Here is a 57149-nt window from a genome sequence, read left to right on the forward strand (position 1 = left end):
GTACCGGGACGACCTGCGACTGAAGCCCGCCCGCGCCATCGGCCGCACCGAGATCCCCGGTGACGGCGTCGACGGCCGCCTCGTCGTGCTCGTCGACGACGTCCTCTTCTCCGGCCGCACCATCCGCGCCGCCCTCGACGCCCTCGGCGACATCGGCCGCCCGCGCGCCGTCCAGCTCGCCGTCCTCGTCGACCGCGGCCACCGCGAGCTCCCGATCCGCGCCGACTACGTCGGCAAGAACCTCCCCACGTCGCTGCGGGAGACGGTCAAGGTCCTGCTCGCCGAGGAGGACGGTCGCGACACCGTGCTGCTCGGCAGCAAGCCCGCCTCCTCCTAGCCGGACCGGCACCCCCGACGGGTCCGGGGCACAGCCCTGCGCACCCGCATGCCCTCACCCTCCCCACCACGGAGCGAAACCCCGATGATGCGTCACCTCATCTCGGCCGCCGACCTCACCCGCGACGACGCCGTCCTGATCCTCGACACCGCCGAGGAGATGGCCCGGGTGGCCGACCGGCCGATCAAGAAGCTGCCGACCCTGCGCGGCCGGACCATCTGCAACCTGTTCTTCGAGGACTCCACCCGTACCCGGATCTCCTTCGAGGCGGCCGAGAAGCGCCTCTCCGCGGACGTCATCAACTTCGCGGCCAAGGGCTCCAGCGTCTCCAAGGGCGAGTCCCTGAAGGACACCGCCCAGACCCTGGAGGCGATGGGCGTCGACGCCGTCGTCATCCGGCACAGCGCCTCCGGCGCCCCGTACCGCCTGGCCACCTCCGGCTGGATCGACGCGCCGGTCATCAACGCCGGCGACGGCACCCACCAGCACCCCACCCAGGCGCTGCTCGACGCCTTCACCATGCGCCGCCGCCTGGTCGGCCGGGACGCCGGCCTCGGCAAGGACCTGGCCGGAAAGCGCGTCACCCTCGTGGGCGACGTGCTGCACAGCCGGGTCGCCCGTTCCAACGTCGACCTGCTGCACACCCTCGGCGCCGAGGTCACCCTGGTGGCCCCGCCCACCCTGGTCCCGGTCGGCGTCGAGACCTGGCCCTGCGAGGTGTCGTACGACCTCGACAACGTGCTGCCGAAGTCCGACGCGGTGATGATGCTGCGTGTGCAGCGCGAGCGGATGAACGCCGCCTTCTTCCCCACCGAGCGCGAGTACTCGCGCCGCTACGGGCTCGACGGCGAGCGGATGGCGAAGATGCCCGAGCACGCCATCGTCATGCACCCCGGCCCCATGGTCCGCGGCATGGAGATCACCGCGGAGGTCGCCGACTCCGACCGCTGCACGGTCGTCGAGCAGGTCGCCAACGGCGTGTCCATCCGGATGGCCGTGCTCTACCTGCTGCTCGGCGGCTCCGAGCCCGCCGCCCCCGCCACCACCACCCGTACCGAGGAGAAGTAAGAACATGAGCAAGATCCTGATCCGCGGTGCGAAGGTGCTGGGCGGCGAGGCGCAGGACGTCCTCATCGACGGCGAGGTCATCGAGGCCGTCGGTACGGGCCTGACGGCCGAGGGCGCCGAGGTCGTCGAGGCCGACGGCAAGATCCTCCTGCCGGGCCTCGTCGACCTGCACACTCACCTGCGCGAGCCCGGCCGCGAGGACTCCGAGACCGTCCTCACCGGCACCCGCGCCGCCGCCTCCGGCGGCTACACCGCCGTCTTCGCCATGGCCAACACCCACCCCGTCGCCGACACCGCCGGCGTCGTCGAGCAGGTCTACCGGCTCGGCAAGGAGGCCGGCTACTGCGACGTGCAGCCCATCGGCGCCGTCACCGTCGGCCTGGAGGGCAGGAAGCTCGCCGAGCTCGGCGCCATGCACGACTCCGCCGCCGGGGTCACCGTCTTCTCCGACGACGGCAAGTGCGTCGACGACGCCGTGATCATGCGCCGCGCCCTGGAGTACGTGAAGGCCTTCGGCGGCGTCGTCGCCCAGCACGCCCAGGAGCCCCGCCTCACCGAGGGCGCCCAGATGAACGAGGGCGTCGTCTCCGCCGAGCTGGGCCTCGGCGGCTGGCCCGCCGTCGCCGAGGAGTCGATCATCGCCCGTGACGTGCTCCTCGCCGAGCACGTCGGCTCCCGCGTGCACATCTGCCACCTCTCCACCGCCGGCTCCGTCGAGATCGTCCGCTGGGCCAAGTCCCGCGGCATCGACGTCACCGCCGAGGTCACCCCGCACCACCTCCTCCTCACGGACGAGCTGGTCCGCTCGTACAACCCGGTCTACAAGGTCAACCCGCCGCTGCGCACCGAGCGTGACGTGATGGCGCTGCGCGAGGCCCTCGCCGACGGCACCATCGACATCGTCGCCACCGACCACGCCCCGCACCCGCACGAGGACAAGGACTGCGAGTGGGCCGCCGCCGCCATGGGCATGGTCGGCCTGGAGACCGCGCTCTCCGTCGTCCAGCAGACGATGGTGGAGACCGGACTGCTCGACTGGGCCGGCGTCGCCGACCGGATGTCCGTCAAGCCCGCGCGGATCGGCCAGGCGGCCGGCCACGGACGCCCCGTCTCGGCTGGTGAGCCCGCGAACCTGACGCTGGTCGATCCGGCATACCGTGGTGTCGTGGACCCCGCCGACTTCGCCTCCCGCAGCCGCAACACCCCCTACGAGGGCCGTGAGCTGCCGGGACGCGTCACCCACACCTTCCTGCGGGGCCGGGCAACGCTCGTCGACGGGAAGCTGGCGTGACACCACTCATTCAACTGGCCGAAGCCGCCGCCGCGGCCGATCAGAAGTCCGCCGAGGTCACCGACTGGGCCGGCCGGCTCGGCTGGGTCGCCGGACTGCTGCTCTTCATCGCCCTCGTCTACTGGCTGATGCGCCAGGGATGGAAGTGGCGCGGCAGCCTCCAGTCCGGCCTCCCGCCCCTCCCCGAGGTGCCGGAGACCCCCTCCGAGACCACGCTGGAGCTGAGCGGCCGCTACCACGGCTCCACCACCGCCGGGCAGTGGCTCGACCGGATCGTCGCCCACGGCCTGGGCACCCGCAGCCGCGCCGAGCTCAGCCTGACGGACGCGGGGATCAGTGTCGTACGCCCCGGGGCGAACGACTTCCTGATCCCGACCGCCGCCCTGCGCGAGGCCCGCCTCGACAAGGGCATCGCCGGCAAGGTCCTCACCGAGGGCGGCCTCCTGGTCGTCACCTGGGAGCACGGCGGCACCCTGATCGACTCCGGCTTCCGCTCCGACCGCGCGGCCGAGCACGCCGCCTGGGTCGAGGCCATCAACCACCTGAACACCGCACGTACGACGGAAGGCACCGCACGATGACGACCTCCATCCAGGGAGACGCCTCCAAGAGGCACCGGGCGGCTCCCGCCGTACTCGTCCTGGAGGACGGCCGCATCTTCCGCGGCCGCGCCTACGGGGCCGTGGGGGAGACCTTCGGCGAGGCCGTGTTCTCCACCGGCATGACCGGCTACCAGGAGACCCTCACCGACCCGTCGTACCACCGCCAGGTCGTCGTCATGACCGCCCCGCACGTCGGCAACACCGGCGTCAACGACGAGGACCCCGAGTCCGCCCGCATCTGGGTCTCCGGCTACGTGGTCCGCGACCCCGCCCGCGTCTCCTCCAACTGGCGCGCCAGGCGCTCCCTCGACGAGGAGCTGCGCCACCAGGGCGTCGTCGGCATCCAGGGCATCGACACCCGCGCCCTCACCCGCCACCTGCGCGAGCGCGGCGCCATGCGCGTCGGCATCTTCTCCGGCAGCGCCCTGCCCGACGACGGCACCCTGCTCGCCGAGGTCCGCCAGCAGCCCGAGATGACCGGCGCCGACCTCTCCGCCGAGGTCGCCACCAAGGAGCCGTACGTCGTCCCCGCGATCGGCGAGAGGAAGTTCACCGTCGCCGCGGTCGACCTCGGCATCAAGGGCATGACCCCGCACCGGATGGCCGAGCGCGGCATCGAGGTCCACGTGCTGCCCGCCACCGCCACCGCCGAGGACGTCTACGCGATCGACCCGGACGGCGTGTTCTTCTCCAACGGCCCGGGCGACCCGGCCACCGCCGACGGCCCCGTCGCCGTCATGCAGGAGGTCCTGCGGCGCAGGACGCCGCTCTTCGGCATCTGCTTCGGCAACCAGATCCTCGGCCGCGCGCTCGGCTTCGGCACCTACAAGCTGAAGTACGGCCACCGGGGCATCAACCAGCCCGTCCAGGACCGCACCACCGGCAAGGTCGAGGTCACCGCGCACAACCACGGCTTCGCCGTCGACGCGCCCCTCGACAAGGTCTCCGACACCCCCTTCGGGCGCGCCGAGGTCTCCCACGTGTGCCTGAACGACAACGTCGTGGAAGGCCTGCAGCTGCTCGACCAGCCGGCCTTCTCCGTCCAGTACCACCCCGAGGCGGCCGCGGGCCCGCACGACGCCGCGTACCTCTTCGACCGCTTCGTGACCCTCATGGAGGCCGAGCGTGCCTAAGCGCACCGACATCCAGTCCGTCCTGGTCATCGGCTCCGGCCCGATCGTCATCGGACAGGCCGCCGAGTTCGACTACTCCGGCACCCAGGCCTGCCGGGTGCTCAAGTCGGAGGGCCTGCGGGTCATCCTGGTCAACTCCAACCCGGCCACGATCATGACCGACCCGGAGATCGCCGACGCCACCTACGTCGAGCCGATCACCCCCGAGTTCGTCGAGAAGATCATCGCCAAGGAGCGCCCCGACGCCCTCCTGCCCACCCTCGGCGGTCAGACGGCCCTCAACACGGCCATCTCGCTGCACGAGGCCGGCACTCTCGACAAGTACGGCGTCGAGCTCATCGGCGCCAACGTCGAGGCGATCAACAAGGGCGAGGACCGCGACCTCTTCAAGGAGGTCGTGGAGGAGGTCAACAGGAAGATCGGCCACGGCGAGTCCGCCCGCTCGGTCATCTGCCACTCCATGGACGACGTCCTCAAGGGCGTCGACACCCTCGGCGGCTACCCCGTCGTCGTCCGCCCCTCCTTCACCATGGGCGGCGCCGGCTCCGGCTTCGCCCACGACGAGGACGAGCTGCGCCGCATCGCCGGCCAGGGCCTCACGCTCTCCCCGACCACCGAGGTGCTCCTGGAGGAGTCCATCCTCGGCTGGAAGGAGTACGAGCTGGAGCTGATGCGCGACAAGCACGACAACGTCGTGGTCGTCTGCTCCATCGAGAACTTCGACCCCATGGGCGTCCACACCGGCGACTCGATCACCGTCGCCCCGGCGATGACCCTCACCGACCGCGAGTACCAGATCCTGCGCGACATCGGCATCGCCGTGATCCGCGAGGTCGGCGTCGACACCGGCGGCTGCAACATCCAGTTCGCCGTCAACCCCGACGACGGCCGGGTCATCGTCATCGAGATGAACCCGCGCGTCTCCCGCTCCTCCGCGCTCGCCTCCAAGGCCACCGGCTTCCCGATCGCCAAGATCGCCGCCCGCCTGGCCGTCGGCTACACGCTGGACGAGATCCCGAACGACATCACCGAGAAGACCCCGGCCTCCTTCGAGCCGACCCTCGACTACGTCGTCGTCAAGGCCCCGCGCTTCGCCTTCGAGAAGTTCCCGTCCGCCGACTCCACGCTGACCACGACCATGAAGTCGGTCGGCGAGGCCATGGCGATCGGCCGCAACTTCACCGAGGCCCTGCAGAAGGCCCTGCGCTCCCTGGAGAAGAAGGGCTCGCAGTTCGCCTTCACCGGCGAGCCCGGCGACAAGGCCGAGCTGCTGGCCCTGGCCGTCCGCCCGACCGACGGCCGGATCAACACGGTCATGCAGGCCATCCGCGCGGGCGCCACGCCCGAGGAGGTTTTCGAGGCCACCAAGATCGACCCCTGGTTCGTCGACCAGCTCTTCCTCATCAAGGAGATCGCCGACGACCTCGCCGCGGCCGAGAAGCTCGACCCCGAGCTGCTCGCCGAGGCCAAGCGCCACGGCTTCTCCGACGCCCAGATCGCCGAGATCCGGAACCTGCGCGAGGACGTCGTCCGCGAGGTCCGGCACGCCCTCGGCGTCCGCCCGGTCTACAAGACGGTCGACACCTGCGCCGCCGAGTTCGCCGCCAACACCCCGTACTTCTACTCGTCCTACGACGAGGAGACCGAGGTCGCGGCCCGCACCAAGCCCGCGGTGATCATCCTCGGCTCCGGCCCGAACCGCATCGGCCAGGGCATCGAGTTCGACTACTCCTGCGTCCACGCCTCCTTCGCGCTCAGCGACGCCGGCTACGAGACCGTGATGGTCAACTGCAACCCGGAGACCGTCTCCACGGACTACGACACCTCCGACCGGCTCTACTTCGAGCCGCTCACCCTGGAGGACGTCCTGGAGATCGTGCACGCCGAGTCGCTGGCCGGCCCGGTCGCCGGTGTCGTCGTCCAGCTCGGCGGCCAGACCCCGCTGGGCCTCGCCCAGGCGCTCAAGGACAACGGTGTGCCGGTCGTCGGCACCTCCCCGGAGGCCATCCACGCCGCCGAGGACCGCGGCGCCTTCGGCCGCGTGCTCGCCGAGGCCGGCCTGCCCGCCCCGAAGCACGGCACCGCGACCACCTTCGCCGGCGCCAAGGCCATCGCCGACGAGATCGGCTACCCCGTGCTCGTACGCCCCTCGTACGTGCTCGGCGGCCGCGGCATGGAGATCGTCTACGACGAGGCGCGCCTGGAGGCGTACATCGCCGAGTCCACCGAGATCTCCCCGACCCGCCCGGTGCTCGTCGACCGCTTCCTCGACGACGCCATCGAGATCGACGTCGACGCCCTCTACGACGGCACCGAGCTCTACCTCGGCGGTGTCATGGAGCACATCGAGGAGGCCGGCATCCACTCCGGCGACTCGGCGTGCGCTCTGCCCCCGATCACGCTCGGCGGCTTCGACATCAAGCGCCTGCGCGCCTCCACCGAGGCCATCGCCAAGGGCGTCGGCGTGCGCGGACTGATCAACATCCAGTTCGCGATGGCCGGCGACATCCTGTACGTCCTGGAGGCCAACCCGCGCGCCTCGCGCACCGTCCCCTTCACCTCGAAGGCGACCGCGGTGCCGCTCGCGAAGGCCGCCGCCCGCATCTCGCTCGGCGCCACCATCGCCGAGCTGCGCGCCGAGGGCCTGCTGCCGGCCACCGGCGACGGCGGCACCCTGCCGCTGGACGCGCCGATCTCCGTCAAGGAGGCCGTCATGCCGTGGAGCCGCTTCCGCGACATCCACGGCCGCGGCGTGGACACCGTCCTCGGCCCGGAGATGCGCTCCACCGGCGAGGTCATGGGCATCGACTCGGTCTTCGGCACGGCCTACGCCAAGTCGCAGGCCGGCGCCTACGGCCCGCTGCCCACCAAGGGCCGCGCCTTCATCTCCGTCGCCAACCGCGACAAGCGCTCGATGATCTTCCCCGCCCGTGAGCTGGTCGCCCACGGCTTCGAACTGCTCGCCACCTCCGGCACCGCCGAGGTGCTCAAGCGCAACGGCATCAATGCCACCGTCGTGCGCAAGCAGTCCGAGGGCGAGGGCCCGAACGGCGAGAAGACCATCGTCCAGCTCATCCACGACGGCCAGGTCGACCTGATCGTCAACACCCCGTACGGCACCGGCGGCCGCCTCGACGGCTACGAGATCCGTACGGCGGCGGTGGCCCGCTCCGTCCCCTGCCTGACCACCGTCCAGGCGCTCGCGGCGGCCGTCCAGGGCATCGACGCACTCAACCACGGCGACGTGGGCGTCCGCTCGCTCCAGGATCACGCGGCACACCTGACCGCGGCCCGCGACTAGCAGCCCACAAGGGGGACACCGGAAACGGTGTCCCCCTCTTGCTGAGGACACTCCCCATGTACAAGTTCTTCTTCAATCTGGTCTTCAAGCGGATGGACCCCGAGGAGGCCCACTACCTGGCCTTCCGCTGGATCCGGCTGGCCGTCCGCGTCCCGGTCCTGCGCACCCTCGTCGCGGCCGTCCTCGCGCCCCGCCACAAGGAGCTGCGCACCGAGGCCCTGGGCCTGCGCATGCACGGCCCCTTCGGCCTGGCCGCCGGCTTCGACAAGAACGCGATCGCCATCGACGGCATGGCCATGCTCGGCTTCGACCACGTCGAGATCGGCACCGTCACCGGCGAGGCGCAGCCCGGCAACCCCAAGAAGCGCCTCTTCCGGCTGGTCCCGGACCGCGCCCTGATCAACCGCATGGGCTTCAACAACGAGGGCTCGGCCGCCGTCGCCGCCCGCCTGGGCGCCCGTACCCCGGTCTTCAGGACCGTCGTGGGCGTCAACATCGGCAAGACCAAGGTCGTGCCCGAGGCCGAGGCCGCCGCCGACTACGTGAAGTCGACCGAGCGGCTCGCCGCCCACGCCGACTACCTGGTCGTCAACGTCTCCTCGCCCAACACGCCGGGGCTGCGCAACCTCCAGGCCACCGAGTCGCTGCGCCCGCTCCTGACGGCCGTCCGCGAGGCCGCCGACCGCACGGTCACCGACCGCCGGGTCCCGCTCCTGGTGAAGATCGCCCCCGACCTCGCCGACGAGGACGTGGACGCGGTCGCCGACCTGGCCCTGGAGCTCGGCCTCGACGGCATCATCGCCACCAACACCACCATCGCCCGCGAGGGCCTCGGCCTGAAGTCCGACCCGGCGCTGATCAAGGAGACCGGCGGACTGTCCGGCGCACCGGTCAAGCAGCGCTCCCTGGAGGTGCTGAGGCGGCTGTACGCGCGCGTGGGCGACCGGATCGTCCTGGTGGGCGTCGGCGGCGTCGAGAACGCCGAGGACGCCTGGCAGCGGATCCTCGCCGGCGCCACGCTGGTGCAGGGCTACAGCGCCTTCATCTACGAGGGCCCGTTCTACGCCCGTGCGATCCACAAGGGCCTGGCCGCGCGGCTCGCGGCCTCCCCGTACGCCACGCTCGCCGAGGCCGTCGGCGCCGCCACCCGCAACGACTCTGGAAAGGCCACCGCGTGACTCTCTCCTTCGGGACCCGCCTGCGCTCCGCCATGGACGAGCGCGGACCGCTGTGCGTGGGCATCGACCCGCACGCCTCGCTGCTCGACTCCTGGGGCCTCGCCGACGACATCGCGGGCCTGGAGCGCTTCACGTACACCGTGGTGGAGGCCCTGGCCGGCACGGTCGCGGTCTTCAAGCCGCAGGCCGCCTTCTTCGAGCGCTTCGGCTCGCGCGGTGTGGCCGTCCTGGAGCGGGCCACGGCCGATCTGCGCGCGGCCGGCGGCCTGGTCGTGATGGACGCCAAGCGCGGTGACATCGGCTCCACCATGGGCGCCTACGCGGAGGCCTTCCTGCGCAAGGACTCCCCGCTGTTCTCCGACGCGCTGACCGTCTCCCCGTACCTCGGCTACGGCTCCCTGAAGCCGGCCGTGGAGCTTGCCCGGGCGTCCGGCGCCGGGCTCTTCGTGCTCGCCCTCACCTCCAACCCGGAGGGCGCGGAGGTCCAGCGGGCGGTGCGCGAGGACGGACGGACCATCGGCGCGACGATGCTCGCCCACCTGGCCGAGGAGAACGCGGGGGAGACCCCGATGGGCTCCTTCGGCGCGGTGGTCGGCGCCACCCTCGGCGACCTGTCCTCCTTCGACCTGGACATCAACGGTCCGCTGCTCGCCCCCGGCATCGGCGCCCAGGGCGCGACCCCGGCCGACCTGCCGAGGGTCTTCGGCGCGGCCGTCCGCAATGTCGTCCCGAACGTCAGCCGCGGGGTCCTGAAGGCGGGTCCGGACGCCGTCGCGCTGCGCTCGGCGGCGGAACGTTACGCGAACGAGATCAGGGAGGCCGTGGGTGCCTGAGGCACCCCGGCGGCCTCTTTCGTCCGGTTCTCGCCAATCCGCAGGTGGGGCGGCGTGTCCGCGCCGTCTCACTCCTTGACAAAACTTGGCCCAAAACGGCGTCGTTATGTCGGGAATGTCCTGGTCGGTCGATGCTGACCAGGACTTTTCGTCTGTTCTCGCTGACTCAGGCGGCCTCGGCCGCTAGTCTCCGGGACAGAGTCGGCGTTCGGCGTACTCCACGTCGGTCGTTGCTCCACTGGTGTGGCGTGCCCCGCTCGCGCGGTGCGTGCCGTTTCCCACCGGTCCGTATCCGACAGTTCGACATCCGAGGTGACGTAGGCGTGGCTCTTCCGCCCCTTACCCCTGAACAGCGCGCAGCCGCGCTCGAAAAGGCCGCCGCGGCTCGCCGGGAGCGGGCCGAGGTCAAGAATCGACTCAAGCACTCCGGCGCCTCCCTCCACGAGGTCATCGAGCAGGGCCGGAAGAACGAGGTCATCGGCAAGATGAAGGTCTCGGCCCTGCTCGAGTCCCTGCCGGGCGTGGGCAAGGTCCGCGCCAAGCAGATCATGGAGCGGCTGGGCATCTCCGAGAGCCGCCGGGTCCGCGGCCTCGGTTCCAACCAGATCGCCTCCCTGGAGCGCGAGTTCGGCAGCACCGGCGCCTGAGCGCGTCCCGGCCGCGCCGTGTGCCCGGGACCAGGCGTCCCGGGCACACCGGTATTGCTGGAATAATCGCTGCATGGCAGCAGAGGTACGTCCGCGGCTGACCGTGCTCTCCGGCCCCTCCGGGGTGGGCAAGAGCACGGTCGTCGCTCATATGCGCAAGGTCCACCCCGAGGTCTGGCTCTCGGTGTCGGCCACGACACGGAAGCCGCGACCCGGCGAGCAGCACGGTGTCCAGTACTTCTTCGTCACGGACGACGAGTTCGACAAGCTGGTCGCCAACGGCGAGCTCCTGGAGTGGGCCGAGTTCGCGGGCAACCGCTACGGCACCCCGCGGCGCGCGGTCCTCGACCGTCTGGAGGCCGGCGAGCCGGTGCTCCTGGAGATCGACCTCCAGGGCGCCCGCCAGGTCAAGGAGTCGATGAGCGAGGCGCAGCTGGTCTTCCTGGCCCCGCCGAGCTGGGAGGAGCTGGTCCGTCGGCTCACCGGCCGCGGCACCGAGTCGCCGGAGGTCATCGAGCGACGCCTGGAGGCCGCGAAGGTCGAGCTGGCCGCCGAGTCGGAGTTCGACACCACGCTCGTCAACACCTCGGTCGAGGACGTCGCCCGTGAGCTGCTAACGTTGATGCACGTTGTCTGATCTTTTATCCGTCATGATCCGTGACCGGATATCCATCTTCGGAAGGTAGAGCGTGTCCTCTTCCATCACCGCGCCCGAGGGCATCATCAACCCGCCGATCGACGAGCTGCTCGAGGCGACGGACTCCAAGTACAGCCTCGTGATCTACGCCGCCAAGCGCGCGCGCCAGATCAACGCGTACTACTCGCAGCTGGGCGAAGGCCTGCTCGAGTACGTCGGTCCGCTCGTCGACACCCACGTCCACGAGAAGCCGCTCTCGATCGCGCTGCGCGAGATCAACGCGGGCCTGCTGACCTCCGAGGCCATCGAGGGCCCGGTTCAGTAACCACGTTTACGGTTGTCACCCAGGCCCGGCGGAACATCCGCCGGGCCTGTGGTGTCTCATGGAGTCGTACGGAGGGTCGTACGCATCCGAGTGCGGGGAGTGACAGTGGTGACGACGAAGCCGAAGGTCGTGCTGGGCGTGAGCGGCGGCATCGCCGCGTACAAGGCGTGCGAGCTGCTGCGCCGGCTCACCGAGTCGGGCCACGAGGTCCGCGTCGTCCCGACCGACTCCGCGCTGCACTTCGTCGGCGCCGCCACCTGGTCCGCCCTCTCCGGCAACCCGGTCTCCACCGAGGTCTGGGAGTCCGTCCACGAGGTCCCGCACGTGCGCATCGGCCAGGGCGCCGACCTCGTCGTGGTCGCCCCCGCCACCGCCGACATGCTGGCCAAGGCGGCCCACGGACTCGCCGACGACCTGCTCACCAACACCCTGCTCACCGCCCGCTGTCCGGTGGTCTTCGCCCCGGCCATGCACACCGAGATGTGGGAGCACCCGGCCACCCAGGAGAACGTGGCCACGCTGCGCCGCCGCGGCGCCGTGGTCATCGAGCCCGCCGTCGGGCGCCTCACCGGCGTCGACACCGGCAAGGGCCGGCTGCCCGACCCCGGCGAGATCTTCGAGGTCTGCCGCCGGGTCCTGGCCCGCGGGGTGGCCACCCCCGACCTGGCCGGCCGGCATGTCGTGGTCAGCGCGGGCGGCACCCGCGAGCCCCTCGACCCGGTCCGCTACCTGGGCAACCGCTCCTCCGGCAAGCAGGGCTACGCCCTGGCCAAGGCGGCCGCCGCCCGCGGCGCCCGGGTCACCCTGATCGAGGCCAACACCGGGCTGCCCGACCCGGCCGGCGTCGACGTGGTCCGCGTCGGCACCGCCGTCCAGCTGCGCGAGGCCGTCCTCAAGGCCGTCGGCGACGCCGACGCCGTGGTGATGGCCGCCGCGGTCGCCGACTTCCGCCCCGCCGAGTACGCCACCGGCAAGATCAAGAAGAGCGACGACGGCGGCGCGCCCACCATCGGGCTGGTGCGGAATCCGGACATCCTCGCGGGGCTCTCCGCGGACCGCGCGCTGCCGGGCCAGGTCGTCGTCGGTTTCGCCGCCGAGACCGACGACGTGCTCGCCAACGGACGGAAGAAGCTCCAGCGCAAGGGCTGTGACCTGCTCGTCGTCAACGAGGTGGGGGAGCGCAAGACCTTCGGCTCGGAGGAGAACGAGGCCGTGGTCCTCGCCGCCGACGGAACCGAGACCCCGGTCCCGTACGGACCGAAGGAGGCGCTGGCGGAGACGGTGTGGGACCTGGTCCTGCCCCGGCTGCGCCCCCTCTCCGGGTGAATTCCGTCCCCACGGCGAGTGCCGGGTGCGCGCCGCCCCGGGAATTCCCGTAAACCGGGCGTAACGGTCGGCCGAAATCCCCGAATGGCGCATAGATCACGTGATCGCCGGTCGGAAGTCCTGGCCAGATGGTCGGCCGTGCCCATTAGACTGTCCATGGAACGTCGCGGGGCGCAGCCCCCTGCCGGTCCGTCATTGATAGCCAGCAGCCGCTGCAACCCAGGGAGCGTTGTGTCCCGTCGTCTGTTCACCTCGGAGTCCGTGACCGAAGGTCACCCCGACAAGATCGCTGACCAGATCAGCGACACCATCCTCGACGCACTGCTCAGGGAGGACCCCACCTCCCGCGTCGCCGTCGAGACGCTGATCACGACCGGCCTCGTGCACGTCGCCGGTGAGGTCACCACGAAGGCCTGGGCGGACATCCCGACCCTCGTCCGCAACAAGATCCTCGAGATCGGGTACGACTCCTCGAAGAAGGGCTTCGACGGCGCCTCCTGCGGCGTCTCGGTCTCCATCGGGTCGCAGTCCCCCGACATCGCGCAGGGCGTGGACACCGCCTACGAGAAGCGCGTCGAGGGCGACGAGGACGAGCTGGACAAGCAGGGCGCCGGCGACCAGGGCCTGATGTTCGGCTACGCCTCGGACGAGACCCCGGAGCTCATGCCGCTCCCGATCCACCTCGCGCACCGGCTCTCCCGCCGCCTGACCGAGGTCCGCAAGAACGGGACCATCCCGTACCTGCGCCCCGACGGCAAGACCCAGGTCACCATCGAGTACGACGGCGACAAGGCCGTCCGCCTCGACACCGTGGTCGTCTCCTCGCAGCACGCCTCCGACATCGACCTGGAGTCGCTGCTCGCGCCCGACATCCGCGAGTTCGTCGTCGAGCACGTCCTGAAGCAGCTCGTCGAGGACGGCATCAAGCTCGACACCGACGGCTACCGCCTCCTGGTGAACCCGACCGGACGCTTCGAGATCGGCGGCCCGATGGGCGACGCCGGCCTCACCGGCCGCAAGATCATCATCGACACGTACGGCGGCATGGCCCGCCACGGCGGCGGCGCCTTCTCCGGCAAGGACCCGTCGAAGGTCGACCGCTCGGCCGCCTACGCCATGCGCTGGGTCGCCAAGAACGTCGTCGCCGCGGGCCTCGCCTCCCGCTGCGAGGTCCAGGTCGCGTACGCCATCGGCAAGGCGGAGCCCGTCGGCCTCTTCGTCGAGACCTTCGGCACCAACACGATCGAGACCGAGAAGATCGAGACCGCCATCGCCGAGGTCTTCGACCTCCGCCCGGCCGCGATCATCCGCGACCTCGACCTGCTCCGCCCGATCTACTCCCAGACCGCCGCCTACGGCCACTTCGGCCGTGAGCTGCCGGACTTCACCTGGGAGCGCACCGACCGCGTGGACGCCCTCAGGGCCGCCGCGGGCATCTGATCCCGCCGCACCACAGCCCCACGAAGGCCCGGCACCCCTGGACGGGGTGGCCGGGCCTTCGGCGTACCGCCGCCCCTGTCGGTGGCGTCTGGTAGGTATGGGGCTGTGAGCAGCGAGAACGAGAAGCCCGGAGGCGACGGGCGCGGGGGGCACGAGGAGCCCGAGCAGCTCGCGCTCATCCGGGAGACGGTGCGCAGGGCGAAGGTGCCGCGGGCGAAGCCGCGGACCTGGCGGGGGGCCGCGCTCGCCAAGGAGCTGCCGGTCGCGCGGGTCGTGGTGAACAAGGGCGTGCTGCACCTCGACCAGTTCTTCGACTACGCCGTGCCCGAGGAGCTCGACGAGGCCGCGCGGCCCGGGGTGCGGGTGCGGGTGCGGTTCGGGGCCGGGGCGCATCAGGTGCGGGGCGGGCGGCGCGAGGGCGGGCGGCTCATCGACGGCTTCCTGATCGAGCGGAGGGCCGAGTCCGACTACTCCGGGCCGCTGGCCGCGCTCGCCGACGTCGTCTCGCCCGAGCCCGTCCTCGGACCCGAGCTGCTCGGACTCGCCCGCGCCGTCGCCGACCGGTACGCGGGCAGCCTGGCCGACGTGCTGCAGCTCGCCGTCCCGCCGCGCAACGCCCGCGCCGAGGCGAAGGCCTCGCCCGAGCCGCTGCCCCGGCCGTCCGCGCCCGAGCCGGGCAGCTGGGCGCGGTACGAGCAGGGCGCGGCGTTCCTGGCGGCGCTGGCCCACGGCGGCGCCCCCCGGGCCGTGTGGAACGCGCTGCCCGGGCCGCACTGGGCCGAGGAGATCGCCCGCGCCGTCGCCGCCACCCTCGCCTCCGGCCGCGGCGCCCTCGTCGTCGTCCCCGACGGCCGGGCCGCCGACCGCGTCGACGCCGCCCTCACCGCGCTGCTCGGGGAGGGCCGGCACGCCCTGCTCACCGCCGAGGCCGGACCCGAGAAGCGGTACGCGCAGTGGCTCGCCGTCCGGCGCGGCGCCGTCCGCGCCGTCGTCGGCACCCGCGCCGCCATGTTCGCGCCGGTGCGCGACCTCGGCCTCGCCGTCATCTGGGACGACGGCGACACCAGCCACAGCGAACCGCACGCCCCCCAGCCGCACGCCCGCGACGTCCTGCTGCTCCGCGCCGCCCACGACCGCTGCGCCTTCCTGCTCGGCTCCGTCAGCTGCACCGTCGAGGCCGCCCAACTCGTCGAGTCCGGCTGGGCCCGGCCGCTGCTGCCCGGCCGCGAGCAGGTACGGGTCGCCGCCCCCCGGATCCGTACCGTCGGCGACACCGACCTCGCCCGCGACGAGGCCGCCCGCGCCGCCCGGCTGCCCACCGTCGCCTGGCAGACCGTACGGGAGGGACTGAAGACCGGCCCCGTGCTCGTCCAGGTCCCGCGCCGGGGCTACGTACCCCGCCTGGCCTGCGAGCGCTGCCGGACGCCCGCCCGCTGCCGGCACTGCTCCGGCCCCCTGGAGGCCCCCGAGCAGCAGGAGCTGCACTGCGCCTGGTGCGGGCGCGGCGCACCCGACTGGCACTGCGTGGCCTGCGGCTCGGACCGGCTGCGCGCGCAGATCGTCGGCGCCCGGCGCACCGCCGAGGAACTGGGCCGCGCCTTCCCCGCCGTACCCGTGCGCACCTCCGGCCGCGACCATGTCCTCGACCGGGTCCCCGACCGGCCCGCGCTCGTCGTCAGCACGCCCGGCGCCGAACCCGTCGCCGACGGCGGCTACGCGGCCGCGCTGCTCCTCGACGGCTGGGCCATGCTCGGCCGCCCCGACCTGCGGGCCGGCGAGGAGGCGCTGCGCCGCTGGATCGACGCCGCCTCGCTGGTACGCGGCCAGGGCGACGGCGGCACCGTCGTGGTCGTCGCCGAGCCCACCCTGCGGCCGGTCCAGGCCCTGGTCCGCTGGGACCCGGTCGGGCACGCCCAGCGCGAGCTGGCCGAGCGGGCCGAGCTGGGCTTCCCGCCGGTCTCCCGGATGGCCGCCGTCTCCGGTCCCACGGACGCCCTCGCCGCCTTCCTGCACGGCGCCGAACTGCCCCCCGACGCCGAGATCCTGGGCCCCGTCCCGCTGCCCGTGACCCGGCCCGGCGGCCCGCGCCGCCCGGGCGACACCCCGCCCGGTGAGCAGTGGGACCGCGCCCTGATCCGCGTCCCGCCCGGCAGCGGCGCCGCGCTCGCCACCGCCCTCAAACGCGCCCAGGCCTCCCGGCTGGCCCGCGGCGGCGGCGAGCCGGTCCGGGTCAGGGTCGACCCGCCCGACATCGGCTGAGCGCCCCCGGCGCGGATGCGCGAAGGGCCGCCCGCGGTACGGCGGGCGGCCCTTTCGTACGCGCTTCCGGCTGCTCAGCCGTTGCGCGGGGCCGGGAAGACCGGCGGGCGCTGCTCCTCGCGGAGCGCCTGGCTGCCCGAGGTGGGCTGCGGCGGCATGCTGCGGGCCGGCGGCACCACGGGCATGGTGCGGGTGGTACCGGGCTCCGCCGCCCGCTCCTGCTCCAGGGCGCCACCCGGCTGCGGGGCGCGGCGGGAACCGTAACGGCGGTGGACAGCCTGCTTGGTGACTCCGAGCGCGGAGCCCACCGCGTCCCACGAGAACCCGAGCGAGCGGTCGAAGTCCACCGCGGCGGTCACCAGGGTCTCGACGCTGTCCCGGAGCTCCTGGGCGAGGCGGACGGTGGGGGCGGGGGCGCGTCCGTAGACGACGAAGCCCGTCGAAGGGGCGGTGCGGCGCGGGCGGTAGACATTGCCCAGCTGGGCCGTGAGCGTGCGCAGTGCGTCCACCTGCCGCCGTACCCGCTCGATGTCCCGCACGAGCAGGTGCAGACTTGCCCGGGCCTGGGCGTCGTGGGTTGCGTGGTCGGCCATGGATGAGCCTCTCGAACCGGCGTGAAAGGGAGCGGGTCGCAGGGGGAGGGGCGACCCGATTCGGTCAATCTCTCTTGACCAACGCGCCACTTGGGGTTGGGTCACGCTGCGGGGGCGTATCCGCATATGCGCAGGGCGCTCGCCCGCCCGTACGCCCCCGACCCCCGCGCCCGCCCCGCCCGCGGGAAGCCCCCGCACCTGACGACGCATAGACTGGTGCGCTGCCCGTCACCGCCCCCTAGTTGCGAGGTTCTCCCGCGTGAAGCTGGTCTTCGCCGGCACCCCCGAGGTCGCCGTACCCGCCCTGGACGCCCTGCTCGCCTCCGGGCGGCACGAGGTGGCCGCCGTCGTCACCCGGCCCGACGCGCCCGCCGGGCGCGGCCGGCGGCTCGTCGCGAGCCCCGTCGCCGAGCGCGCGGAGGAGGCCGGGATCGAGGTGCTCAAGCCGGAGCGGCCGCGCGACGAGGCGTTCCTCGCGCGGCTCCGGGAGATCGCGCCCGACTGCTGCCCCGTCGTGGCCTACGGCGCGCTGCTGCCGCGCGTGGCGCTCGACATCCCCGCCCACGGCTGGGTCAACCTGCACTTCTCGCTGCTGCCCGCGTGGCGCGGCGCCGCCCCGGTGCAGCACTCGCTGATGGCCGGCGACCAGGTGACCGGCGCGTCGACCTTCCAGATCGAGGAGGGCCTCGACTCCGGCCCGGTGTACGGCGTCGTCACCGAGGACGTGCGGCCCACCGACACCAGCGGCGACCTGCTGACCCGGCTCGCGTTCGCGGGTGCCGGGCTGCTCGCCGCGACCATGGACGGCATCGAGGACGGCACCCTGAAGGCCGTGCAGCAGCCCGCCGAGGGCATCACCCTCGCCCCGAAGATCCAGGTCGAGGACGCCCACGTCGACTTCGCCGCCCCGGCGCTGCGCGTCGACCGGGTGATCCGCGGCTGCACCCCGGCCCCCGGCGCCTGGACCCTGTTCCGCGGCGAGCGCCTGAAGATCGTCCAGGCCGCCCTCGTGCACGACCGCACGGACCTCGCCCCGGGCGAGCTCGCGGCCGGCAAGAACAACGTGTACGTCGGCACCGGCTCCCACGCGGTGGAGCTCCTCTGGGTGCAGCCCCAGGGCAAGAAGCCGATGAAGGCGGCCGACTGGGCGCGCGGCGTGCGCATCGCGCCGGGCGAGCGGGTCGGGGCGTAGCGGCAGGGCATGCCGCCGCTGCCGGAGGGCTCCTGGCGGACGGCGGCGGTACGCGGCCCGTCCGGTGCCTGATCGCCGCCGACGCCTGGGCGATCAGGCACGGCCGTTTTCCCCGGCAGGGGCGCGCGGACGTAGGCTGAGGAGGTTCGACCTCTTCTCTTCCTTTCGCCACGCGGAGCACCTTTGAGCGAGCAGGCACGTCGCCGCACCCCCACGTCCCCCAAGGCCCCCCGGCCGCACCGGCGGCCCAAGAAGGACCCGGTCCGGATCCTGGCCTTCGAGGTGCTGCGGGCGGTGGACGAGCGGGACGCCTACGCCAACCTGGTGCTGCCGCCGCTGCTGAAGAAGGCACGGGAGAAGAACGAGGGCTTCGACGGGCGGGACGCGGCGCTCGCGACCGAGCTGGTGTACGGGACCCTGCGCCGGCAGGGCACGTACGACTCGATCATCGCGGCCTGTGTCGACCGGCCGCTGCGCGAGGTCGACCCGCCGGTGCTCGACGTCCTGGCGCTCGGCGCGCACCAGCTGCTCGGCACCCGCATCCCCAGCCACGCCGCCGTGTCGGCCACCGTCGAGCTGGCCCGCGTGGTGCTCGGCGACGGGCGGGCCAAGTTCGTGAACGCCGTGCTGCGCAAGATCGCCCAGGACGACTTCGACACCTGGGTGGCGCGGGTCGCGCCGCCCTACGAGGACGACGCCGAGGACCACCTCGCGGTGGTCCACTCGCACCCCCGCTGGGTGGTCTCCGCGCTCTGGGACGCGCTCGGCGGAGGCCGGGCCGGCATCGAGGAGCTCCTCACGGCCGACAACGAGCGGCCCGAGGTCACCCTGGTCGCCCGGCCCGGCCGGGCCACCACCGCCGAGCTGACCGGCGAGGACACCCGGCCCGGGCGCTGGTCGCCGTACGCCGTGCGGCTCGCCGAGGGCGGCGAGCCCGGCGCCATCGAGGCCGTACGGGAGGGCCGGGCCGGCGTCCAGGACGAGGGCAGCCAGCTCGTCGCGATCGCCCTCGCCAACGCGCCGCTGGACGGCCCCGACACCCGCTGGCTCGACGGCTGCGCCGGCCCCGGCGGCAAGGCGGCCCTGCTCGGCGCCCTCGCGGCCGAGCGCGGCGCCGCGCTGCTCGCCTCCGAGAAGCAGCCGCACCGCGCCCGGCTCGTCGAGCGCGCGCTGGCCGGCAACCCCGGCCCGTACCAGGTCATCGCCGCCGACGGCACCCGCCCGCCGTGGCGCGAGGGCAGCTTCGACCGGGTCCTGATGGACGTGCCCTGCTCCGGTCTCGGTGCGCTGCGCCGCCGCCCGGAAGCCCGCTGGCGCCGCCGCCCCGGCGACCTCGACGGCTTCGCCCCGCTCCAGCGCGGCCTGCTCACCGAGGCGTTGCGCGCGGTCCGGGTCGGCGGCGTGGTCGGCTACGCGACCTGCTCGCCGCACCTGGCCGAGACCCGGGTGGTCGTGGACGACGTCCTGAAGAAGACCGGCGGCGCGGAGCTGATCGACGCCCGCCCGCTGCTGCCCGGCGTCCCGTCGCTCGGCGACGGCCCCGACGTCCAGCTGTGGCCGCATCTGCACGGTACGGACGCCATGTACCTGGCCCTGATCCGCCGCACGGCCTGAGCCCTACCGGCGGAATCAACTGGTCTGTACCATTACGTCCCCGGCGTGAAGCGGCCCCCACAGGATCCGAACCGCTTCGCGGCAAAGAAGTCCTCAAGAACATGGCAGGCTTGGCACATGGCGCAGATCAATCCCAGCATCCTGTCCGCGGACTTCGCCCGGCTCGCCGATGAGGCGAAGGCGGTCGACGGGGCCGACTGGCTGCACGTCGACGTGATGGACAACCACTTCGTGCCCAATCTGACGCTGGGCGTGCCGATCGTCGAGTCGCTGAGCCGGGCCACGGACACCCCGCTCGACTGCCACCTGATGATCGAGGACCCGGACCGCTGGGCCCCGCAGTACGTCGAGGCCGGCGCCGGCTCCGTCACCTTCCACGTGGAGGCGGCGGCCGCGCCGGTGCGCCTCGCCCGGGAGATCCGCGCCAAGGGCGCCCGGGCGTCCATGGCGCTCAAGCCGGCCACCCCGATCGAGCCGTTCGAGGACCTGCTTCCGGAGCTCGACATGCTCCTGATCATGACCGTCGAGCCCGGCTTCGGCGGCCAGGCCTTCCTCGACATCATGCTGCCGAAGATCCGCCGCACCCGTGAGCTGATCTCCAAGCACGGTCTGGAGCTGTGGCTCCAGGTCGACGGCGGCGTCTCCGCGTCCACCATCGAGCGGTGTGCCGAGGCCGGCGCCGACGTCTTCGTGGCCGGCTCCGCCGTCTACGGGGCGGCCGACCCGGCCGACGCCGTCCGTTCCCTCCGGGCCAGTGCCGAATCCGCGACCGCCTCGGCGGCGTGGGCGTGTGGCCACTGAGCCTCCACTGACCCACCGGTACGTGAACGCGGCCCGTCGGGCCACCGACACGGCCGTTCAGGACCCGCCGGATCTGACAGGATGAACGGTGAGTCCAGAGTGTGAACAGCACCACCTTGACCAAGCCGCGGCGGCGCCCCGAACCGGCGCCCCGGCGGCACAGAGCAGCCGTACGTGAACAGCAGTGAGGAGATCGCGGTGGCGGGAATGTCGGCGGGACGGTCAGCCCTGCGGATGGGCCCCGCGGAGCTCGTGCAGGCGGCGGCCATGGCGCGCCGCTTCTACCTCGAGGGCAAGTCCAAGATCCAGATCGCCGAGGAGTTCGGCGTGAGCCGCTTCAAGGTGGCGCGGGTCCTGGAGACCGCCCTGGAGCGCGACCTCGTGCGCATCGAGATCCGTGTGCCGGCCGAGCTGGACGCCGAGCGCTCCGACGCGCTGCGCGCCCGCTACGGGCTGCGGCACGCCGTGGTCGTCGAGTCCCCGGCGGAGGGCGAGGACGAGTCGCCCGACCCGGAGAACCTCGGCGAGGTCGCGGCCGACCTGCTCGGCGAGCTGGTCACCGAGGGCGACGTCCTGGGCCTGGCCTGGGGCCGGTCCACCATCCACATGGCGGCCGCGCTCGACCGGCTGCCGCCCTGCACGGTCGTCCAGCTCACCGGTGTGTACGACGCGGGCACGGCCGAGCGCGGCTCGGTCGAGGCGGTCCGCCGGGCCGCCCAGGTCTCCGGCGGCGAGGCGCACCCCATCTACGCGCCGATGCTGCTGCCCGACGCGGCGACCGCCAACGCGCTGCGCAGCCAGACCGGCATCGCGCGGGCCTTCGAGTACTTCGACAAGGTCACCGTGGCCTGTGTGTCCATCGGCTCCTGGGAGCCGGGCATCTCCACCGTCCACGACATGCTGTCCGACGCCGAGCGCGCCCACTACGCCTCGCTCGGTGTCGCCGCCGAGATGTCCGCGCACCTCTTCGACACCGAGGGCCGTCGGGTCGGCCGCGACCTCGGCGAGCGCTGCATCACCGTCGAGGCGGACCGGCTGCGCCGGATCCCCGAGGTGGTCGCCATCGCCGGCGGCCAGCGCAAGGCGGCGGCGATCGGCGCGGTGCTCCGCTCCGGCCTGGTCACCAGCCTGGTGACCGACCGCTCGGCCGCCGACTACCTGCTGACCGAGTTCAGCCCCGGCCCGCGCCCGGCCCTGGACCGCGCGGACCCGGACGGCCGCTGACCGACACGCCGCCGCTCTCCGCCCCGTACCGGCACGCCGCCGGGGCGGGGCGGTGGCAGCATCGGGGCATGATCACGCGTTGCGCCCGGCTCGGGCTCGCCCTGTTCGCCGGGCTCACGCTCCTTCTCACCGGCTGCTCCGGCGGCACCGGAACCGCCACGGACGGCACCGCGACCACCGCGGCGGCCCCCTCTCGTACCGCGGCCCCTTCTCGTACCGCGGCGGCCCCGTCCCGTACCGCCGTCTCCGGCCTGCCCACGGTCCGCGAGGCCGAGCTGCCGGCCGAGGCCCGCCGGACCCTCGCCCTGATCCGCGGCGACGGGCCCTTCCCGTACGCCAAGGACGGCTCCGTGTTCTCGAACTTCGAGAAGGTGCTGCCGCAGCACAAGCGCGGCTACTACCACGAGTACACCGTGCGGACCCCCGGCGAACGCGACCGCGGCGCCCGCCGCATCGTCACCGGCCGGGACGGGGAGATCTACTACACCGACGACCACTACGAGAGCTTCCGGGAGGTGGTCGCCGAATGAGACTCGACGACCTCGGCGACACGATCGTCCTCGACCTGTACGGGGTCACCGACAAGGCCGCCTTCATGGACCGCAGCGCCGCCGCGCTCGCCCTGCCGGACTGGTTCGGGCGCAACTGGGACGCGCTCGCCGACTGTCTGACCGACCTGCCCGAGCCGGTCGCCCTGGTCGTCACCGGCTGGCAGGGCTACGCCCGTACCCACCCGCGCGAGTGGCAGCTCGCCCAGGACGTCTTCGCCTCGGCCGTCGAGGAACGCCCCACCCGCCTCACCGTCCTCCTCTCCCTGGGCGAGGTCTTCGGAGGATCCGACGAAAGGTCCCCCGGAAGGCTCGGATGATCGGCCCGGGGCTGGTATTGGTACCGGCGTGGGACAATGAACTACGTGCTTTTTCCCCTGGCTGAAATGCCTAGGGGCCGATCCGAACGACTGGGATGTCAGCACGTGCGTTTCCTCAATGACGTCAAGCCGCCGTACGACCTCACGTACGACGATGTGTTCATGGTGCCGAGCCGCTCGGCCGTGGGTTCCCGCCAGGCCGTGGACCTCTCCGCCCCCGACGGAACGGGTACGACGATCCCGCTGGTCGTCGCCAACATGACCGCCATCGCCGGCCGCCGCATGGCCGAGACCGTCGCCCGCCGCGGTGGCCTGGTCGTCATCCCGCAGGACATCCCGATCGAGGTCGTCACCGACGTCATCGGCTGGGTCAAGTCCCGCCACCTGGTCCTCGACACCCCGATCGTCCTGGAGCCGCACCAGACCGTCGCCGACGCGCTGGCCCTGCTGCCCAAGCGGGCGCACGACGCCGGGGTCGTCGTCGACGACGAGCGCCGCCCCATCGGTGTCGTCACCGACGCCGACCTGTCGGGTGTGGACCGCTTCACCCAGCTGTCCGAGGTCATGTCCAAGGACCTGCTGCTGCTCGACGCCGGCATCGAGCCGCGCGAGGCCTTCACCGTCCTCGACAACGCGAACCGGCGCTACGCCCCGGCGGTCGACGAGGACGGCAAGCTCGTCGGCATCCTCACCCGCAAGGGCGCGCTGCGCGCGACCCTCTACAGCCCGGCCGTCGACAAGAACGGCGGCCTGCGCATCGCCGCCGCCGTCGGCATCAACGGCGACGTGGCGGGCAAGGCCAAGCAGCTGCTCGACGCGGGCGTGGACACGCTCGTCATCGACACCGCGCACGGCCACCAGGAGTCGATGATCTCCGCGATCCGCACCGTCCGGGCGCTCGACCCGCAGGTCCCGATCGTGGCCGGCAACATCGTCGCCGCCGAGGGCGTCAAGGACCTCATCGAGGCCGGCGCGGACATCATCAAGGTCGGTGTGGGCCCCGGCGCCATGTGCACCACCCGCATGATGACCGGCGTGGGCCGCCCGCAGTTCTCGGCCGTCATGGAGTGCGCCGCCGAGGCGAAGAAGTACGGCAAGCACGTGTGGGCCGACGGCGGTGTCCGGCACCCGCGCGACGTCGCCATGGCGCTCGCCGCCGGCGCGTCGAACGTGATGATCGGCTCCTGGTTCGCCGGCACCTACGAGTCCCCGGGCGACCTCCAGCACGACGCCCAGGGCCGTGCCTACAAGGAGTCCTTCGGCATGGCCTCGGCCCGCGCCGTCAAGAACCGGACCTCCGAGGAGTCCTCGTACGACCGCGCCCGCAAGGCGCTCTTCGAGGAGGGCATCTCCACCTCGCGGATGTTCCTGGACCCGCAGCGTCCGGGCGTCGAGGACCTGATCGACTCGATCATCGCCGGTGTCCGCTCCTCCTGCACCTACGCGGGCGCGAGCAACCTCGCCGAGTTCGAGGAGCGCGCCGTCGTCGGCATCCAGTCCGCCGCCGGTTACGCGGAGGGCAAGCCGCTGCACGCCAGCTGGAGCTGAGCCCCGCACCGAGCACATGACGCCGCGGGCCCCCGGGACAATCGTTCCCGGGGGCCCGCGGCGTTGCGGCGGCGCCGTTACGGGGCCGGGCGCGGCGCCGTCACGGGCCGCAGGCGGCCGGGCCGACCGGACGGCCCACGAAGCCCGCCTCCCGCAGCGCCTCCGCCACCGCCGCCGCGATGCGGGCGTGGCCGCGGTCGTTGGGGTGCAGGCCGTCCGCGAGGTCGTCCGGGGCGAGCAGCGGGCCGCCGGGGAGCAGGGCGAGGCGGTCGTCGCCCGCCGCCGCCAGGTCCCGTACGGCCGCCTCCATGGCCGTCCGCAGCTCGGTGAGCGTGGCGCCCAGGGCGTTGCCGGTGTGTTCGGCCGCCGGGCGCAGCACGGGGGAGAGGAGCAGCAGCGGGGTGTCCGGGTGGCCGCGGCGCACCAGGGCGAGGAACGCCCGGGTGGTCTCGTAGAGCAGCGGCGCCGAACAGGGCACGGCCGCCCAGCAGTTGGTGCCGAAGGCGAGGGTGATCAGTTCGCCGGGGAGCCGGGCGAGGTGCTCGGCGAGCGGGAGTTCGCCGCGTGCCCCGCCCGCGTAACCGAGGTTCACCGGGTCGAGGCCGAGCAGCCGGCCGGCCGCGGCGGGCCACGAGTGGGCGGGCCGGGTCGCCCACCAGCCCTCGGTGATCGAGTCGCCGTGGACCAGCCAGCGCGGGCGGCGCGGGGCCGGCGTCAGGGCGCCGCCGACGGCCCGCAGACCGTGCGCGACGGGGGCCTGGCCCTCCGGCAGATGGACGGTGAACTCGCCGCCTCCGGGCGGGAGCCGGATCCGTACGGTGCCCTCCTCGGCGGGCTCCGCGAACACCTCCGCCAGGCATCGGGCGCCCTGCCAGAGGGCGAAGCCGTGCCGCAGCGCGCGCAGCGCGTCGCCCGGCGCCGGGAGCGCCGCCCGGTAGCGCAGCAGTACCGCCCGGGTGCCCGGGGCGGCCGTGAACTCCAGGCGTACCCCGATCGGCAGCTCGGCCCGCCGGGCGATGTCCCAGGGCAGGCGGGCCAGATCGGCCGGGTCGGCCCGGACCGGGCGGTCGCCGTCCCGCCAGGCCGTGCCGCGCAGAAAGGGTTCGGGCTCCAGCCAGCTCACCGGGGACCTCCGTTCGGGCGGGTGCAGCGTGGGTCAAACGCCCTGCGGAGTCAAGGGTCACGGGAGGTCGCGCAATGCCCCCGATGTGTCGATTCATGCGGGGGAGCGCAATGTTTCCCCGTTCGTGCGCCGAGCGCGCAATGATCATCCGGCACTGCGCAACAACCCTGCATTACGAGTGCGAAGCTTCACCCCTTAGGCTCGTGCCCCGTACCAGGAGTGGCGGCGACCGCCTGCTCGGCGGTTCCCCTTCCCCCGTGGGCCTGCTTTCGCACGCCCGCGCACCGCCGCGGTCCCCGCTCGTCGACAGGCAGCGATAAGGAGCCCCCGCAGTGCTGGACCACGGCGCAGCCCCACCGGTCGAGGACACGACCGTCCCGACCGCCCGCAAGACCTCCGGGCTCTCCGCCCTGACCCGCCGCAAGCCGGTAGAGAACCTGGTCGCGGAGGGTGGCCAGGGTGAGGGCGGCACGCTCCGCCGCTCGCTCACCATGTGGCAGCTGACCATGATCAGCATCGGTGCGACGCTCGGCACCGGCATCTTCGTCGTGCTCGGCACCGCGGTCCCCGAGGCCGGCCCCGCCGTCACGCTCTCGTTCGTGATCGCCGGTCTCACCGCGCTCTTCTCGGCCCTCTCGTACGCCGAGCTGGCCGGCTCCATACCGGTCGCCGGTTCCTCGTACTCGTACGCGTACGCAACGATGGGCGAGCTCGTCGCCTGGGTCTGCGGCTGGTGTCTGGTCCTGGAGTACGGCGTCTCCGTGGCCGCGGTGGCGGTCGGCTGGGGCGAGTACCTCAACGAGCTGCTCGACGGCACCATCGGCGTCACCATCCCCGAGGTGCTGTCCTCCGCCCCCGGCGAGGGCGGCATCATCAACCTGCCCGGCCTGATCGTCGTGCTGCTCGCCATGGTCTTCCTGCTCGGCGGCGCCCGTGAGTCCGCCGTGGTCAACACGATCATGGTCGTGGTGAAGATCGCCGCGCTCGCGCTCTTCTGCGCCATCGGCTTCATGGGCTTCAAGTCCGGCAACTACAAGGACTTCATGCCGCTCGGCATGGCCGGCGTCGGCGCCGCCAGCGCCAGCCTGTTCTTCTCGTACATCGGCTTCGACGCCGCCTCCACGGCCGGCGAGGAGGCCAAGAACCCCAAGCGCGACCTGCCGCGGGCGATCATGCTCTCGCTGCTCATCGTCACCGTCCTCTACGTGCTCGTCGCCGCCGTCGCGGTCGGCGCCTGGCACTGGAAGGACTTCGAGGGCTCCGAGGCCACCCTGGCCGCGATCATGAACGACGTCACCGGCCAGACCTTCTGGGGCACGATGCTGGCCGCCGGCGCCGTCATCTCCATCGCCAGCGTCGTCCTGACCGTCCTCTACGGCCAGACCCGCGTGCTCTTCGCGATGTCCCGCGACGGTCTCGTCCCGAAGGCCTTCGGCAAGGTCAGCGCCAAGACGGGCACCCCGCGCGTCAACACGGTGATCGTCTCCCTGTTCTGCGCCGCCCTCGCCTCGGTCATCCCGCTGGGCAAGCTCGTCGACGCCACCAGCATCGGCACCCTCTTCGCCTTCGGCCTGGTCAACATCGCGGTGATCGTGCTCCGCTACACCCGCCCCGACATGCCGCGCACCTTCAAGGTGGCGCTCGGCCCGGTCTTCCCGGTGCTCGGCTTCCTCTTCTGCGCGTACAACATGTTCAGCCTCGACACCGTGACCTGGGCGGTCTTCGGTTGCTGGATGGTCGCGGGACTCGTGTTCTACTTCCTGTACGGCATGCGCCGCTCCCGACTGGCCACGGCCCCGGCCACCGCCGCCCCGGCGGCAGAGACCCCCGCAGAGAAGTGATCCACCCGTAGTGCGACTCAACGACCTCGACGAACGCATCGTCCACGCCCTCGCGGAGGACGCCCGCCGTAGCTACGCCGACATCGGCTCGCTCGTCGGACTCTCCGCGCCCGCCGTGAAGCGGCGCGTGGACCGGCTCCGGGCCGAAGGCGCCATCACCGGCTTCACCGTGCGGGTGGACCCGGCGGCGCTCGGCTGGGAGACGGAGGGGTTCGTCGAGATCTACTGCCGCCACAACACCTCGCCGGAGGACATCCGGCGGGGGTTGGAGCGGTATCCGGAGGTGGTGTCCGCGTCGACCGTGACCGGTGACGCGGACGCCGTCGTGCAGGTCTTCGCCTCCGACATGCGCCACTTCGAGCGCGTCCTGGAGCGCATCGCGGGCGAGCCCTTCGTGGAGCGCACCAAGTCCGTGCTTGTGCTGTCGCCGCTGCTGCGGCGCTTCTCCTCGGGCTCGCCCGCGTAAGGACCGCTCGCGAAGAGGGCGGGCCGCCCACCCCCGTGGGGCGGCCCGCCCTCTTCGCGTCCCCGGCCCTACTCGGTCGGGTAGTCGAGCTGCCAGGGCAGCACCTGGAAGTCGCCGGTGCCTGCCTTCACCTTCTCGAAGGGGGCGGAGCCCATGCACTTCGGCAGCTTCGCCTCCGTGTCCTTGCCGATCCAGCTGTAGCCCAGCCGGTCGTGCTTCCCGAGGTCGTGCACGGAGACGCCGACGCGCTTGCCCCGGAAGGCGTCCACGTCCGTCTCCGTGACCACGCCCGTCACCACGGCGACCTTGCCGCCGGTGACCAGGCAGTCGACCTTCGCCACCGCGTAGCCGCCCCAGTCGCCCTTGTAGTGGCTGAACCGGAAGGTGCCGGTCGCCGCCTCCGGGTCCATGTTGTCCTTCGCCGCCAGATGCGCGTCGAAGCCGAACGTGATGTCGTCGCCCGCCGGGCGGTACAGCTTGGCCGTGCCGGTCAGCGCCGCCGCCTCGCGCGGCCCCCTGCCCGCCCAGTCGGTGTCGGCGGTGGCGGCACCGCCCGCGGCCAGGGTGAGCAGCAGTGCGGCGGACACGGCGGCGATCTTGGTAACGCGGTTCATGTCGGTCCTTTCGGCAGGTCAACCGGACGCCCACCACTCTTCCGGCCCGCGCCCGCCGGGACATCGAGCCCGGGAACGGTCCCCGCTTCCGCCGCGCGGCGGGGGAGGCGTACGACCTGTGGACGATCACCCCGCGAGGGGTGCGCAACGAATCACCACGGAGGCGGGTGATCGCGCAACGGTTCGACGGTCGGTCCGCAACGGTCGCGCCTTGTCCCGGCCGAGTCCGAAACCGTACCGTTTTTGACAGCTTCCCCTTGAACTCCTCCCTCACCTTCGACCTCCGAGGACGGCTCATGCCCGCGCTGCGCACCGCACTGCTCCAGAGCTCAGGCGAGCTCGGTGACGTGGCCGCCAACCTCAAGGTCCTCGACGAGGCCGCGGGCCGGGCGGCGGCCGCCAGCGCCGCCGTACTGCTCGCCCCCGAGCTGTTCCTCACCGGCTACGCCATCGGCGACGGCATGGCCCGCCTGGCCGAGCCGGCCGACGGCCCCTCCGCCGAGGCGGTCGCCGCGATCGCCGCCCGCCACGGCCTGGCCGTCGGCTACGGATACCCGGAGCGCGACACCGAGCGGCACGGCGTGATCTACAACTCCGCCCAGCTCTTCGGCCCCGACGGAACCCGGCTCGCCCACTACCGGAAGACCCACCTCTTCGGCGACTTCGAGCTGAAGTGGTTCACGCCCGGTGACGACGCCGTCGTCCAGGCGGAGCTCGGCGGCCTCACGGTCGGCCTGATGATCTGCTACGACGTCGAGTTCCCCGAGAACGTACGGGCGCACGCGCTGGCCGGCACCGACCTCCTCCTGGTGCCCACCGCGCTGATGCACCCGGCCGAGATCGTCCCGCTGTCCGTCGTCCCCGTGCGCGCCTTCGAGAACCAGCTCTACATCGCGTACGCCAACCGGACCGGCCCCGAGGGCGACTTCGAGTTCGTCGGCCTGTCCGTCCTGGCCGGCCCCGACGGCACCGCCCGGGCCCGCGCCGGGCGTGGCGAGGACCTCGTCCTCGGCGACGCCGACCCCGACTTCCTCGCGGCCTCCCGCGCGGAGAACCCCTATCTCCGCGACCGCCGCCCCGGCCTGTACGGCTCCCTCGTCTAGAGCCGTCCCCGCCCGGTCCCACCCCTGCCTCACCCGCTTCGCGCAAGGAGTCCGTACCCCATGACGTCCACCGTGCCCAACGCCGTCGAGCACGCCGACGAGCAGCAGTCGCCGATCACCATGTTCGGTCCGGACTTCCCGTACGCCTACGACGACTTCCTGGCCCACCCGGCCGGTCTCGGCCAGGTCCCGGCGACCGAGCACGGCACCGAGGTCGCGATCATCGGCGGCGGTCTGTCCGGTCTGGTCTCCGCCTACGAGCTGATGAAGATGGGCCTCAAGCCCGTCGTGTACGAGGCCGACCAGATAGGCGGCCGGCTGCGCACCGTCGGCTTCGAGGGCACCGGCACCGAGGGGCTGAGCTGCGAGTACGGCGCGATGCGCTTCCCGCCCTCCTCCACCGCGCTCCAGCACTACATCGACCTGGTGGGCCTGACCACCAAGCCGTTCCCCAACCCGCTGGCCGAGGCCACCCCGTCGACCGTCGTCGACCTCAAGGGCGAGTCGCACTACGCGGAGACCATCGACGACCTGCCGCAGGTCTACCGTGATGTCGCCGACGCCTGGAACAGGTGCCTCGACGAGGGCGCCGACTTCTCCGACATGAACCGCGCGATGCGCGAGCGCGACGTGCCGAAGATCCGCGAGATCTGGGCCAAGCTGGTCGAGAAGCTCGACAACCAGACGTTCTACGGCTTCCTCTGCGAGTCCGAGGCCTTCAAGTCCTTCCGGCACCGCGAGATCTTCGGCCAGGTCGGCTTCGGCACCGGCGGCTGGGACACCGACTTCCCCAACTCCATCCTGGAGATCCTGCGGGTCGTCTACACCGAGGCCGACGACCACCACCGCGGCATCGTCGAGGGTTCGCAGGCCCTCCCGCTGCGCCTGTGGGAGCGTGAGCCGGAGAAGATCGTGCACTGGGCGCAGGGCACGTCCCTGAGGTCCCTGCACGCGGACGGCGAGCCGCGCCCGGCCGTGACCCGGCTGCAGCGCACCGCGGGCAACCGGATCACCGTCACCGACGCGAACGGCGACATCAACACGTACAAGACGGCGATCTTCACCGCCCAGTCCTGGATGCTGCTCTCCAAGATCGAGTGCGACGACTCGCTCTTCCCGATCGACCACTGGACGGCGATCGAGCGCACCCACTACATGGAGTCCTCGAAGCTCTTCGTCCCGGTCGACCGGCCGTTCTGGCTGGACAAGGACGAGGAGACGGGCCGGGACGTCATGTCGATGACGCTGACGGACCGCATGACCCGGGGCACCTACCTGCTGGACAACGGTCCGGACAAGCCCGCCGTGATCTGCCTCTCGTACACCTGGTGCGACGACAGCCTGAAGTGGCTGCCGCTGTCCGCGAACGAGCGGATGGAGGTCATGCTGAAGTCGCTGTCGGAGATCTATCCGAAGGTCGACATCCGCAGCCACATCATCGGCAACCCGTCGACGGTCTCCTGGGAGAACGAGCCCTACTTCATGGGCGCGTTCAAGGCCAACCTGCCGGGCCACTACCGCTACCAGCGGCGCCTGTACACGCACTTCATGCAGGACCGGCTGCCCGAGGACAAGCGGGGCGTCTTCCTCGCCGGCGACGACATCTCCTGGACGGCCGGCTGGGCCGAGGGCGCCGTCACGACCGCGCTCAACGCGGTGTGGGGTGTCATGAACCACCTCGGCGGCGCGACCGACGGCACCAACCCGGGCCCGGGCGACGTGTACGACGAGATCGCCCCGGTCGAGCTGCCGGAGGACTGATCCTCGCTACGGCCTGGCAAGGGGTGTGAGCAGCATCCGCCCCACCAGGCCCACCGACCGGTCGAGGCGTTCGGTGAACTCCTCGGCCAGGTCGGGCAGCCGCCGCAGCTGCCACAGCGAGCGGGCGGCGAGCCAGGCCCCGTCGCGGGCCCGGTCCAGGCTCCAGCAGCCGAGCAGATGCGTCAGCGGGTCCGCGACCTCCAGGAGGTCCGGGCCCGGCATCAGTTCGTCCCGGATCCGCTCCTCCAGAAGCACGAGGACGTCGCCGACCCGGTCGAACTCGTCCTCCAGGTCCCCGGGCGCGCAGTCCAGGGTGCGGCAGGTGTCGACGACGGCGAGGGCCAGGTCGTGCCCGATGTGCGCGTTGATCCCGGCGAGCGCGAACTGCAGCGGGCGTACGCCGGGATGCCGCCGGAAGTGGAAGAGCGGGCGCCAGCAGGCGGGCGCCGGGCCGCCGGCGGCGACCGCGTCGACCACCGACAGATAGCGCTGGGCGAACCGCACGTCGAGGGTGGCGGCGGCCCGCCGGTCGGCGAAGGAGCCGGACTCGATGGCCCGGCCGATCTCCTCGGTGACGGTCAGATAGACCCGGTTGAACACCGCGACCCCGTCGGCCGGGTGCCAGGCGGCGCGGATCGCCCGCATGCGGGCCACCACGGGGTCGACGGCCGTGAACGGCCCGAGCTGGATGTCCTGGGTCTGCGCCATGGGTGCAGGGTGGCAGCCGGAGGACCGGACGGTGGGGTTCCGCCGCCCGGCTTCCCCAGAACGGGCGAATGCGCCCTTACTTCGCCACGGACTCCTCGCCCGTCTCGTACGAGCTGGTGCCGGAGTCGAGCAGGGGCTCCTGCTGCTTCAGATGGGCCGGGGCGAAGGCGCGCAGCACGTGGTAGCCGGTGATGACCACGATCGTGCCGAGCGCGATGCCGCCGAGCTCGAAGGTGTCGGTGAAGGTGAGCTTCACGCCGCCGACGCCGATGATGATGCCGGCCGCGGCGGGCACCAGGTTGAGCGGGTTGCGCAGGTCGACCTTGGCGTTGATCCAGATCTGGGCGCCGAGCAGGCCGATCATGCCGTAGAGGATGACGGTGATGCCGCCGAGCACACCGCCCGGGATGGCGGCGACGACCGCGCCGAACTTGGGGCAGAGACCGAAGAGCAGCGCGAAGCCGGCGGCGGCCCAGTAGGCGGCGGTGGAGTAGACCCGGGTGGCCGCCATGACGCCGATGTTCTCGGAGTAGGTGGTGTTCGGCGGGCCGCCCACGGCGGTGGACAGCATGGACGCGGCGCCGTCGGCGGCGATGGCCGTGCCGAGCTTGTCGTCCAGCGGGTCGCCGGTCATCTCGCCGACCGCCTTGACGTGGCCGGCGTTCTCGGCGACCAGGGCGATGACCACGGGCAGCGCCACGAGGATCGCGGACCACTGGAAGCTCGGGCCGTGCAGGCCGGGCAGACCGATCCAGTCGGCCTTCGCCACGCCGGAGAGGTCGAGCCGCCAGTGGTCGGTGATCTGCCCGCTCGCCGACTGCGAGTGGATCTGGCCGAAGACCAGGTCGAAGCCCCAGGAGATGCCGTAGCCGAAGACCAGGCCGAGGAAGATCGCGATCCGCGACCAGAAGCCGCGCAGGCAGACCACGGCCAGACCGGTGAACAGCATGACGAGCAGGGCCGTCCACTGGTCCTGCGGCCAGTACGTGGCGGCGGTGACCGGTGCCAGGTTGAAGCCGATCAGCATGACGACCGCACCGGTGACGATCGGCGGCATCGCCGCGTGGATGATCCGCGCGCCGAACCTCCGCACCGCGAGACCGACGAGGAACAGCACCGCGCCGACCACCAGGACCGCGCCGGTCACGGTGGCACTGGTGCCGCCGGAGGCCCGGATCGCGGCGGAGACGCCCACGAAGGAGAGTGAACAGCCCAGGTACGAGGGGACCGTGCCGCGGGTCGCGAGCAGGAAGATCACGGTGGCGACACCGGACATCATGATCGCGAGGTTCGGGTCCAGGCCCATCAGGACCGGCGCCACGAACGACGCGCCGAACATGGCCACCACGTGCTGGGCGCCGAGCCCGACCGTACGGGGCCAGGACAGGCGCTCGTCCGGCCGGACGACCGCACCCGGAGCGGGTGTCCTCCCGTCGCCGTGCAGGGTCCATCGCACGCCGAGGCTCATGTGCTCGCTCCAGTTCTCCGGGGAAAAGAATCAGCCATATGGTAGGCGCCGCAGGTCAGCGGACCTTTTCGGGTGCGCCGGCCGTGGCCGCCGCGGACCTCGTGCGCCCGCCCGACCGCAGCACGCCCGCGCCGAGCACCAGGCCGAAGGTCAGCAGGGTCACCAGACCGAAGGAGAACACCAGCGAGGTCGCGTCGGCGATGCCGCCGATCGCCGAGGGGGCGACGAGCCCCGAGGTGTACGTGATGGTGGCGACGCCCGCGATGGCCTGGCTGGGGTTCGGGCCGCTGCGCCCGGCGGCGGCGAAGGCGAGCGGCACGACCACCGCGACGCCCAGGCCGATGAGGCCGAACCCGGCCATCGCGAGGGCCGCGTGCGGGGCGGCCACCACGAGCAGCCCGCCGAGGGTGGCGGCGGCGCCCCCGACCCGTACCGTGCGCACCGCGCCGAAGCGGTCCACCACGCGGTCGCCGACCAGGCGCGCCACGGCCATGGTGAGCGCGAAGGCGGTGGTGGAGGCGGCGGCGAGCCCGGCCGAACTGCCCAGCTCCTCCTTGAGGTAGACCGCCGACCAGTCCAGGCTGGCTCCCTCGGCGAACACCCCGCAGAACCCGATGGCGCCGATGACCAGGGCGGACTTCGGCGGCAGCGCGAAGCGCGGCGGGGCCTCCTCCTCGGGCGCGCTGTGCAGGTCGAGCACGCCCTGGCAGGCGGCGAGCCCGAGCGCGGTGAGCACCAGGGCGGCGACCAGATGGTGGATCCGGGCGTCGCCGCCGAGGTGTGCGGCGACCGTGCCGGCCGCCGAGCCGAGCAGGGCGCCCAGGCTCCACATGCCGTGCAGGCTGGACATGATCGAGCGGCCGAGCCGGTTCTCGGTCTCCACGCCGAGCGCGTTCATGGCGACGTCGGACATGCCGGCGGTGGCGCCGTAGACGAGGAGCGCCGCGCACAGGCCGTAGACGTCGGGCGCGAGCGAGGGCAGCGTCAGCGCGAGGGTCCACAGCGCGAGCAGTCCGCGCAGCGCGGTGCGGGCGCCGAAGCGGTGGCTGATCGCCCCGGCCAGCGGCATCGCCAGCGAGGCGCCGATGGCGGGGAAGGCCAGGGCGAGGCCGAGCTGCCCCGCGCCGACGTCCGCGTGCTCCTGGATCCAGGGGATGCGGGTGGCGAAGCTGCCGGTGACCGCGCCGTGCACGCAGAAGACGGCGGCGACGGCGTATCGGGCCCGCCGCAGCCGCTCGGTGGTGAAGACGGTCTCTGCCGTCATGGGTCCCTCCCTCGGCCTGGTGTGTTCGCGTAAACTATCAGGAACCCTGCCTGATAAATAGTGGTCCGAGGCCGGGGGCGCACCTGATCGTCTGAGAGGATCCCCGCATGGCCGCATCCCCGAGCACCGCACGGGCCATCAACGACCGGCTCGCCCTGCGACTGCTCCAGGACGAGGGCCCGTTGACGGCGACCCAGCTGAAGACGCTCACCGGACTGTCCCGCCCCACCGTCGCCGACCTCGTCGAACGGCTCAGCGGCTCCGGACTCGTGCACGTGGTCGGCGAGACCGGCGCCGAGCGCCGCGGCCCCAACGCCAAGCTCTACGGGATCGTCGCCGACCGGGCCCATCTCGCCGCCCTCGACGTGCGCACCCGCTCCGTCTCCGTCGTCGTCGCCGACCTCCTCGGCACCACCCTCGCCGAGGCCGCGGCGCCCGTCGGCGAGGCCGGCGGCACCGGCGCCGCCGTGGAACAGGCCGTCACGCTCCTCCAGCAGGCCGCGAAGGAGGCCGGCGCCGACCGGCTGCACACGGTCGCCGTCGGCGCGCCCGGCCTCATCGACCCGGCCACCGGCGAACTGCGCGACTCCACCGGACTGCCCGCCTGGCACCGCCGGCTCATCGGCGTCCTCCAGGAACGCCTGCCCGCCCGCGTCCTGGTCGAGAACGAGACCAACCTCGCCGCCGTCGCCGAACTGCGCGCGGGCGCGGCCCGCGACCGCGACGACTTCGTCCTGCTCTGGCTCGGCCAGGGCGTCGGCGCGGCCGTCGTCCTCGACGGGCGGCTGCGCCGCGGGGCCTCCGGCGGTGCCGGCGAGATCGGCTTCCTGCCCGTGCCCATGACCTCGGGACTGCCCTCGGCCACCGGCTGCGACGGCGGCTTCCACGAGCTGGCCTGCGTGGCCGCCGTCGACGCCCTGGCCGCCGCCCACGGCCTGGACCCGGCCACGGCACTCGGCTCCGGCCACGGCCCCTTCCTCGACGCCCTCGCCCAGCGCCTGGCGGTCGGCGCGGCGGCCGTCGCCGCCGTCCTCGACCCGGGCTGCGTGGTCCTGGCCGGCGAGACCGGCCACCAGGGCGGCCCCGAGCTCGCAGCCCGCGTCGAGGCCGCCCTCGCCGGGCTCTCGCCGTTGCGCACCGAGGTGCGCGCGACCGCGCTCGGCGACGCGGCGGTGCTGCGGGGCGCGCTGCTGCGGGCCCGCGACGCGGCGCAGGACGAGCTCTTCCCGTAACGCGCGACAGTCCAGGGAAACGTGTCCGCGCCGCGTCCCGGACAGGGGGACGCGGCGCGGGTGGGAGGCCCGGCGGCGGCAAGGGCCGTGAGAACCGCCGCCGGGGGCATTTCATGCGGTGTTACGAGGGCGGTGCAGGGCTCAGCAGGCGCCGAGGTCCTGCCAGACGCCCCACTCGCCGGTCGTGCCGGGCTCCTCGTTCTGCGTCCACCACTTGGCCTTCCAGCTGTGGCCCTTGTGGGAGACGACCGTGCCGCCGGTGTAGACCTGGCCGGCCACGTACGCCGGGTCGGTGCAGGTGCCGCCGGTCGGCGTCGGGGTCGGCGTCGGGGTCGGCGAGGTGGTGGTCGGGGTCGGCGTCGGCGTCGGGGTGGCGGTCGAGCCCCCCGGCTCCACCGTCGTCGTACCGCGCGCCAGGTCACCGGCGAGCGCGTACGTCGTGCCGTTGATGTTCACCGTCCAGTTCGACGGGGTCGACACCGGCAGGTAGTAGTTGAACGCCAGGTCGACGGTGGCGCCCGGGGCGAGCGACTGCCAGGCCGGGAGCTTCAGCGAGACCCGGTGGAAGTCCCCCTTCAGGCCGCCCACGTTGCTGCCCGTGTGGTCGCTGCTGATCACCTTGGTGCCGAAGCCGGACTGGTCGGAGGCGTTGTTCGGCGCCGAGGTGGCGTAGTCGAACTGGAACTCCGTGCCGCCGGGCAGCGTGGTGGCGGTGTTGTTGGTGATCTTCAGCTTCGGGGTGATCGGGTAGTTGGAGTCGCCGAGCTTGAACTCGGTGAACTCCACGCCCACGTTCACGGCCTGGGCCGGCAGCGCCTTGTTCGACTTCTTCGCGCCGTAGGGGGTGGCGGCCTTGAACTTGTCGTACATCAGCGAGGTGAGCGTGGAGCCCATCTCGTACTGGCCCTTGGCGGCGTTCCACGCGTAGTCGCCGGCCAGCTCCCAGATCATGGTCCCGCCGATGCCGCGGTCGACCACGTAGTCGGCCTTGGCGCCCACGGACTGCTCGTCCTCGGTGGAGAGGAAGACCTTCTTCTCGGCGTTCCACAGCCACGGCGCGACCAGGGTCGAGTCGTACTTGCGGGCGTAGCTGCCGGTCAGCGCGGTGTTCGCGGGGAAGCCGTACTGGGTGACGTAGTCGCCGACGATCCCCTTCTCGAGGTTCTTGGCGTGCCACATCGGGTTGGAACCGGCGGGCGACTCCTGCCCGTTGGTGTCCTTGTCGTGCCACAGGTTGTCGATGCCGACGGCGCCGTCACCGCACTTGGTCAGGCCGGAGCCGGCCGGGCAGGTGGTCGTGGCGGCCTTGCCCCACAGGCCGTCGGTGCCGCCCTGCACGTTCTTGAAGCCGCGGGTGTAGTACGGCAGGCCGATGTTGATCCGGCCGGACGGCATCGAGCCGCGGAAGTAGTGATAGGCCCAGTCGGTGTTGAGGTAGCCGATGCCCCCGTACTGCGAGGTGGAGTACACGCTCGCGGCGGCGAGCTCGGCGTCCTTGCCGTCGTCGAACAGCGAGGCGTTCGGGCCGACGTACTCGTTCCAGGCGCCGTGCAGGTCGTAGGACATGATGTTGACGTAGTCCAGATACCGCTGCATCTGGAAGGTCTCCATGCCGCGCAGCAGATAGCCGGAGGAGGGCGCGGCGACGGTGAGCATGTAGTGCCTGCCGTCGGTGGCGCCGGCCCGGTCGAGCTTCTCGCGCAGCGACTTCATCAGGGCCGCGTAGCCCTGGACGAGACCGGCCCGGCGGGCGTTGGAGAGCTGCCAGTCGAGCGGGTTGCCCGAGTCCTTCATCGTGGTCGGGTACTCGTAGTCGATGTCGACGCCGTTGAACCCGTACTTCCGGATGAAGTCGACGGCCGAGTCGGCGAAGGTGTCGATCCCGGCCTGGTTGACCGAACCGTCGGCGTTGGTGGCCATCGAGTAGAAGCCGCCGGAGCTCACCCGGTCGCCGCTGTCGTCGAAGTAGCCGCCGGTCTCCGCCCAGCCGCCGACGGAGATCAGCGTCTTCACGTCCGGGTGCTGCTTCTTGAACTTGGTGAGCAGGTTGAAATGGCCCTTGTAGGGGAGTGCCGGGTCCATCTCGGCGCCCGCGACACCGGGCCAGGTCATCCCGGTGGCGGCGTTGCCCGGCCCGTCCGTGCCCACGGAGAGCTTGTTGTCGCCGCCGACGTGGCCGAAGGCGTAGTTGATGTGGGTGACCTTGTCCCACGGGATGTCGGAGGCGAGATAGGCGGGCTCGCCGTTCTTCCCGGTGCGCCAGCCGGTGAAGTAGCCGATGACGCGGCGCTGGTGGTCCGCGCCCATCTTCTCGCGGCCCTCGGTGTCGTACACCGAGCAGTACGGGACGTCGACGCCGGGCGTCTTGTAGAGGCCGTCGGGGCGACAGCTCTCGTTGTCGGCCGCGTACGAGACGCCGCCGGAGGCGAGGGAGCTGATCAGCAGCCCGGCGACGGCGGCACCGGACGCGAGCAGCGAGGCCCTCTTGTGGGTGGGGGACAACACGATCGGTTCCTCCCGGGGAGTCACTGAAAGCACAACGAACAAGGGGGTGGGTCGTGTTGGGCCCGTGGAGTGCGCTCACCGGCGGGCCGCGCCTCGGAGGTGACACGGACATTAAGAGGACTAGACCAGTGCGTCAATAGGTCTGGACCAACGAGGGGTTTCGTGGCAGGGTCATGTCGGGTTGTGAGTCAGCCCACAGGGCCTCACCCGTATGGCCGGTCGCGGTCCGTGGCATATTGGTCCTGTATCAGCAGCAGCGCACTCCGGGGTCGGTGTAATTCCGAACCGGCGGTATAGTCCGCGACCCGTCCGCAGCCAGCGGCCGGTTGACCAGGTGAGATTCCTGGACCGACGGTGAAAGTCCGGATGGGAGGCAGTGCGCGGCGGGCGACCCCTCTGTGGGGGTGAGCCGGCCGTACGTCCGCTGGTCGCCGTACCGGATCCCGGTCCCGGCGCCCCGGCAGGCATCCGGCCTCGGCGCACCCTGTGCGAGGCCGTCGTATCCGCTCTCTGTCGTCATCGACAGGCCCCGGAGTCCGTGCCCGAAGAGGCAGGAGGACCCGGTGGCCACCCAGGCCGACATCACCGCCATGCGACGCGCGATCGCGCTCGCCGCCCGCGGTCTCGGCTCCACCAGCCCCAATCCGGTGGTCGGCTGTGTCATCACCGACGCCTCCGGCCACCAGGTCGGCGAGGGCTGGCACCAGCGCGCCGGCGGCCCGCACGCCGAGGTCCACGCCCTGCGCGAGGCCGGTGTCCTGGCCCGCGGCGGCACCGCGTACGTCACCCTCGAACCCTGCAACCACACCGGTCGCACCGGCCCCTGCGCCCAGGCCCTGATCGAGGCCGGGATCGCCCGTGTCGTGTACGCGGTCGGCGACCCGAACCCGCAGGCCACGGGCGGTGCGGACACCCTGCGCGCGGCCGGCGTCGAGGTCGCGCAGGGCCTCCTGGAGGATGAGGCCGAGGCCGGCAACCTGGCCTGGCTCACCTCCGTACGCACCGGCCGCCCCTTCGTCCGCTGGAAGTACGCCGCCACCCTCGACGGCCGGATCGCCGCCGCCGACGGCACCTCCCGCTGGATCAGCTCCGCCGAGTCCCGCGCCGACGTGCACCGGCTGCGCGCCGAGGCCGACGCCGTCGTGGTCGGCTCCGGCACCGCCCGCGCCGACGACCCCCACCTGGCCGTACGGGGCGTGGAGGGCGCCGTCCAGCCGCTCCGCGTGGTCGTCGACACCGAGGGCACCGCCGTCAAGCCCGGCGCCCGGGTCCTGGACGACGCCGCGCCCACCCTGATCGCGATCGCCGAGGACGCCGAGACCGCCCTCGACCCGGTCGTACGGCTGCCCCGCGCCGCCGCCGGCGGTCTGTCCGTCCCCGCCCTCCTGGACGCCCTGCACAGCCGCGGCGTCCGCTCCGTCCTCCTCGAAGGCGGGCCCACCCTCGCGGGCGCCTTCCTCGCCGCGGGCGCCGTCGACCAGGTCGTCGGCTATCTCGCCCCGGTCCTCCTCGGCGCGGGCCCCGCCGCCCTCGCCGACGCCGGAATCACCACCATCGCGGAGGCGTTGCGCCTCGACGTCACCGAGACCGTGCGCATCGGGCCCGACCTCCGCGTCACCGCCGTCCCCACCGTCCCCGCCACCCCCAAGGGAGCCTGACCGTGTTCACCGGAATCGTCGAAGAGCTGGGCGAGGTCGTCGCCGTCGAGCAGCTTGAGGATGCGTCCCGCTTCCGCCTGCGCGGCCCGCTGGTCACGGAAGGCGCGCAGCACGGCGACTCGATCGCCGTCAACGGCGTCTGTCTCACGGTGGTCGAGTTCGGCGACGGGGAGTTCACCGCCGACGTGATGGCCGAGACCCTCAAGCGCTCCTCGCTGGGCGCCCTGGAGGTCGGCTCCCGGGTCAACCTGGAGCGGCCCATGGCCGTCGGCGGGCGCCTCGGCGGCCACATCGTCCAGGGCCACGTGGACGGCACCGGCACGATCCTCGACCGCGAGCCCTACGAGCACTGGGAGATCGTCAAGGTCGGCCTGCCCGCGCAGCTCGCCCGCTACGTCGTCGAGAAGGGCTCGATCACGGTCGACGGCGTCAGCCTCACCGTCGTCGAGGTCGGCGACGACTGGTTCACCATCAGCCTCATCCCCACCACCCTCGCGCTGACCACGCTCGGCATCAAGCAGAGCGGCGACCCGGTCAACCTCGAAGTGGACGTCATCGCCAAGTACGTCGAGCGGCTGCTCGGCCCGAACGGACAGGAGAACGTCAAGTGAACTGGCTCACCTCCGAGGCGTTCACAGTCTTCGGCCAGGACATCAAGTGGTTCGACATGATCGGGAACATCCTCGGTCTGATCGCCCTGGCCCTCGGCTGGCGCCGCTCGGTGTGGACCTGGCCCGTCCAGTTCCTGGCCGGCCTGACCCTCTTCGGCGCCTTCTACGGCCACCTCACCGGTATGGCCGGCAAGCAGGCCGTCGTGATGCTGGTCGCGCTGTTCGGCTGGTGGCAGTGGAGCCGAGGGAAGGGGCAGGCCGCCGACGGCCACATCTCCGTGCGCTTCGCCGGCTGGCGCGAGCGCGGCGCGATGATCGCCGCGGCCGCCGCCGGCACCGTCGCGGTGGCGCTGCTCTTCAAGGCCTACCCGAGCCTGTCCTGGGACCCCTGGCCCGACGCGTACATCTTCGTCGGCACCCTCGTCGCCATGTACGCCCAGGCCCGCGGCATGGTCGAGTTCTGGTTCGCCTGGCTGCTCGTCGACCTCGTCGGCGTCCCGCTGAGCTTCGCCAACGACTACGCCTTCTCCGGCTTCGTCTACGTCATCTACGGCGCGCTCGTCCTCTGGGGCATGCGCGACTGGTGGCTCCGCTCCCGCACCACCGCCCCCACCCTGGAAGGAGCCCACGCATGAACACGCTGTCGCTCTGGGACGCCTCCGACCTCACCCTCGACCCCGTCGAGCAGGCCATCGCGGACATCGCGGCCGGCCGCCCCGTGGTGGTCGTCGACGACGAGGACCGAGAGAACGAGGGCGACCTCGTCATCGCCGCGGAGAAGGCCACCCCCGAGGTCGTCGCCTTCATGATGAGCGAGTGCCGCGGCCTGATCTGCGCCCCCATGGAGGGCGAGGAGCTCGACCGGCTCCGGCTGCCGCAGATGGTCGAGAACAACACCGAGTCGATGCAGACCGCCTTCACCGTCTCCGTCGACGCGGGCCCCGCCCACGGCGTGACCACCGGCATCTCCGCCGCCGACCGCGCCACCACCCTGCGGATGCTCGCGAGCGGTGCCCACGAGCCCGGCGACTTCGTCCGCCCCGGCCACATCTTCCCGCTGCGCGCCAAGCCCGGCGGCGTCCTGGTCCGCAACGGGCACACCGAGGCCGCCGTCGACCTCGCCCGGCTCGCCGGACTCCGCCCGGCCGGCGCCATCGTGGAGATCGCCGGCGAGGACGGCGTCATGCTGCGGCTGCCCGAGCTGGTCCCCTTCGCCCGCAAGCACGGCCTGACGATCATCTCCATCGAGGACCTGATCGCCTACCGGCGTTCCGCCGAACCCACCGTGCGCCGCGAGGCCGAGGTCCACCTGCCCACCCGGCACGGCGACTTCACCGCGTACGGCTACCGCTCCACCGTCGACGGCGTCGAGCACGTCGCCCTCGTCCACGGCGAGATCGGCGACGGCGCCGACGTCCTCGTCCGGGTCCACTCCGAATGCCTCACCGGCGACGTCTTCCACTCGCTGCGCTGCGACTGCGGCCCCCAGCTGGAAGCCTCCATGGACCGCATCACCGAGGCCGGCCGCGGCGTCGTCGTCTATCTGCGCGGCCACGAGGGCCGCGGCATCGGACTGCTCTCCAAGCTGCGGGCGTACGAGCTCCAGGAGCGCGGCCGCGACACCCTCGACGCCAACCTGGAGCTGGGCCTGCCCGCCGACGCCCGCGACTACGCGGCCGGCGCCCGGATCCTCGCCGACCTCGGCGTGCGCAGCCTGCGCCTGATGACCAACAACCCCGACAAGATCGACGCCCTCACCCGGCACGGCCTCACCGTCGAGGGCCGCGAGCCCATGCCGGTCCAGGCGGGCGAGCACAACCTCCGCTACCTGCGCACCAAGCGGGACCGGATGGGCCACGACCTGCCCTGGCTGGACGGCACCCCCGCCCCCACCTGCGGCAACCAGTAAGCGGCAACCAGTAAGTCAGCACGTACCGAGATCGACCGAGGAGAGACATGAGCGGCAAGGGCGCACCCGTCCTCAGCGTGAAGAACTGCGGAGACCTCCGGGTCGCCGTGATCGCTGCCCAGTGGCACGAGAAGATCATGGACGGCCTCGTCGACGGCGCCCTGCGCGCCCTCGACGAGCTCGGCATCGAGGAGCCCACCCTGCTCCGCGTCCCCGGCAGCTTCGAGCTCCCGGTGGTGGCCAAGGTCCTCGCCCAGCGCGGCTACGATGCCGTGGTGGCGCTCGGCGTCGTCATCCGCGGCGGAACGCCGCACTTCGAGTACGTGTGCCAGGGCGTCACCCACGGCCTCACCCAGGTCTCGATCGACACCGGCGTACCCGTCGGATTCGGCGTCCTCACCGTGGACAACGAGGAGCAGGCCCTCGACCGGGCCGGCCTCGAGGGCTCCAGCGAGGACAAGGGCCACGAGGCCGTCACCGCCGCCGTCGCGACCGCGACCGTCCTGCGCACGGTGAGCGAACCCTGGCGCTGAAACCCTGACGCCGAGACGCGCCTGCCCACCCCGTACTCTTAGGACATCATGGCGAACAAAACCTTCGAAGAGCTCTTCTCCGAGCTCAAGCTCAAGGCCGAGACCGGCGACCCGGCGACCTCCCGCACCGCGGAACTGGTCGGCAAGGGCGTCCATGCCATCGGCAAGAAGGTCGTCGAGGAGGCCGCCGAGGTCTGGATGGCCGCCGAGTACGAGGGCAAGGAAGCCGCCGCCGAGGAGATCTCGCAGCTGCTGTACCACGTCCAGGTGATGATGGTCGCCCGCGGGATCTCGCTCGACGACGTCTACGCCCATCTCTGAGCACCAGCACCCCCTACCCCCGAAACTCCCGAGGCAAAGGAAGCCCGTCCCATGCTGCGCATCGCCGTCCCCAACAAGGGTTCTCTCTCCGGACCTGCGATGGAGATGCTCCATGAGGCGGGCTACCGGCAGCGCAAGGAGTCCAAGGAACTCGTCACCGTCGACCCGGAGAACGAGGTGGAGTTCTTCTACCTCCGCCCCAAGGACATCGCGATCTACGTGGCGTCCGGCCGGCTCGACATCGGCATCACCGGCCGCGACCTGCTCCTGGACTCCGGCGCCAACGCCGAGGAGATCCTGCCGCTGAACTTCGGCCGCTCCACCTTCCGCTACGCCACCCGCCCGGGCACCGCGGACGGCCCCGCGGACTTCCACGGGATGACGATCGCCACCTCCTACGAGGGCATCGTCGCCAAGCACCTCGCCGAGCAGGGCGTCGACGCCTCCGTCGTGCACCTCGACGGCGCCGTCGAGACCGCGATCCAGCTGGGCGTCGCCCAGATCATCGCGGACGTCGTCGAGACCGGCACCAGCCTGCGCAACGCGGGCCTCGAGGTCATCGGCGAGCCGATCCTCACGTCCGAGGCCGTCGTCGTGCGCCGCACCGGCGCCGTCGACGACGACCCGAAGGTGCAGCAGTTCCTGCGCCGCCTCCAGGGCGTCCTGGTCGCCCGCAGCTACGTGATGATGGACTACGACTGCCGCGCCGAGCACCTGGAGCAGGCCGTCGCCCTCACCCCGGGCCTGGAGTCCCCCACCGTCTCGCCGCTGCACAACGAGGGCTGGGTCGCCGTGCGCGCCATGGTCCCCGCCAAGGAGGCGCAGAAGGTCATGGACGACCTGTACGAGCTCGGCGCCCGCGCCATCCTCACCACGGCCATCCACGCCTGCCGCCTCTGAGCAGCACTCCGAGAAGCAGGGAAGCAAGGAAGCAAGGAGACCGGCACACCCATGTCCGACACCGCCGTTCCCGCCCTCCCGGTCACCTTCCGGCCGGGCCGCACCCGGGCCGTCCTGTTGACCCTCGGCGTGGCGATGTTCGTCGTCGTCACGGCGGTCGGACTGATCCTGGAGAAGCTGAGCCCGGCGGAGCGGGTCAGCTTCGTCTTCACCGCCGCCGTCTTCGCGGGCGTCCTGGTGCTGCTCAGCCGCCCCAAGGTGGTCGCCGACGAGGACGGCGTGACGGTCGTCAACATCACCCGGAAGCGCCGACTCGCCTGGGCCGAGATCCTCAGGGTGAACCTGCGCCCCGGCGACGCCTGGGTGTTCCTCGACCTGAGCGACGGCACCAGCCTGCCGGCCCTCGGCATCCAGCCGGGCATCGCCAAGGAGCAGGCCATCCGCGACGCCCGCGCGCTCCGCGCCCTCGCCGAGTCCCGCGGCACCGGGACCGAGTCCTCCCGCTGACCCGGGTCGGGACCTCGGTCCGGACCCCGGTCCCGGTCGGGGACGGACCCTGATCCGTCCCCCATACGGGGCCGACCCCCTGCCCGCGAGGGCGCGGGCGTGACTAATCTGGTGGCGGTGGTGCCGAGCGGCACCACCGCCTCGCATGTGCAGGGCCGCCCGCCGGCGGCCCGCGAGGCCGCCCAACGACTCCGAGGAGTGACTCCCTCCGGCAATGGACGGATCGTCCGGTAGTACCTGCGCCGCCCCCTCACCCGAGGCGGCGGCATGATCGTCTCCCTGTCGCTGCTCGCCGCAGCCTTCCTCCTGATCCTCGCCAACGGCTTCTTCGTGGCCGCCGAGTTCGGCCTCGTCACCGTCGAGCGCGCCGAGGCCGAGCGCGCCGCCGCCGAAGGCGACCGCCGCGCCCGCGGCGTCGTCCGGGCCCTGCGCGAGCTGTCCTTCCAGCTCTCCGGCACCCAGCTCGGCATCACCATCACCTCGCTGGTCACCGGCATGCTGGCCGAGCCCGCACTCGCCGGACTGCTGCACGGCCCGCTGACCGCGACCGGACTGCCCGAAGGGGTCGTCTCCGGCATCGCCGTACTCATCGGCATGCTGCTCGCCTCCGCGGTGCAGATGGTCGTCGGCGAACTCGTCCCGAAGAACTGGGCGGTCTCCCGGCCGCTCCAGGTGGCCCGCTTCGTGGCCGGCCCGCAGCATGTCTTCGCGAGCCTCTTCCGGCCCGTGATCGCGCTGCTCAACACCGTCGCCAACCGGCTCGTCCGGCTGTTCGGCGTGGAGCCGGCCGACGAGCTCGACTCCGTCCGCACCCCCGGCGAGCTGGTCGCCCTGGCCCGCCACTCCGCCGAGGCCGGGGCCCTCGAACAGGACACCGCCGACCTCTTCGTACGGACCCTCACGCTCGGCGGGCTCACCGCCGAGCAGGTCATGACCCCGCGGGTGCGGATGAGCGCCCTCCAGTCGGACGCCACCGCGGCCGACGTCCTCAACCTGACCCGGGCCACCGGCCTGTCCCGCTTCCCGGTCTACCGGGAGCGGATCGACGAGATCGTCGGCATGGTCCACCTCAAGGACGCGCTCGCCGTCGTCCCGCAGGAGCGGCACCGCACCCCGGTGGGCCGGATCGCCGTCCCGCCGCTGCTCGTCCCCGAGTCGCTGCCGGCCCAGGCCCTCCTGGAGCGGTTGCGCCGCGAGCAGCCCATCGCGGTCGTCGTCGACGAGTACGGGGGCACCGCCGGCGTCGTCACCCTGGAGGACATCGTCGAGGAGCTGGTCGGCGAGGTCCGCGACGAGCACGACACGGCCGCCGACGAGCGGCCGGAGCTGGCCGCGGTGCCGTCCGAGGACGGCAGCCAGGTCTGGGAGGCCGACGGCTCCTGCCGGGTGCACACCCTGCACCGGATAGGACTCGACGTGCCCGACGGACCGTACGAGACGGTCGCCGGGCTCGTCGCCGATCTGCTCGGGCGCATCCCCGCCCCGGGCGACCGGGCCGAACTCCCCGGCTGGCGGCTCTCCGTCCGCCAGGTCGGCCGCTACCGCGCCGAACGCGTGCGGATCATGCGCACCGCGCCGGTGCCCGTCGGGGCGGAGGCGGCCCGATGAGCCTGCTGCCCCTCCTCTTCGCCGTCCTCCTGGTGCTCGCCAACGGCTTCTTCGTCGGCGCCGAGTTCGCGCTCGTCTCCGTGCGCCGCAGCCAGATCGAACCGCTCGGCGGCACGCGGGCCCGCCAGGTGCTGTACGGCCTGGAGAACCTGCCGCAGATGATGGCCGCCGCGCAGTTCGGCATCACGGTGGCCTCGCTGACCCTCGGCGCCGTCGCCGAGCCGACCGTGGCCCGGCTGCTCGAACCGGTCTTCCACGCCGTCGGCGTACCGGACGGCCTGGTCCACCCGCTCGGCTATGTGATCGCGCTGGCCGCGGTGGTCTTCCTCCACCTGGTGATCGGCGAGATGGTCCCGAAGAACCTGGCGATGGCCGACCCCGAGCGCACCGCGCTCGCGCTCGGCCCCGGCCTGGTCGGCTTCGCGCGCCTCTGCCGTCCGGTCACCACCGCGCTCGGCGCCTGCGCGCGCCTGGTCCTCAGGGCCTTCAAGGTCGAACCCAAGGACGAGGTGGAGGCCGTCTTCACCTCCGCCCAGCTCGGCCGGCTGGTGGAGGACGCCGGGCAGGCCGGACTGCTCGACCCGGCCGAGCAGGAGCGCCTGGAGGACGCCCTCGAACTGGGCACCCGCCCGGTCACCGACGTCCTCATCCCCTCCGCCTCGCTGGTCACCGTGCCCCCGTCGGTCACGCCCCGGGAGATCGAGGAGCTGACCGTGCGGACCGGCTTCTCCCGCTTCCCGGTCCGCGCCCAGGCGGACACCCAGGGCGTACGGGCCGAGGGCCGCGGCAGCTTCATGGGCTTCGTGCACGTGAAGGACGTCCTGGACCTGGAGGACCGGGAGCGGGCGGTGCCCCAGCAGGTGTGGCGCCCGATGGCCACGCTGCGGGCCGAGCTGCCGCTGGACGACGCGCTCACCGTGATGCGCCGGGCCGCGACCCATCTGGCCCAGGTGTCCGACGCCTCCGGCCGGGTGCTCGGCCTGGTCGCCCTGGAGGACGTCCTGGAGATGCTGGTCGGCGAGGTCCGCGACCCGGCGCACCGGGTGCGGACCGTGGTGCGCCACCCGGTGGGGACCGCCGCCGCGCAGCCGCCCGCGCAGCCGCCCCCGCGGGTGCTCGCCGGCTGAGCCCGGCAGAGCCCGGCAGAGCCCTCGCGGGCCCGGTGCCCTCGCGGGCCCGGTGCCCTCGCGGGCCCTCGCGGGAGCCGCCGGTCAGATGCCCGGCGGCTCCTGCGGTCCGCGGTCCGTGGGGCCGCGCCCCGAGAGCACCTCGCCGTACGCCTGCATCAGGTCCGGCAGCCGCAGCGTGGCCAGGTCCTCGCGCCCCGGCACGGTGCCGTAGCCGGACAGCCGCAGATCGCGGTAGGCGCAGGACTTCTCGTACAGGGTGCGCAGGAACCGCCCGTTGCCGAGCTCGTCGATCCAGCCCTGCTCGACCACGTGCCCGCTGATGGAGCGCAGCTCGTCCAGGGCCTCCTCGTCCCAGCCGTCGCCGTTCGCGGCGGCGAGCACCTTGCCGATCTCGGTCAGCTCCAGAGGACGGTACGAGGGGAAGTCGACCCGGGTGGTGAAGCGGGACGAGAGACCGGGGTTGGCGGCGAGCAGCCGGTCCATGCCCTCCGGGTAGCCGGCCAGGATCACCACCAGGTGGTCCCGGTTGTCCTCGGCCCGCTTGAGGAGCACCTGCAGGGCCTCGTCGCCGTAGGCGTCGCCCTTGCTGTAGCCGGTGTTGGAGAGCGAGTAGGCCTCGTCGACGAAGAGCACCCCGCCGAGCGCCGAGTCGATCAGCTCATTGGCCTTGACCGCGGTCTGGCCCAGATACTCGCCGACCAGATCGGCCCGCTGGGCCTCCACCAGATGGTCGCCGCCGAGCAGGCCGAGCGCGTAGAAGACCCGGCCGAGGATCCGGGCCACGGTGGTCTTCCCGGTGCCCGAGGGGCCGGAGAAGACGAAGTGCCGTTTCGGCGGCTGGACGGGCAATCCCTGTCCGGCGCGCAGCCGGGCCATCTCCAGCTGGGCCGACAGGGCCTTCACCTGCCGCTTCACCGGCTCCATCCCGACCATCCGCTCCAGCTCCGCCAGCGCCTCGGCGAGCAGCGCCGGGTCGGTGGGGCTGGCCGGGAAGCGGGGCGGCACCGGCTGCGCGGGGACGGCCGCCTTCTGCCGTACGACATCGGGCGGCTCCGGCGGCGCGGGCGGCGGGCCGGTCTCCGGTCTGAGCAGCAGTCCGTCGCCGCCCGCGCCCTCCGGCCCGTCCCGCTCGCCGTCCACCGTGTCCTGGCCGAGCCCGCCGTACATCGCCGGGGCGTAGCCCACCGGGTCGTCCGGGCCCTCGAAGCCGTCGTACTCGGAGATGGCCGCGAGCCGTGCCGCGGTGTCCATGAACGCCGGGTCGATCCGGTGCACCGCCCGGTAGAGCGGCAGCGCGGCGGCGGACCGGCCGGTGCCCTCGTGTGCCCGGGCCAGCCAGTAGCGCAGCTCCTTGCGCTGCGGCTGCTCGCTGCGGCAGCGCATCAGCGCCGCCGAGAGCAGCGGCTCGGCCTGCCCGTACATCTCGAGCCGCACCCGGGCCATGCCGCCGAACAGACCCGCCTCGATGCCGAGCAGCGGATCGTCGACCAGTGCCTCGGTGTGCCGGACCAGCTGCTCCCAGTCCTTGACCAGATAGGCGCGGCAGGCGTGCAGGAAGCGCACCTGCGGGTCGGTGTCGACCGGCGGCAGCCCGGCGAGCGCCCGGTCCAGCTCGGGCACGTGTCGTCCGTCGAGCCAGTGCGAGGCGTGCGCGAGCAGCAGATCGCGCGGGGTCTCGAGGACCGGCTGCACCCACCAGCCCAGCCAGTACCAGGAGTTGAGGGTGCGGCGGTGCCGGGTGCGCTGCTCGCCGAAGCGCTCGCGGTTGCGGTACATCCGCAGCAGCGCGGTCGTGGTGTCCACCCGCAGCGCGTGCAGCCCGAGCCAGCCGTCGGCCATGCCGGGGTCGATGCGCACGGCCGTCCGGAACTCCTCCTCGGCCTGCGGATAGGCGCCCATCGTGTAGGCGTCGACTCCGCGCAGCCAGGCGAGCTCGGCGGGGGCATGTGTGCCCTGTGTGCCGAAGTCCATCGGGTCCCCCACAACCGTCTACACGTGGACGGGAATTGACCGCACCGAGGGGCATCGTACCTGCGCAGGGGGTGCGTGATGAGGGAGAAGAGGGCGATCGGTCGTGATCGACGAGATCCGCCGGAGGCTCACCGGTGGTCACCCTCGGTGAGGAAGAGGGCGGAACGAAGCCCCCGATCACGGGGGAACAACCGGGGGCTTCGCGTCCGCGGCGGCTTCGAAGGGCCGCACATTCAGAACGTAAGACCTGTACGCCCCTTGGGTCAAGCCGAGTTGAGGCACTTGCGGAAGTGGAGTTCCGCCCACTCAGTTTGCGGCCGGGGACTCGTCACGATGGGTGATGATCTGGTTCGGGCCTGCGGTCGCAGAGGGCCCAGGCAGCCACTCGTAACCCTTCCCGCTCTCCCGTACCAAGGTGTCGGCGAACGGCCGCGAAGGGTCCTCGGTGAAATGGCGAGTCTCCGCCACGGTCCAGCCGTCCCAGAAATCGGCCTGCGCGGGCCCGTCCCGATGCCGCCCGCGCACCCAGGACTCCACGGCGCCGCGCTCCATCCACAGCAGCCGCGCGAGGAACGGCCGCAGCACCCGCCGCCCGGCACCCACGCCCTCCATGAGCACCACGGGCGCCGGCTCCAGCGTCCTCGCCGGACCGAAGGCGCGCAGATTCCAGTCGTACGGGTGATAGCGCGCCGTCCGGCCCTCGGACAGGGGCCCGACGACCTGGTCCAGGAGACGGCCCGTCCACTCGAAGAGCTCCTCGTGGCTCGCGAGGTCGTCGAGACGCAGCACGGGCGCCCCGCCGAGGGCCGCGGACAGCCGGTCGGCCAGCGTGGACTTGCCGGACCCGGCGTGCCCGTCGACCGCGACGAGCCGCACCGGGCCGCAGGAGGGCGGCAGCCGGCGCAGGGCGGCGGCGGCCCGGTCGAGGTCGTCGGTCATGGCTTCAGGGTAGGGGACCGGCCTGCCGGGATCCGCCCCAGGTCAGCGAGGCGGTGCTTGCCACTGGTGGAGACCAATATTGCTCGTGCGGCGCGTGTCGAATCGCTGGCAGAAGCCGTCCACGAGCCGCGATAGTGGGGCCCGCAGCCCGTCCGTTCGCCACCACCGACTGGAGGGTCACCGCCCATGCCCCCTGCCACCCCGCGCCGCACCGTCCTCGCCGCGGCCCTCGCCGCGGCGGCCGGAACGGCGGCGTCCGTCGCCCCGGCCGCGGCCGCGGCCGCGATCGAGGCCACCGGAGACACCCCCGACCCCGGCCTCGTGGACAACCGCTTCTGGTCCACGTACACCGACTGGCGCTGCGGCACCGCGGCCGGCACCCGGGCCGTCGCCGGCCGCCGCCCCGGCCTGGTGATCGACACCCCGGCCGGCCGCACCGACTACGCCGACCCGCACTCCGGCCGGACGAGCACCTGGGAGTACGCGACCTGGACCTCGCCCGTCCACACCTCCACGGTCCCCGCGACCGAGGTCATCGCCTCCTGGAACGCCCACACCCCGCCCGGCACCTGGATCCAGGTCGACCTGCGCGGCACATACGGCGACGGCACCGACACCCCCTGGTTCGTGATGGGCCGCTGGGCCTCCGGCGACGCCGACATCCGCCGCACCTCCGTCGACGACCAGAGCGACGGCAAGGCCTCGATCTGGACCGACACCTTCGCGGTCGACGACCCGGCGAGCGGCCTCCGGCTCGTCTCGTACCAGCTCCGCCTCACCCTCCACCGCACCCCCGGCACCACCCTCTCGCCCCTGGTCTGGCGGCTCGGCGCGATGGCCTCCGACATCCCGGACCGCTTCGACGTCCCCGCCTCGGCGCCCGGCCTCGACCACGAGCTGACGGTGCCGCGCTACTCGCAGAACACCCACGTCGGCCAGTACCCCGAGTACGACAACGGCGGCGAGGCCTGGTGCAGCCCCACCTCCTCGCAGATGATCATCGAGTACTGGGGCCGTCGCCCCTCCTCCGCCGACCTGGCCTGGGTGAACCCCGACTTCGCCGACCCCCAGGTCTGCCACGCGGCCCGCCACACCTACGACCACCAGTACGCAGGCTGCGGCAACTGGCCCTTCAACGCCGCCTACGCCGCCGCCTACCCCGACATGAACGCGGTGGTCACCCGGCTGACCTCGCTCACCGACCTGGAGACCCTGATCCGCGCCGGCATCCCGGCCATAACGTCCCAGTCCTTCCGCAAGGAGGAACTCACCGGCGCCGGCTACGGCACCTCGGGCCACCTGATGACCGTCATCGGCTTCACCGCGACCGGCGACGTGATCGCCAACGACCCGGCCTCACCCAGCAACGAGGCCGTGCGCCGGGTCTACCGGCGGCGCGAGTGGGAGAACATCTGGCTGCGGACGAAGCGGTACAACGCGAGCGGGAAGGTGGTCTCCGGCACGGGCGGGGTCTGCTATCTCTACTTCCCCGACCGTCCGACTCCCGTGCAGCGCAAGGCGCTTCAGGTCGTCGGGGTGCTGTGAGGGGGCGGCCGGGGCGAGTCGGATCAGACCGTCGGCACGTCCCTGACGAACACCAGCCCGTCCGCTGCCTGTAGATGTGCCGGGGCCAGCGGCGCGTAGCCGAACCATGGTGAGACGCGCGCCGTGGGCAGCGCGTCGCCGAGGTGGGCCGTGAGGCGGCGGGGGGCGAGGAGGGAGGGGGCGGCGGGGAGCTGCGCGTACAGCAGGCCCTCCAGGGTGTCCGGCGGGGGCGCGTCGACGCCCTGGTGGTGGATGGTGCCGAGGGCCGTGGGGAGGAAGGCGTAGTCCGGGCCGAGGCGGGTGCTCACCAGGGCGCCGGCGCTCCACCACCGCAGCGGGTCGCCGCCCATGCGCATGGTGCTCTGCTCCCGCTGGAGGTGGGAGTTGTGGGCGTAGACGAGGACCGGGCCCCGGTCGGTGAGGGCGAGGAGGTTCTCGGCCATCATCCGGCCGCGGACGCCGAGGAGGCGGGGGAGCCGGGCGGGGGAGGTGTCCGCCATCCAGTGGTGGTACTGGAGCAGGCCGAGCGCGGTGCGCGCGTGGAGGCGGGCGAGGTCGACCTCCTCTCGTGAGGTCGCCGCGAGCAGCAGCGGCGCCTGCTCGTCGAGCAGGGCCGCCAGGTCGTCGGCGAGCAGTCGCAGTTCCGCGGCCTCGGGCGAGCGGCCCACCGAGCGCGTGGGGTCGTGCATGACGGCGGGATCGGTCCACCGCTCGTCGGTGCCGAGCAGCCGGTCGAGGGTGTCCGCGGTGCAGGGCAGCAGGGACGGGTCCACCTGGGCCGCGAGCCGGGTGTGGAGCGCGGTGAGGGCCTGGCGCGGGCTCGCGGCGGCGGTGATCTCCAGCGGGCCGTCGAAGCCGGCGAAGCGGAGCCGGTCGTCGGCGGGCCGCCCCTCGTTGAACTCGCGCATCCAGCGGACCAGCGCCCGGTTGGCCGCGGAGGCGCCCCAGCCGTGGCTGATCCCGCGCTCCACGACCTCGTCGAGGGGGCCGTCGGTGCCCTCGGTCACGTACGCGTCGACGAGCAGCCCCATGAGGCAGTCGCTCTCCAGCGCGATCGTCCGGTAGCCCTCCTCCTCGACGAGCTGCCGGAAGAGCGCGTTGCGCAGTTCCAGGAGGAAGTCCTCGCCGTGGGTGGGCTCGCCGAGCGCGAGCAGCCGGGGGCGGGGGCGTGACTGGGATCGGGGCCGGGACTGGGATCGGGCGGTCTCAGGCCGGTCCTGGAGCAGCTCCAGGACACCGGCAGCGGAGACGGAACGGGCGGTTTCCTTGATGTCAGTCGCCATGGCTTCAACGGTATCGTTGAAGCCTCGGTGGAGACTTTTCGTCGATTCATCCGCGATATCGTCGGCCTCATGAGGCAGAACCTTCAAACCAGAGATGCGGGCGAGCGGCTGCGGCCGATCGATCTGGCCCGCGCGCACGGTCTGTCCACGCAGGCGGTCCGCAACTACGAGGAGGCCGGCATCCTCCCGCCCGCCGCCCGCACCCCCTCCGGCTATCGCGCCTACACCCCCCGCCACGCGAGCGCCCTGCGCGCCTTCCTCGCCCTGCTGCCCGGCCACGGGCACCCGACCGCGACCGCGATCATGCGGGCCGTGCACGAGGGCGACCCCGACGAGGCCTTCCGCCTCGTCGACGAGAGCCACGCCCTGCTCCTTGAGGACCGCCGCACCCTCCGGGCCGTCGAGAGCGCCCTGCGCGATCTGGGGCCGGATCCCGCGGAAGGCCCGTTCGGGGCGTCCGGCCCGTCCGGCCCGTCCGGGTCGTCGGGGGACACCTTCATCGGTCCGCTGGCCGGCCGCCTCGGCATCCGGCCCGCGACCCTGCGCGCGTGGGAGCGCGCCGGACTGGTGCGGCCGCGCCGGGACCCCCGTACCGGATACCGGGTGTACGGAGCGGCCGACGTACGGGACGCCCGCCTCGCCCACCAGCTGCGCCGGGGCGGCTATCCGCTGGAGCGGATCGCCCCGCTCCTCGACCAGGTGCGGGCCGCGGGCGGTCTCGAACCCCTGGAGGGCGCGCTCGGCGACTGGCGTGCCAGGCTGTCCGCCCGCGCCCGCGCGATGCTGGCCGGGGCGGCGCAGCTCGACGCGTATCTCCGCGAGCGCGACTGACCGGGTACCCGTCCGAGGCTCCGGCGTCGCGGAACCGTGAGACGGGACGGCCGACCGGGCATAACCCTCCCGACAGGCCCCGAACCCCCCAGCGAGGAGCGCGCCGCCATGGTCGAGCAGGTCGAACGCCGGCTGCCCACCGACGAGGCCCGGGAGCTGCTCGCCCTGGTGCGGGAGATCGCCGAGCGCGAGATCGCGCAGACCGCCGCCGAGGAGGAGGCCGCCGGGCACTTCCCGCGCGAGCTCTTCCGGCTGCTCTCCGCCTCCGGGCTGCTCGGACTGCCGTACGACTCGGCGTACGGCGGCGGCGACCAGCCGTACGCCGTCTACCTCCAGGTCCTGGAAGAGCTGGCCGCCGCCCGGCTCACCGTGGCCCTCGGGGTCAGCGTGCACAGCCTGTCCTGCCACGCCCTGGCCGCCTTCGGCAGCGACGAGCAGCGGGCCGCCCATCTGCCCGCGATGCTCGGCGGCGGACTGCTCGGCGCGTACTGCCTGTCCGAGCCGGCCTCCGGCTCCGACGCGGCCGCGCTGCGCACCCGGGCGGCCCGCGACGGCGACGCGTGGGTGCTCGACGGCACCAAGGCATGGATCACCCACGGCGGGATCGCCGACTTCTACACCGTCATGGCCCGCACCGGCGGCGAGGGCCCGAAGGGGATCACCGCCTTCCTGGTACCCGGGGACGCGCCCGGTCTGAGCGCCGCCGCGCCCGAGCGGAAGATGGGCATGAAGGGCTCGCCCACCGCCCAGGTGCACCTCGACGGGGTACGGGTTCCCGACGCCCGCCGGATCGGGGCGGAGGGGCAGGGCTTCGCCATCGCCCTTGCGGCCCTTGACTCCGGTCGGCTCGGCATCGCGGCCTGCGCGGTGGGCGTGGCACAGGCCGCGCTGGACGCCGCCGTGGCGTACGCGCGGGAGCGCCGCCAGTTCGGCCGGCCGATCGCCGACTTCCAGGGGCTGCGCTTCCTGCTCGCCGACATGGCCACCCAGGTCGAGGCGGGCCGGGCGCTCTATCTGGAGGCGGCCCGGCTGCGCGACGAGGGCCGGCCCTTCGGCAGGCAGGCGGCCATGGCGAAGCTGTTCTGCTCGGACGCGGCGATGCGGGTGACGACGGACGCGGTGCAGGTGCTCGGCGGTTACGGCTACACCGCGGACTTCCCCGTCGAGCGGCTGCTGCGGGAGGCGAAGGTGCTCCAGATCGTCGAGGGCACCAATCAGATCCAGCGCGTGGTCATCGCCCGCCACCTGGCCGGACCAGAGTCCCGTTGACCCGGACCGTGCGGTCCGCCCACACGGGGCCCGAGGCGAGCCGGCTCCACTCCTGGTCGCGGTGGCCCGGCAGGGTCCTGCCGCGACTGGCCCAGAGGTCGAGCACCGCCTTGTAGATGGGCGGATCGGCCGGATGGGACGGAAGGGAGACATGAGGCGGCGCGGCGGCCTGCGCCGGGGCCGGCACGGGAACCGGCACCGGCATCGGCATCGGCAGCGGAACATGCGCGGACCCGGACCCGGACCCGGACCCAGACGCGGACCCGGGCCCAGACGCGGAGCCGGACCCGGACGCGGACCCGGGCCCGGACGTCGGCGCGGGGACGGAGACGGCCGTGGGGGCGGGAGCGGGGGCGGGCAAGGGAGCGGAGGTCTGCGGCTCGGGTGCCTGCGCGGGGGCGGGAACCGGAGCCGGAACCGCCTGCTGAACCGATTCTTCACAGCGCGGCTCGGACTGTCGATGCCGGCCGTATCCGCTGGGTGTCGTATACAGCGTGGTCATGCCCGGACCAACGCTTCGGCGCGGCCCACGGTCACCGCCGGACGTGGTCGAGCGGGAGTTCGAGGCGTCCCCAGGGGCGCTCGCGCACCGCCCTCCGCCGCTGCGCGGTGCACGACTCTGGTCGGGGGCACGGCACCTGACGTACCGTCAGATCCCACTCGCCGCCGAGGAGGTCACACGTGTCAGACGACCGGCCCGTCCCGCTCGACGAATACCCCGTGCACCAGGCGCCGCTCTCCATGAAGCACCACGTCAGCGGCGACCGGAACGCTTACGACCGGTGCATCTTCCATGTCTTCGACCACCAGGGACGCGCCCTTCTCATCGCCGGGCTCGGCGTCTACCCCAACACCGGGGTGATCGACGCCTACGCGACCCTGCGCAGCGGCGACCTGCTGCACGCGGTCCGCGCCTCCGACGCCCTCGGCGAGGACCGGATGAACCTCTCCGTCGGCCCGCTGAGCATCACCGTCCACGAACCGCTGGGGCGCCTCTCCCTGCACTGCGACCCCGACCCCGCCGACCCCGACGGGCTGTCCTTCGACCTCACCTGGACCGGCGACTTCCCCGCCGTCTGGGAGCCGCACCACACCCAGCGGCGCGGCGACCGGCTCACCCTGGAGGGCCGTCGCTTCGTCCAGGCCGGGCACTGCGCCGGCGTGATCCGCGCCGGCGGCGAGGAGTTCACCGTCACGGCGGGGAAGTGGACCGGCACCCGCGACCGCAGCTGGGGCGTGCGCCCGCTGCCCGGCGAAGAGCCGGGCCGCGCCGAGGAGTTCCGCCCCGAGGGCTTCCACTGGCTCTGGATCCCGATGCGCTTCGACGACCGCTTCCTCATGGTCATCGCCCAGGAGGACGCCGACGGCTACCGCACCCTCAACGAGGCCCTGCTGGTACGCGAAGGGCACCGCGACAGCCAACTCGGCTGGCCCCGCACCGACATCACCTACCGGCCCGGCACCCGCGACCCCGAACGGGCCGTCGTCCACCTCACCGACCCGGCCGGCAAGCCCCTGGAGGTCGGCGTGGAGATCCTCGCCTCCTCCCCGCTCGCGATCGGCGCCGGCTACCCGCCCGCCCCCGACTGGCAGCACGGCAGCTGGCAGGGCCGCGACTGGACCGACCGCCGCGTGTACGACCTCTCCGACCCGGCCGCCCACCCCCTGGCCGCCTACGGAGTCACCGACCACGCCGCCCGCTTCACCCTCGACGGCCGGACCGGCCACGGCATCTTCGAACACGGCTCCTTCGGCCGCCACGACCCGAGCGGCTTCGCCGACCACACCTCGACCGCCTCGTAAGGAGTACGGATGACCGCCCGCGCACCCCG

General features: G+C 72.6%; 51 protein-coding genes and 1 riboswitch (2 of these 52 running past the window's edge). Of the genes, 41 read left to right on the forward strand and 10 right to left on the reverse strand.

The genetic code is table 11. From position 1 onward, the window contains the following. The 14 genes from pyrR to AB0M18_RS07170 form a co-directional block, all read left to right on the forward strand. Positions 1-337 carry the 3' portion of a bifunctional pyr operon transcriptional regulator/uracil phosphoribosyltransferase PyrR gene (gene pyrR / locus AB0M18_RS07105; protein WP_365755785.1) on the forward strand. Its footprint begins 233 nt before the window's first position, so the window shows 337 of its 570 coding nt (coding positions 234-570); the start codon falls outside the window, past its left edge; its stop codon occupies positions 335-337. A gap of 84 nt (positions 338-421) precedes the next feature. After that, positions 422-1405, forward strand: coding sequence for an aspartate carbamoyltransferase catalytic subunit (locus tag AB0M18_RS07110; protein ID WP_365755786.1), 984 nt, complete (start codon positions 422-424; stop codon positions 1403-1405). Positions 1406-1409: 4 nt separating this feature from the next. Continuing rightward, complete coding sequence (locus AB0M18_RS07115) at positions 1410-2696, forward strand: dihydroorotase (protein WP_365755787.1); 1287 nt, start codon at positions 1410-1412, stop codon at positions 2694-2696. After that, positions 2693-3277, forward strand: coding sequence for a hypothetical protein (locus AB0M18_RS07120; RefSeq protein ID WP_365755788.1), 585 nt, complete (start codon positions 2693-2695; stop codon positions 3275-3277). Before AB0M18_RS07115 ends, AB0M18_RS07120 begins: the two co-directional genes overlap by 4 nt. Continuing rightward, positions 3274-4431 (forward strand): glutamine-hydrolyzing carbamoyl-phosphate synthase small subunit, encoded by a 1158-nt coding sequence (gene carA, locus AB0M18_RS07125; RefSeq protein ID WP_365755789.1) that lies wholly within the window; start codon positions 3274-3276, stop codon positions 4429-4431. The genes AB0M18_RS07120 and carA overlap by 4 nt, the downstream gene beginning before the upstream one ends. Beyond that, positions 4424-7732, forward strand: a complete 3309-nt coding sequence (gene carB, locus AB0M18_RS07130; RefSeq protein WP_365755790.1) for a carbamoyl-phosphate synthase large subunit — start codon at positions 4424-4426, stop codon at positions 7730-7732. Before carA ends, carB begins: the two co-directional genes overlap by 8 nt. Before the next feature lie 56 nt (positions 7733-7788). After that, the gene (locus AB0M18_RS07135; RefSeq protein WP_365755791.1) at positions 7789-8910 is read left to right on the forward strand and encodes a quinone-dependent dihydroorotate dehydrogenase; all 1122 of its coding nucleotides are present in this window, start codon (positions 7789-7791) and stop codon (positions 8908-8910) included. Then, positions 8907-9743, forward strand: coding sequence for an orotidine-5'-phosphate decarboxylase (gene pyrF / locus AB0M18_RS07140; protein WP_365755792.1), 837 nt, complete (start codon positions 8907-8909; stop codon positions 9741-9743). Before AB0M18_RS07135 ends, pyrF begins: the two co-directional genes overlap by 4 nt. A gap of 323 nt (positions 9744-10066) precedes the next feature. Further along, complete coding sequence (locus AB0M18_RS07145; protein WP_365755793.1) at positions 10067-10390, forward strand: integration host factor; 324 nt, start codon at positions 10067-10069, stop codon at positions 10388-10390. A gap of 73 nt (positions 10391-10463) precedes the next feature. Further along, positions 10464-11027, forward strand: a complete 564-nt coding sequence (gmk, locus tag AB0M18_RS07150) for a guanylate kinase (RefSeq protein ID WP_365755794.1) — start codon at positions 10464-10466, stop codon at positions 11025-11027. A gap of 52 nt (positions 11028-11079) precedes the next feature. Beyond that, on the forward strand, positions 11080-11352 hold the full coding sequence (gene rpoZ, locus AB0M18_RS07155) for a DNA-directed RNA polymerase subunit omega (protein ID WP_030810584.1): 273 nt from the start codon (positions 11080-11082) through the stop codon (positions 11350-11352). Positions 11353-11460: 108 nt separating this feature from the next. Continuing rightward, entirely contained in the window at positions 11461-12678 is a 1218-nt protein-coding gene (coaBC, locus tag AB0M18_RS07160) for a bifunctional phosphopantothenoylcysteine decarboxylase/phosphopantothenate--cysteine ligase CoaBC (RefSeq protein ID WP_365755795.1), read from the forward strand. A 231-nt stretch (positions 12679-12909) separates the two neighbouring features. Further along, positions 12910-14118, forward strand: coding sequence for a methionine adenosyltransferase (metK, locus tag AB0M18_RS07165; RefSeq protein ID WP_365755796.1), 1209 nt, complete (start codon positions 12910-12912; stop codon positions 14116-14118). A gap of 105 nt (positions 14119-14223) precedes the next feature. Beyond that, the gene (locus AB0M18_RS07170) at positions 14224-16377 is read left to right on the forward strand and encodes a primosomal protein N' (protein ID WP_365755797.1); all 2154 of its coding nucleotides are present in this window, start codon (positions 14224-14226) and stop codon (positions 16375-16377) included. A gap of 74 nt (positions 16378-16451) precedes the next feature. Here the strand turns inward: AB0M18_RS07170 and AB0M18_RS07175 are convergent, their stop codons facing one another. Next, positions 16452-16970 (reverse strand): hypothetical protein, encoded by a 519-nt coding sequence (locus AB0M18_RS07175; protein ID WP_365755798.1) that lies wholly within the window; start codon positions 16968-16970, stop codon positions 16452-16454. A 259-nt stretch (positions 16971-17229) separates the two neighbouring features. On the opposite strand from AB0M18_RS07175, the gene fmt reads away from it, so the two are divergent. The 7 genes from fmt (at position 17230) to AB0M18_RS07210 (ending at position 24217) form a co-directional block, all read left to right on the forward strand. Beyond that, positions 17230-18162 (forward strand): methionyl-tRNA formyltransferase, encoded by a 933-nt coding sequence (gene fmt / locus AB0M18_RS07180; protein ID WP_365755799.1) that lies wholly within the window; start codon positions 17230-17232, stop codon positions 18160-18162. Positions 18163-18345: 183 nt separating this feature from the next. After that, positions 18346-19776: a transcription antitermination factor NusB gene (locus AB0M18_RS07185; protein ID WP_365755800.1), complete on the forward strand. Its 1431-nt coding sequence runs from the start codon at positions 18346-18348 to the stop codon at positions 19774-19776. A 117-nt stretch (positions 19777-19893) separates the two neighbouring features. Continuing rightward, positions 19894-20577 (forward strand): ribulose-phosphate 3-epimerase, encoded by a 684-nt coding sequence (gene rpe, locus AB0M18_RS07190; protein WP_365755801.1) that lies wholly within the window; start codon positions 19894-19896, stop codon positions 20575-20577. Between the two features lie 174 nt (positions 20578-20751). Then, the gene (locus tag AB0M18_RS07195) at positions 20752-21801 is read left to right on the forward strand and encodes a sugar-binding domain-containing protein (protein ID WP_365755802.1); all 1050 of its coding nucleotides are present in this window, start codon (positions 20752-20754) and stop codon (positions 21799-21801) included. A 68-nt stretch (positions 21802-21869) separates the two neighbouring features. Then, positions 21870-22331 carry a ribonuclease domain-containing protein gene (locus AB0M18_RS07200; protein WP_365755803.1) on the forward strand — a complete coding sequence of 154 codons (462 nt, stop codon included), beginning with the start codon at positions 21870-21872 and terminating at the stop codon, positions 22329-22331. Continuing rightward, positions 22328-22669, forward strand: a complete 342-nt coding sequence (locus AB0M18_RS07205; RefSeq protein WP_365755804.1) for a barstar family protein — start codon at positions 22328-22330, stop codon at positions 22667-22669. Before AB0M18_RS07200 ends, AB0M18_RS07205 begins: the two co-directional genes overlap by 4 nt. 105 nt (positions 22670-22774) lie before the next feature. Next, entirely contained in the window at positions 22775-24217 is a 1443-nt protein-coding gene (locus AB0M18_RS07210) for a GuaB1 family IMP dehydrogenase-related protein (RefSeq protein WP_365755805.1), read from the forward strand. Between the two features lie 100 nt (positions 24218-24317). On the opposite strand, the gene AB0M18_RS07215 is transcribed toward AB0M18_RS07210, so the two are convergent. Next, on the reverse strand, positions 24318-25340 hold the full coding sequence (locus AB0M18_RS07215) for a GDSL-type esterase/lipase family protein (RefSeq protein WP_365755806.1): 1023 nt from the start codon (positions 25338-25340) through the stop codon (positions 24318-24320). A 332-nt stretch (positions 25341-25672) separates the two neighbouring features. On the opposite strand from AB0M18_RS07215, the gene AB0M18_RS07220 reads away from it, so the two are divergent. Together AB0M18_RS07220 and AB0M18_RS07225 are read left to right on the forward strand one after the other, a co-directional pair. Next, entirely contained in the window at positions 25673-27181 is a 1509-nt protein-coding gene (locus AB0M18_RS07220; RefSeq protein ID WP_365755807.1) for an amino acid permease, read from the forward strand. Positions 27182-27191: 10 nt separating this feature from the next. After that, entirely contained in the window at positions 27192-27647 is a 456-nt protein-coding gene (locus tag AB0M18_RS07225) for an Lrp/AsnC family transcriptional regulator (RefSeq protein WP_030691274.1), read from the forward strand. 68 nt (positions 27648-27715) lie between these two features. Here the strand turns inward: AB0M18_RS07225 and AB0M18_RS07230 are convergent, their stop codons facing one another. Further along, a complete protein-coding gene (locus tag AB0M18_RS07230; protein WP_365755808.1) occupies positions 27716-28261 on the reverse strand; it encodes a Repetin in 546 nt (181 codons plus the stop codon). Positions 28262-28557: 296 nt separating this feature from the next. Here AB0M18_RS07230 and AB0M18_RS07235 point away from each other — a divergent pair, with 296 nt between their 5' ends. After that, complete coding sequence (locus tag AB0M18_RS07235; protein ID WP_365755880.1) at positions 28558-29364, forward strand: carbon-nitrogen hydrolase family protein; 807 nt, start codon at positions 28558-28560, stop codon at positions 29362-29364. A 60-nt stretch (positions 29365-29424) separates the two neighbouring features. Next, positions 29425-31125, forward strand: a complete 1701-nt coding sequence (locus AB0M18_RS07240; protein WP_365755809.1) for an NAD(P)/FAD-dependent oxidoreductase — start codon at positions 29425-29427, stop codon at positions 31123-31125. 6 nt (positions 31126-31131) lie between these two features. Here the strand turns inward: AB0M18_RS07240 and AB0M18_RS07245 are convergent, their stop codons facing one another. The 3 genes from AB0M18_RS07245 to AB0M18_RS07255 form a co-directional block, all read right to left on the reverse strand. After that, positions 31132-31833, reverse strand: coding sequence for a DUF5995 family protein (locus tag AB0M18_RS07245; protein WP_365755810.1), 702 nt, complete (start codon positions 31831-31833; stop codon positions 31132-31134). Between the two features lie 76 nt (positions 31834-31909). Continuing rightward, a complete protein-coding gene (locus AB0M18_RS07250) occupies positions 31910-33301 on the reverse strand; it encodes a solute carrier family 23 protein (protein ID WP_365755811.1) in 1392 nt (463 codons plus the stop codon). A 55-nt stretch (positions 33302-33356) separates the two neighbouring features. Further along, positions 33357-34565, reverse strand: coding sequence for an MFS transporter (locus tag AB0M18_RS07255; RefSeq protein ID WP_365755812.1), 1209 nt, complete (start codon positions 34563-34565; stop codon positions 33357-33359). Between the two features lie 107 nt (positions 34566-34672). Here AB0M18_RS07255 and AB0M18_RS07260 point away from each other — a divergent pair, with 107 nt between their 5' ends. Then, complete coding sequence (locus AB0M18_RS07260; RefSeq protein WP_365755813.1) at positions 34673-35797, forward strand: ROK family transcriptional regulator; 1125 nt, start codon at positions 34673-34675, stop codon at positions 35795-35797. Positions 35798-35938: 141 nt separating this feature from the next. Here the strand turns inward: AB0M18_RS07260 and AB0M18_RS07265 are convergent, their stop codons facing one another. Continuing rightward, positions 35939-38302, reverse strand: a complete 2364-nt coding sequence (locus AB0M18_RS07265; RefSeq protein ID WP_365755814.1) for a chitinase C-terminal domain-containing protein — start codon at positions 38300-38302, stop codon at positions 35939-35941. A gap of 254 nt (positions 38303-38556) precedes the next feature. Then, positions 38557-38686, forward strand: a riboswitch (FMN riboswitch). A gap of 179 nt (positions 38687-38865) precedes the next feature. Between AB0M18_RS07265 and ribD the strand changes: the two genes are divergently transcribed. The 10 genes from ribD (at position 38866) to AB0M18_RS07315 (ending at position 47476) form a co-directional block, all read left to right on the forward strand. Next, a complete protein-coding gene (gene ribD, locus AB0M18_RS07270) occupies positions 38866-39960 on the forward strand; it encodes a bifunctional diaminohydroxyphosphoribosylaminopyrimidine deaminase/5-amino-6-(5-phosphoribosylamino)uracil reductase RibD (RefSeq protein WP_365755816.1) in 1095 nt (364 codons plus the stop codon). 2 nt (positions 39961-39962) lie between these two features. Then, entirely contained in the window at positions 39963-40571 is a 609-nt protein-coding gene (locus tag AB0M18_RS07275; RefSeq protein WP_365755817.1) for a riboflavin synthase, read from the forward strand. Continuing rightward, on the forward strand, positions 40568-41206 hold the full coding sequence (locus AB0M18_RS07280; protein ID WP_365755818.1) for a nicotinamide mononucleotide transporter family protein: 639 nt from the start codon (positions 40568-40570) through the stop codon (positions 41204-41206). The genes AB0M18_RS07275 and AB0M18_RS07280 overlap by 4 nt, the downstream gene beginning before the upstream one ends. Beyond that, positions 41203-42480, forward strand: a complete 1278-nt coding sequence (locus tag AB0M18_RS07285) for a bifunctional 3,4-dihydroxy-2-butanone-4-phosphate synthase/GTP cyclohydrolase II (RefSeq protein WP_365755819.1) — start codon at positions 41203-41205, stop codon at positions 42478-42480. Before AB0M18_RS07280 ends, AB0M18_RS07285 begins: the two co-directional genes overlap by 4 nt. Before the next feature lie 47 nt (positions 42481-42527). Beyond that, on the forward strand, positions 42528-43013 hold the full coding sequence (ribH, locus tag AB0M18_RS07290) for a 6,7-dimethyl-8-ribityllumazine synthase (protein WP_365755820.1): 486 nt from the start codon (positions 42528-42530) through the stop codon (positions 43011-43013). 48 nt (positions 43014-43061) lie between these two features. Then, positions 43062-43334: a phosphoribosyl-ATP diphosphatase gene (locus AB0M18_RS07295; RefSeq protein WP_030691288.1), complete on the forward strand. Its 273-nt coding sequence runs from the start codon at positions 43062-43064 to the stop codon at positions 43332-43334. 51 nt (positions 43335-43385) lie between these two features. After that, positions 43386-44234, forward strand: coding sequence for an ATP phosphoribosyltransferase (gene hisG, locus AB0M18_RS07300; RefSeq protein ID WP_365755821.1), 849 nt, complete (start codon positions 43386-43388; stop codon positions 44232-44234). A 51-nt stretch (positions 44235-44285) separates the two neighbouring features. Next, positions 44286-44741: a PH domain-containing protein gene (locus AB0M18_RS07305; protein ID WP_365755822.1), complete on the forward strand. Its 456-nt coding sequence runs from the start codon at positions 44286-44288 to the stop codon at positions 44739-44741. 267 nt (positions 44742-45008) lie between these two features. Then, on the forward strand, positions 45009-46349 hold the full coding sequence (locus tag AB0M18_RS07310) for a hemolysin family protein (protein WP_365755823.1): 1341 nt from the start codon (positions 45009-45011) through the stop codon (positions 46347-46349). Beyond that, a complete protein-coding gene (locus tag AB0M18_RS07315; RefSeq protein ID WP_365755824.1) occupies positions 46346-47476 on the forward strand; it encodes a hemolysin family protein in 1131 nt (376 codons plus the stop codon). Before AB0M18_RS07310 ends, AB0M18_RS07315 begins: the two co-directional genes overlap by 4 nt. An 84-nt stretch (positions 47477-47560) precedes the next feature. Here AB0M18_RS07315 and AB0M18_RS07320 read toward each other — a convergent pair whose 3' ends face one another. Both AB0M18_RS07320 and AB0M18_RS07325 read right to left on the reverse strand, forming a co-directional pair. Continuing rightward, the gene (locus AB0M18_RS07320) at positions 47561-49450 is read right to left on the reverse strand and encodes an AAA family ATPase (RefSeq protein WP_365755825.1); all 1890 of its coding nucleotides are present in this window, start codon (positions 49448-49450) and stop codon (positions 47561-47563) included. A 306-nt stretch (positions 49451-49756) separates the two neighbouring features. After that, positions 49757-50389 (reverse strand): hypothetical protein, encoded by a 633-nt coding sequence (locus AB0M18_RS07325; RefSeq protein WP_365755826.1) that lies wholly within the window; start codon positions 50387-50389, stop codon positions 49757-49759. 186 nt (positions 50390-50575) lie between these two features. Between AB0M18_RS07325 and AB0M18_RS07330 the strand changes: the two genes are divergently transcribed. Next, a complete protein-coding gene (locus AB0M18_RS07330; protein ID WP_365755827.1) occupies positions 50576-51934 on the forward strand; it encodes a peptidase C39 family protein in 1359 nt (452 codons plus the stop codon). Between the two features lie 23 nt (positions 51935-51957). On the opposite strand, the gene AB0M18_RS07335 is transcribed toward AB0M18_RS07330, so the two are convergent. Next, positions 51958-53217 (reverse strand): erythromycin esterase family protein, encoded by a 1260-nt coding sequence (locus tag AB0M18_RS07335; RefSeq protein WP_365755828.1) that lies wholly within the window; start codon positions 53215-53217, stop codon positions 51958-51960. Between the two features lie 69 nt (positions 53218-53286). Here AB0M18_RS07335 and AB0M18_RS07340 point away from each other — a divergent pair, with 69 nt between their 5' ends. The 4 genes from AB0M18_RS07340 to AB0M18_RS07355 form a co-directional block, all read left to right on the forward strand. After that, on the forward strand, positions 53287-54048 hold the full coding sequence (locus AB0M18_RS07340; protein WP_365755829.1) for a MerR family transcriptional regulator: 762 nt from the start codon (positions 53287-53289) through the stop codon (positions 54046-54048). A 108-nt stretch (positions 54049-54156) separates the two neighbouring features. Next, positions 54157-55317: an acyl-CoA dehydrogenase family protein gene (locus AB0M18_RS07345; protein WP_365755830.1), complete on the forward strand. Its 1161-nt coding sequence runs from the start codon at positions 54157-54159 to the stop codon at positions 55315-55317. A gap of 681 nt (positions 55318-55998) precedes the next feature. Continuing rightward, positions 55999-57120 (forward strand): hypothetical protein, encoded by a 1122-nt coding sequence (locus AB0M18_RS07350; protein ID WP_365755831.1) that lies wholly within the window; start codon positions 55999-56001, stop codon positions 57118-57120. Positions 57121-57129: 9 nt separating this feature from the next. Further along, a protein-coding gene (locus AB0M18_RS07355; RefSeq protein WP_365755832.1) for a phosphotransferase family protein crosses the window boundary here: on the forward strand, positions 57130-57149 show its start. 1084 nt of this gene lie beyond the right edge of the window; only the first 20 of its 1104 coding nucleotides appear in the window; the start codon lies at positions 57130-57132; its stop codon lies off the right edge, out of view.

This window comes from Streptomyces sp. NPDC051909, from assembly GCF_040681095.1.
Classification (GTDB): domain Bacteria; phylum Actinomycetota; class Actinomycetes; order Streptomycetales; family Streptomycetaceae; genus Streptomyces.

Excerpts from the sequence above, each read along its gene's own strand:
- AB0M18_RS07175 (WP_365755798.1), bottom strand. The coding sequence starts at position 16,970 with ATGGCCGACCACGCAACCCACGACGCCCAGGCCCGGGCAAGTCTGCAC.
- AB0M18_RS07250 (WP_365755811.1), bottom strand. The coding sequence starts at position 33,301 with ATGAGCCTCGGCGTGCGATGGACCCTGCACGGCGACGGGAGGACACCC.
- AB0M18_RS07345 (WP_365755830.1), top strand. The coding sequence starts at position 54,157 with ATGGTCGAGCAGGTCGAACGCCGGCTGCCCACCGACGAGGCCCGGGAG.
- AB0M18_RS07230 (WP_365755808.1), bottom strand. The coding sequence starts at position 28,261 with ATGAACCGCGTTACCAAGATCGCCGCCGTGTCCGCCGCACTGCTGCTC.
- AB0M18_RS07310 (WP_365755823.1), top strand. The coding sequence starts at position 45,009 with ATGATCGTCTCCCTGTCGCTGCTCGCCGCAGCCTTCCTCCTGATCCTC.
- AB0M18_RS07330 (WP_365755827.1), top strand. The coding sequence starts at position 50,576 with ATGCCCCCTGCCACCCCGCGCCGCACCGTCCTCGCCGCGGCCCTCGCC.
- ribH (WP_365755820.1), top strand. The coding sequence starts at position 42,528 with ATGAGCGGCAAGGGCGCACCCGTCCTCAGCGTGAAGAACTGCGGAGAC.
- AB0M18_RS07260 (WP_365755813.1), top strand. The coding sequence starts at position 34,673 with ATGGCCGCATCCCCGAGCACCGCACGGGCCATCAACGACCGGCTCGCC.
- AB0M18_RS07135 (WP_365755791.1), top strand. The coding sequence starts at position 7,789 with ATGTACAAGTTCTTCTTCAATCTGGTCTTCAAGCGGATGGACCCCGAG.
- AB0M18_RS07115 (WP_365755787.1), top strand. The coding sequence starts at position 1,410 with ATGAGCAAGATCCTGATCCGCGGTGCGAAGGTGCTGGGCGGCGAGGCG.
- AB0M18_RS07305 (WP_365755822.1), top strand. The coding sequence starts at position 44,286 with ATGTCCGACACCGCCGTTCCCGCCCTCCCGGTCACCTTCCGGCCGGGC.
- AB0M18_RS07205 (WP_365755804.1), top strand. The coding sequence starts at position 22,328 with ATGAGACTCGACGACCTCGGCGACACGATCGTCCTCGACCTGTACGGG.
- AB0M18_RS07315 (WP_365755824.1), top strand. The coding sequence starts at position 46,346 with ATGAGCCTGCTGCCCCTCCTCTTCGCCGTCCTCCTGGTGCTCGCCAAC.
- AB0M18_RS07325 (WP_365755826.1), bottom strand. The coding sequence starts at position 50,389 with ATGACCGACGACCTCGACCGGGCCGCCGCCGCCCTGCGCCGGCTGCCG.
- AB0M18_RS07295 (WP_030691288.1), top strand. The coding sequence starts at position 43,062 with ATGGCGAACAAAACCTTCGAAGAGCTCTTCTCCGAGCTCAAGCTCAAG.
- AB0M18_RS07340 (WP_365755829.1), top strand. The coding sequence starts at position 53,287 with ATGAGGCAGAACCTTCAAACCAGAGATGCGGGCGAGCGGCTGCGGCCG.
- AB0M18_RS07285 (WP_365755819.1), top strand. The coding sequence starts at position 41,203 with ATGAACACGCTGTCGCTCTGGGACGCCTCCGACCTCACCCTCGACCCC.
- gmk (WP_365755794.1), top strand. The coding sequence starts at position 10,464 with ATGGCAGCAGAGGTACGTCCGCGGCTGACCGTGCTCTCCGGCCCCTCC.
- AB0M18_RS07320 (WP_365755825.1), bottom strand. The coding sequence starts at position 49,450 with ATGGACTTCGGCACACAGGGCACACATGCCCCCGCCGAGCTCGCCTGG.
- rpe (WP_365755801.1), top strand. The coding sequence starts at position 19,894 with ATGGCGCAGATCAATCCCAGCATCCTGTCCGCGGACTTCGCCCGGCTC.
- carA (WP_365755789.1), top strand. The coding sequence starts at position 3,274 with ATGACGACCTCCATCCAGGGAGACGCCTCCAAGAGGCACCGGGCGGCT.
- AB0M18_RS07245 (WP_365755810.1), bottom strand. The coding sequence starts at position 31,833 with ATGGCGCAGACCCAGGACATCCAGCTCGGGCCGTTCACGGCCGTCGAC.
- AB0M18_RS07335 (WP_365755828.1), bottom strand. The coding sequence starts at position 53,217 with ATGGCGACTGACATCAAGGAAACCGCCCGTTCCGTCTCCGCTGCCGGT.
- AB0M18_RS07110 (WP_365755786.1), top strand. The coding sequence starts at position 422 with ATGATGCGTCACCTCATCTCGGCCGCCGACCTCACCCGCGACGACGCC.
- AB0M18_RS07235 (WP_365755880.1), top strand. The coding sequence starts at position 28,558 with ATGCCCGCGCTGCGCACCGCACTGCTCCAGAGCTCAGGCGAGCTCGGT.
- AB0M18_RS07240 (WP_365755809.1), top strand. The coding sequence starts at position 29,425 with ATGACGTCCACCGTGCCCAACGCCGTCGAGCACGCCGACGAGCAGCAG.
- AB0M18_RS07255 (WP_365755812.1), bottom strand. The coding sequence starts at position 34,565 with ATGACGGCAGAGACCGTCTTCACCACCGAGCGGCTGCGGCGGGCCCGA.
- AB0M18_RS07200 (WP_365755803.1), top strand. The coding sequence starts at position 21,870 with ATGATCACGCGTTGCGCCCGGCTCGGGCTCGCCCTGTTCGCCGGGCTC.
- hisG (WP_365755821.1), top strand. The coding sequence starts at position 43,386 with ATGCTGCGCATCGCCGTCCCCAACAAGGGTTCTCTCTCCGGACCTGCG.